The following is a 56003-nucleotide window of genomic DNA, read 5'->3' as shown; positions in this document are numbered from 1 at the left end:
TTCGGCGTGCACGAGGAAGGCCTGGTGGCCGGCTACGACAACGAGACTCACAACGTGATGCGCTCGCTGCTGCGCGAAAAGCCGGTGCCGCTGAAAACCACCGGCTTCGCGGTGGCGCCGACCCTGGAGCATTTGCACCGCATCTCATCGGTGACGCACGAACAAGCGCTGGCCAAGCTGCTCAAGCGCTTCGTGCACAACATCGACGTGCCGGATGGTTTCTTCTACCCGCGCATCACCGAAGATCAATTTGAGCGCGCTGCGTGGCTCGATACGCTGGAGCTGACCGTGGCGGAGAAGTTTGCGCTGTCGCTGGTGCCGATTTCGGCCAAGGTGCCGTCGTTGCAGAACGCGTGGGAAAGCTGGGCCAAGTCGCTGGCGCACAAGAAAATCACCCACCTCAAGCCGAGCGACAACCCGCTGCACTACATGAATCTGCAAGAGGTGGAGGACGCTTGCCGCCTGTACTCTGCCTATGCGTGGCTGGCCTACCGCCAGCCCGAGTACTTCCCGGACACCGAACTGGCGCAGCGCCTGTCGCGCGAAGCGTCGGAGCGCGTCGACGCCATCCTGCAAGACCAGAACTCCGCCGCGCGCAAACGCCAGCCGCGCAAATTCCGCCGCTGAAAACAAAAACGCCAACCGGTGAAGGTTGGCGTTTTCGATGAATCTTGGTAGGCCGTGCGGGATTCGAACCTGCGACCAACGGATTAAAAGTCCGCTGCTCTACCAGCTGAGCTAACGACCCAAGGGCCAAGATTGTAACGGCCCGCACGGGAAAGTTCAAGTGCCAAGCGCTAGCGCGCGCCACGAATGGCTCAACCTCGGCTATCATATCGCCCTTCGCTGCATTAGGAATGGGCATGAAAGTAGTTGTGGGCGCGACGCATGGCGCGGGTAAGCCGGCCCCGTCGCAATTTGGTTTGATTAATCTGTTGAAAGCAGGCGCAGCGCAGCTGATCGTCTTGCACCATCTGGCCTTTTACGGCCCGATGTCGGATTACGCGCGCGTTTTGTTCCCGTCGTTGATCGACTGGTTGAGCGGTAGCGCGCGCATTGCCGTGCAGGTCTTCCTCGTGATCGGCGGCTTCCTCGCGGCCAAGTCGCTGGCGCCGTCCGGCCACGCCGGCTACGCGCAGCCGCTGCATGCTATCTGGCGCCGCTACGCCAAGCTGGCGCCAGCATTCCTCGCCGCGACCTTGATCGCTGCCGTCGCCTCGGCATGGGCCGCCAAGTGGATGAGCCACGACTCCATTTCCGCGCCTGCCACGCTGGCGCAACTGAGTGCTCACGCGCTGCTGCTGCATGGGGTGCTCGGCTATCCATCGGTGTCGGCCGGCGCCTGGTACGTGGCCATCGATTTCCAGCTGTACGCGCTGATGGTGCTGGCGCTGTGGGTGGCCGGTATCGTCGAGGGCAAGCGTCCGCTGGCGTGGCTGATGCCGTTGTCGGTGGCGTTTGGCATCACTTTGTCGCTGCTGTACTTCAATCTCGACTCGGACTGGGATAACTGGGCGCCGTACTTCTTCGGCAGCTACGGCCTTGGCTTGATGGCGTGGTGGGCTAGCGATCCGCGCCGCAAGCCCGGCATCGCGGTACTGTTGATGATGATGGCGCTATTGCCGGCAGTGGCCGGGCTGGCGCTGGAATTCCGCAGCCGCATCGCGCTGGCAGCCGTGGTGGCTTGCGTGCTATTCCTGTTTGGCCGCACCAGGATCAGCGCCGACGGCCGCGCATGGCGCGCGATCAATGGCATGGGCAAGATTTCCTACTCGGTATTCTTGATTCACTTCCCGGTATGCTTGCTGGTGAACGCGGTCTTCACGCGCTTCGTCGAGCCTGATCCCTTGCTGCAAGCGTTTGGCATGCTGGTTGCGTGGGGCTTCAGCCTTGCTGCCGGCGCGGCCTTCCACCGCTGGGTGGAAGAACCGCTGGGCCGCTTCATGGACTTCGTCGCCGGGCAACTGGTGGTGCGCGATGTGCATATTCCACGCCCATTGCCGACGCGTAGTGGCGGCGTTTCGCTGCGCTAATCAGCGCGTCTTTTTCTTTTGAACTTGGCGCTGCTGTTGTTTGCGCTGGGTCTCGTTCTTGTTCTGCTTGGCGGTGTAGATGGCGACGGCTTCGATCTTGGCTTGTGCGAAGCTGCGCAGTTCTTCCTTGTCGTCGTGGGTGACGAAGTAATCGTTGGCTTGCGCATCGACCACCAGCTTGATCGCAGCTTCGTCGGAGAGGTCGTACATTTCGGTCAGCAGCGTGGCAATCTCGTCGAGGAATTCTTCGTAAGTCATGGTGGGGCTTTCTTGAGGGGGAGTGCGGAAGGCAGCGATTTTACCATGCTCATCAACGCTCTTTCCCTCAAGCTCCCCAATGGGCCCGCCTCGAATAGGTCAGCCGTGATGTGAGAGGGCCACCAAAGTCAACACGATCATGCTGATTGACCATGCAATGCCAAAGATCAATGCGAACCTATCCTGAAATTTATCGTTTAGAAGTATCCTGCGCAGTTTCTCTCTCATGGCAGTGCTCCCTGTTTGATTTGCTATTTGAGTTTAGCACCCGACGAATATAGCGTGGAGCGCGGGATAAGCGCAGGACACGATCGCAGTCATGAGTATCGAGATCCAAATTAGCATTACGCGTATTTTCTGTTCGCCCAGTGTGTGTGAGGTGCTAAATGCAATGAAAATCGAACTGAAGAAGGCGCCGAATATGCAAATGCCAAGCGTCCATGAAATGGTCTCTCGGAGATAAGGGCATCTTTCATAAACGGAAAATGCTTCATATCCCGTGGATGCCAACATGCCTAATGCCACCCAGAACAGCTGCCCCTGATCTACGGATTTCCTGAGCATACGGACAAAAGCGCTCCAGTCACCGGTTGAGATAGCAACTGCAACGATGACTGCAAAGGGCAACAGTGTCGGTACCAGCACGTTTATGGCGAGCCAGCCGGGATTGCTGTGGATTTGCGAGAAATAGGAGGTGAGCATCTCGCCAAGCTAGCACGGCCAATTTCTGGCGATCTGGCATAGATCAAGGCGCGGCTAATAAAAAAGCCAACCCGAAGGCTGGCTTGATGTGATTGTGCTGGCTAATTACATCACGCGGCAACGGCTGGCAGAACGATGCCCGGCGCGGCTGCGGCCAGCGCGTTGTCACCTTCGCTGCCAGCCAGCGCGTAGCCGCGCTCCAGCGGGCGGCGCGACCGGCTTCGGCAATGCATCTGCTGACAGCTGAAATCTCCGGTAAAGCGCCCATGGTCGATGCACACCCAGAGATGCTGAGACAATAGGGATGGCAAACCGTTTTTGGGGGAAGAGTTTAAGCATCCAGACTTTCTCGCCAAGAAAGCGAAAGCGAACAGTGTCGGCATCCGACAGGTCTAGATCGCAAAAAACACCTGTCGAATACATGAAATACATTTGCGCATAGTCCACTACATGCAAATGCCGGTCGAGCAAATAGATGTTCAGCGCCTCTTCAAAAGGCACATCAACGGTGAGAAAAAGCAGGATGTATTCGTTCCAGGCCAAGGCAGCTTGAAACACGGCTCCTTGCAGGATCTTGCCTGTGGGCTTGCCCGCGACAATGACCTCACACAGCGGCTCCGCCTCCGAGGTAGACTCTCTGACGAGGCGGATGGAGTAGTCTGGTGCGTATTGTAATTTCATTGGAGTTTTACCAGCTATAACTTGCCCCAAACGCGGCAAGTGCTCCCCCTGCAAATGCGCCGACCGTCACGCAAACTGGCGCGGCAGGCCCGCACGCCAATCCGGCGATAGCGCCTAGGTTGGCCATTGTACGTGTCATGAGCCAATTCGGCTTTCCTGCCGATGTGACTATGCTCGCATAAACGCTATTTTGCTTGGTGTTCGATAGGCGTGAGAAAATGGCGTTCTCGCCATGCAATTCAATAGTCTTCGCGGCGACCATCTGATTCAAGGAACGGCCCTTGAGCTTTAGCGATTCCGCGAATGATCGCCCCACTGGCGTACTTCGTGCCCCCATGATGCCCATGATCAGATTGCATGTCTCCTGCGCCTCGCGGGCCGACGCAGCCCAAGTCATCCTGCCGGCAATCGCGCTGGCTCGCAGCCTGTCCGACATACGCTTGATTTCCTTGATGTAAAGCAAACGCGCGCGCGTATCAATGGTCAGATGCGCGCCGACATTGGTGATCTGGCTTTCTAGCGACTTGACCATGTGCTCGAAAAGTAATTCCTCATCACTGATTTTAACTGGCTCCATAAAGTGCTCCGCCTAATATGCGTAGGGCCTAGCGTATTCGGTCTGGAGAGCAGGGGTTTTGTGATGCAGCAAGGCAGAGCCGCATGGAACCACGGAGTTCGAATCCGTGACTCCCGTCGAAGAAATGCGGCGGGATGACGTATGAGTGGCGTGCTGCATGAGGTATCGGGAAGGGATTAGCCTTGGTTAGAAGTGGACCTTTACGTCTGGTCCATTTCCGGTCCCGCTCGCAGCTACAGCGGTGGACTGTCTGCGGTCAGGTAATAATGACGCCAAGATTTTTCTGTTGATTTTAGACTTTCCAATGTGAAAAATAATCATATCAACGTCAATTGTTTACATCGATTAGTTTTAATGTTACCCTTATCTGTATCTTGTCTAAATATGGAGATTCCGATGAAAGTGCTAGGTTTTTGGAACAATAAGGGGGGTACTGGGAAGACAAGCTTGGCTTTTCAAGGCATCTGCGCTTTTGCAACTCAAAATGCAGACAAGCGCATCCTTGTGCTTGATGTATGTCCACAGGCGAATCTGAGTGAGTTACTGCTCGGTGGTCAAGAAAACAGCGGTGGTCTGAACTTGCTGACATTACACGGTGAGGCCGGGCGGCGTTCTATAGGTGGTTATTTCCAGTCCCGCCTGCCAAAGCCGTTTGACACAACAGGTCTTGCCCCCAACGGTTTCATTTCGGTTCCGCATAGCTATAACCCGGCGGTTCCTCCTAACCTTCGGCTATTAGCTGGCGACCCTCTATTAGAGTTGCAAGCAAACGCCGTATCAACTTTAGCGAATACCCAGATTCCTGGCACGGATAGCTGGGCGAAAGTGGTCAGCTGGCTCCGAGATTTCTTGGCGGCATGTGACGAGCATTACGACTACTGCTTTATTGACACCAATCCAAGCTTCTCGATGTATACGCAGATTGCTCTAGCGGCATGTGAGCGACTTGTGTTGCCTGTTACTGCGGATGACTCTTCCCGTCGTGGGATACAAAACGCGATGAGTTTGATCTACGGGCTAAAATTACCTTCTGAAGTATATGCTCAGCATAATTTCCATTCGCGAATGCTAGCCGCAGGGATTCCCTTGCCCAAGGTACATATTGTCGCCAAGAATCGCTTGACCCAATACATCAATACGGCGAAGAGTTACACCGCTGTGCTGTCCGGCATTGCTCATGATTTGGATGCGATGGTAAAGGACAATCCTGAGTACTTCACCTTTGATTCCGTAGCAAGCGGGATCGAGGAAATTAAGGATTTCCAGACCGCCGGTGTGGTTGCATTTGCGCGTGGCACTCCGTTTGTATCGATGCAATCGGGCTCGTTGAGCGTGGCCGGTCAGCGCGTTAAGGTCGACAAGCCGCAGCTCGATCAGAATCGCGATATCGTTCATGCGCTAGCCGCCAGATTTTGGTGATAGGCTGAGGCTGAGCGCTGTGGTGACGGAAAACGAGAGGTATGTGTGTTTGGGAGGGGGCTAGCGCCCCTTAACGAAGCAAGTGACCAGAGAGCGACCAGAAACAAAAAAGCCCACGAACCGAAATTCGTGGGCTTCCTTGATAATTCTTGGTAGGCCGTGCGGGATTCGAACCTGCGACCAACGGATTAAAAGTCCGCTGCTCTACCAGCTGAGCTAACGACCCTTAGGTATGAAACCTAGGTACTTTCGGAATGGTAGGCCGTGCGGGATTCGAACCTGCGACCAACGGATTAAAAGTCCGCTGCTCTACCAGCTGAGCTAACGACCCCCGAAAGAAGCGAGATTATAGGGGAGGTCAGCTCAACTGTCAAATACCCTGCGGTAATTATTTGCCGGCCAGGCGTTCCTTGGCGGTCGCCGCTGCCGGCGAGTCCGGGTACTGCTTGATCAGGTCCTGCAGTGTCTTCTTGGCAGCCTTGTCTTTCAGCTCAGTCTGGCAGCTGGCGATGTTCAGCATGGCGTCCGGCGCTTTCGGGCTGTCGGCGTAGTTCTTCAGCACCACCAGCTGGGCGGCGATGGCGGCTTTGCAGTCGCGCTGCGCGTAGTAGGCGTTGCCGAGCCAGTACTGGGCGTTCGAGGCGTAGCTCGAGCCCGGGTAGCGCGCCACGAAGTCGCTCAGCGCGGTGCCGGCCGCTTTGTAGTCGCCGGCTTTGAACAGTTGCATGGCCGCGTCGTAGCCGCGCTGTTCGCCCGGATCCACTTGCGAGGTCTTGCCGTCGATGGTCACTTCGCGCGGTTCCAGCTTGCGGATGCGGGCGTCGAGGTCGACGTAGAAGTCTTTCTGGCGCTTCTGGGTGTTGGCGATGTCGTTGGCCAGCACTTCGATCTGGCCGCGCAGCTTGGCGATCTCTTGCAGCAGGTTTTCGTTCTGGGTCACCAGGTCGAGCGTGCTGGACTTGTCCGACTTGGTGTCGATGCGGGCGTTCAGCTCGGTGCGCATGGCTTCCACCTTGGCGCGCAGGTCGAGCAGGGCTTTGCGCGCCTCGTCGTCGTCGAACAGGCCGGCATGGGCTTGCAGCGGCAGCCAGACGGTCGCTGCCAGCAGGGCGGCGCTCAGGCCGGATTTGGAGAATTTCATCATGTCGGGCGCTTTCTACACAAATCAAAAAAAGAAACGGGGCGGGACGCGGATAACACCGCGCGCCGCCCCGTATTATGCCTGTGACCCGGCAAAAAGGTAGTGCTTTTGATTACTTGTAGACGATGTCAGCACGACGGTTTTGCGCCCATGCTTCTTCGTTCGAGCCGGTGGCTTTTGGTTTTTCTTTGCCCAGCGAGACGGCTTCGATTTGCGATTCAGGCACGCCCAGGGTGGTCATGGCCTTGCGCACGGCTTCAGCACGTTTCTGGCCCAGTGCCAGGTTGTACTCAGCGCCGCCGCGTTCGTCGGTGTTGCCTTGAACCAGGATCGAACGTGCCTTGTTTTTCACCAGGTAGGCCGAGTGGTTTTCCACTACCGATTTGCCATCGGCGCGCACCACGTAGCTGTCGAAGTCGAAGTAGACGCTACGCTGGGCCAGTACGCCTTTTGGATCGTCCAGCGGATCCAGCGATTTGGTTTCGACTGGCGCGACGGTGCGGGTGTCGGCTTGTGGGGTTACGGCTTTTTCAACTGGACGCTCTACGACTGGTGCCGGTTCCGACACTTTAACTGGGGTCGAGCAAGCCGACAGGATGGCGGCGGTGGTAACGATGAAAGCTAAGCTGCTGAGTTTACGCATAATGATTCTCCTAGTAGTGACACGAAATTACTGCATGAATGGGCCCCAGGTGGGCTCCTTGATGTTGCCCGCCTGAGTCGTCAGGCGTTGTTTTACACGTCCATCCACCGATACCACGGCCAGCGATTTGCGGCCGCCGGCGCGGGTGGCGTACATGATGTATTTGCCGTTAGGGGCGAAACTTGGCGATTCGTCGTCGGTGGTGTCGGACAGGCGCTGCTCCTGGCCGCTCGCCAGATCCAGCACGAACAGCTGGAAGTTGCCGTCGCGGCGAGAGATGTAGGCCAGCGTTTTGCCATCGGCCGAAATGCGCGGGCTGATGTTGTAGCTGCCGCCGAAGGTAACGCGCTTGGCGTCGCTGCCGTCCGGGTTCATGCGGTAGATTTGCGGGCCGCCGCTGCGGTCGCTGGTGAAGTAGATGCTGTTGCCATCGGCCGACCATTGCGGTTCGGTGTCGATGCCGGCGCTGCTGGTGGCGCGTTGCAGGTTGCTGCCGTCAGCATTGACGGTGTAGATCTGGGTATTGCCGCTCTTCGACAATGCCACCGCCAGCTTGTTGCCGCTCGGCGCCCACGATGGGGCCGAGTTGCTGCCTTTTTCGTTGGCGACCACGGTGCGCGCGCGGGTGATCAGGTTCTGCACGTAGACCACCGGCTTCTTCTGTTCAAACGAGACGTACGCAACCTTGGTGCCGTCCGGCGACCACGATGGCGAGATGATAGGCTCGTTCGAGCGCAGCGCCAGCTGCTCGTTTTCGCCGTCGGCGTCGGCTACCATCAGCTGGTAGTTGCGGCCTTCCTGCTTGACGTAGGAGATGCGGGTCGAGAACGCACCGCGAATGCCGGTCAGTTTGAAGAACACGTCATCAGCGATCAGGTGGGCCGACAGGCGGGTGAACTGGGCGGTCACGGCCTTGTCCAGGTTGGAAATCTTGGCTTGCTTGACGGTGTCGAGCAGCTTGTAGCGCACGTCGTAGCGGCCATCGGCCAAGGCGTCGACGGTGCCGACTACCAGCGCGTCGGCGCCCTTGGCTTTCCAGCCGCTGTAGTCGATGTTGTTGACGTCGCTGATCACGCCGGCGTCGATGATCTTGAAGGCGCCGCTGCGCTCAAGGTCGGCCTTGATGATCTCGGAAATCTTCTGCGGCGACACGCCTTCGTTGGCGAAGCCGGCAATGGCGACCGGGATTTGGTTGCTGCCAACGCCGGAAATTTCGATCCGCATCTGCGCCTGTGCGCTGCCCATCGTGGCGGCGATCACCAGGCCGGTGTAGAGCATGTTCAATTTTTTCATATCAGTGCATTTCCTTCAGTTTGAAGACCAGTTCAAGTTCGCGCTCTACCGTACCATCTTTTTTCTTAGGTAGCGGTGACGATTTGGTAATCGCGTTTTCAATCGCGCTATCGTAGGCGGTTGAACCGCTGCTTTTGGTTTTGCGCATGCCGATCACTTCGCCGGTTGGCAGCTGCGTAATCACGTAGGTCGCGCTCAGGCTGTCGTCGTCAGAGCCGTAGACCAGATTGCTCTTGATCTTGGCTTTGATCGCCGCTGCGTAACCGCCGTCGGTACGGCCGCCGGTCGATTGTGCGGCGGTGCCGGTGCTGCCTTTGGCGGCGGCGCCGGTAATGCGGCTCATCTCGGCTGCGAAGGCTTTGTCCTTGGCGGCTTTCTCGGCCTTTTCCTTGGCCAGTTTTTCGGCCGCGGCTTTTTTCTTGTCCTTCTCGGCTAGCGCTTTTTCTTTGGCTTCCTGTTCGGCTTTCTCTTCCTTGGCTTTCTGCTCGGCCTTTTTCTTGGCTTCCAGCTTGGCCAGTTTGTCGTCCTCGATTTTCTTCAGGCGCGCTTGCTCCAGTTTCTCGGCCTTCTCTTCCTCAAGCTTTTTCTTCTTCAGGCGTTGCAGGGCGATTTCAGGATCTTCACGCGGTACGGGCGGCGCTTCCACCACCGGTGCCGGCGGCGGCTTGACGGCTTCCGGTTCCGGCTCGGGTTCCGGGGCCGGTTCAGGCGTAGGGGCGGCCGGTGCGGCTTCCTGCACTTTCATGTCCCAGATTTCGGCCTGCACTTCGACCGGATCATTGTTTTGCCAGCTGACGCCTATCCACAGGAACATCAACAACACGGCGTGCATCGCCACAGCCAGCGTGATCGAGCGCCAGTTGTCGTGTTGTCGCGGAACCTTGTACGGGCCGCCAGCGGTTGCGGGTGTCATCGTTTGCATTTACTTGGTGGACAGTCCTACGCGGGTGATGCCCATTTTCTTCGCTTCCGAGATCAGTTGAATCACGTCGTCGTACTTGCTTTCCTTGTCGCCGGCGATCAGCACCGGATAGTCGGGATGCGCTTCGTGGATGGTGCGCAGCTTGCGCACCAGTGCGTCGCGGTTCGGCGCGGTTTCCGGCGCGTCTTCGTCCTTGCCTTTGACGCCGATCGACAGCGCGCCGTTCGGTTTCAGCACGATTTGCACGTAGTCGCTTGGTGGCTTGGTCGATTTTTCCGCGCGCGGCAGGTCGACCACGCTCGGGTCGTTGGCCGACGGCATCACCATGAAAATAATCAGCAGCACCAGCATCACGTCGATGTAAGGCACGACGTTGATCTCGGACTTGAGCTTGCGGCCACGGCCGCCGCGCATACCGCTGGAGAAAGAAGAGCCCATAATCTATCGCCCTCGATTAACGCGACTGGCGTTGCAGGATGTTGGAGAACTCTTCTACAAAGCTCTCAAAACGGATCGCCAGGCGATCCACGTCGTACGAGAACCGGTTGTAGGCGACGAAGGCCGGGATTGCGGCGAACAGGCCGATGGCGGTAGCGATCAGCGCTTCGGCAATGCCCGGCGCCACAGCGGCCAAGGTAGCTTGCTGCACGTTGGCCAGGCCGCGGAAGGCGTTCATGATGCCCCACACGGTGCCGAGCAGGCCGATGTACGGCGATACCGAACCGACCGAGGCCAGGAAGGCCAGGTGCGATTCCAGCGCATCCATCTCGCGCTGGAAGGCGGCGCGCATGGCGCGGCGGGCGCTGTCCAGCACGGCGCCGGCGTCGAGGTTGTCGCGGTTGGCGGCGAAGGCGGCTTTCGATTTGATGAACTCGCCCATGCCGGCTTCGAAGATGCGGGCCAGCGGGCCGCTGTTGGCGCGGTCCTTGCCGGCGTTCTGGTACAGCGCGTGCAGATTGCCGCCGGCCCAGAAGGTCTTTTCAAACTCCACCGTCAGGCGGCGCGCCGATTTGATGGCGAACAGTTTGCTGAAGATGTAGGTCCAGCTGGTCAGCGAGATGACGAACAGCAGCGCCATGATCAGTTGCACGATCAGGTGCGCATTGGTGATGAGGGACAGGAAAGACAGGTCTTGAGTGACGTTCATTGTTTATCAGTCGGTTTGGGTGGTGTGACGCATTTTGTCGGCGACGATCGCAGGAACGGCGCGCGGACGCAGGGCAGAATCGACGCAGCCTACTTTGACTTTCGCCGTGTTCAGCAAAGTATCGCCGCGCCACGCTTCCTGATGGAACACGAGGGAGGCGCGGCCGATTTTTTCGATACTAACCGTTAATTTTAGTTCATCATCGAGCTTTGCGGGCGCATGATATTCCGCGCTCACGCTTTTGACGACGAACAGGGCGTCGTGCTCGGCCAGCAATTGGTGCTGGTTGACGTTCAAGGCGCGCAGCCACTCGGTGCGCGCGCGCTCGAAGAACTTCAGATAGTTTGCGTAATAGACGATACCGCCGGCGTCGGTGTCCTCGTAATAGACCCGGACGTTCCAGATGAAATCTGCAGGCATGTTGTTTTGGCTACTAATGTGATTGAGCAACATTCTACGCGATATTGTTATTTTGGTTGAATTTTATCAACTGGCGCGCAAAAGTGCCCCTGGCAAGAGTAAAGCGGTTTCCCAGTCGCTTGCCAAGGATTGTAACAATGGCTTACGAATTGGGGTAAGGCGTTACCCCAACGGCCAGAGGCAGAGGCGTCTCCTTGGCGCTGGCATTTACCCCGCACTTCGGTCCGTCGCGGGGTCTGACCCCGTACGGGGTCAGACCCCTCTGGTGTGGCCCTGCGGGGTTACAGTTCGCGCTTAACGTTCAGCGCGCCGTAGCCCTGGCAGGTCGGCATCATATCAATACGGTTGATGTTGACATGCGGAGGGAGGGTGGCAATCCAGTACGCGGTGTTGGCGATGTCTTCGGCCGTCAGCGGCGTGGTGCCCTCGTAGACCTTGGCCGCCGCCGCATCATCCTTCAGGCGCACATTCGAGAACTCAGTGCCGCCGCACAAGCCCGGCGCCAGGTTGGTGCAGCGCACGCCGGTGCCTGCCAAGTCCGCGCGCAGGTTCTGCGTGAACTGGTTGACGAAGGCCTTGGTCGCGCCATAAACATTGCCGCCCGGATAAGGCGTCGAACCGGCAATCGAACCAATATTAATCACGGTGCCGCTATTGCGCTCAACCATGCCCGGCAAAATCGCCCGGGTCATGGCGACCAAGCCGCTGACGTTGGTGGCAATCATGGTGTCCCAGTCTTCCAGCGACGAGGTGTGAGCCGGCGTCACGCCCAGCGCCAAACCGGCGTTATTAATCAGCACATCAATCGCGCGCCACTCCGGCGGCAGACCATCCAGCGCCGCCTTGATCGACGCCTTATCGGTCACGTCCAGCGCGATGGCGCGAACCGCATCGCCCAGCTCGGCGGCCAGCGCTTGCAGGCGGTCTTCGCGGCGGCCGCTAATCAAGACCTTGTGGCCGTTCTTGGCAAAGATGCGCGCCATCGCGGCGCCGAAACCGGCCGTCGCGCCGGTGATGAAAACGATCATGATCGATCCTCGTAAGTGGGTGGGCAGTGCCCAAAATTGTATCCGTAATTTCCCTCATGGGCTAAATTGACAATAATGCAATTCATTTTCTTGCTCAAATCTGGCGCATCAAATACAATTTAGCCTCCATTACGTCTCACGTAACTGGCGAAAAGCTGGAAAGATTTCTAAAAATGCACCACAATAGTGCGTTTTTGATCGGTCGGCGAAAGGTGGGCATCCACCGGGAAACGTGAGATTTCAACAGCCGTTCGCCTGGGCAGCCCTCGATGGAAAGCACGAAGAGGCTGCCGGTTCGCTATGGCTTCTCTCTTTCGATCCAACTGCCAGAAACAAGTTACTCATTCGATTGGAGTTTTTTCATGTTCGCAAAAGATCACACCCTCGCCAGCGTTGACCCAGAACTGTTCGGCGCAATTCAAAACGAAAACACCCGCCAGCACGATCACATCGAACTGATCGCGTCGGAGAACTACACCTCGCCAGCCGTAATGGAAGCGCAAGGCTCGCAACTGACCAATAAGTACGCCGAAGGCTACCCAGGCAAGCGCTACTACGGCGGCTGCGAATACGTCGACGTCGTTGAGCAACTGGCCATCGACCGCGTGAAAAAACTGTTCGGCGCAGAAGCCGCCAACGTCCAGCCTAACTCGGGCTCGCAAGCCAACCAGGGCGTGTTCTTCGCCGTGCTGAAACCGGGCGACACCATCATGGGTATGTCGCTGGCAGAAGGCGGCCACCTGACCCACGGCATGCCGCTGAATATGTCGGGCAAGTGGTTCAACGTGGTGTCCTACGGCCTGACCGCTGAAGAAGATATCGACTACGCCGCCATGGAAGCGCTGGCGAAAGAACACAAGCCTAAGCTGATCATCGCCGGCGCGTCGGCCTTCTCGAAAAAAATCGACTTCGAGCGTTTCGCTGCGGTCGCCAAATCGGTAGGCGCGTACTTCATGGTCGACATGGCCCACTACGCCGGCCTGATCGCCGCTGGCCTGTATCCTAACCCAGTGCCGCACGCTGACTTCGTCACCTCGACCACCCACAAATCGCTGCGCGGCCCACGCGGCGGCATCATCCTGATGAAGGCCGAGCACGAGAAAGCCATCAACTCGGCAATCTTCCCTGGCATCCAGGGCGGCCCGCTGATGCACGTGATCGCTGGTAAGGCCGTGGCCTTCCAGGAAGCGCTGCAACCTGCGTTCAAAGAGTACCAGCAGCAAGTGGTGAAGAACGCCGACGTGCTGGCCAAGACCCTGATCAAGCGCGGCCTGCGCATTGTGTCGGGCGGCACCGAGTCGCACGTGATGCTGGTGGATCTGCGTCCTAAGAACCTGACCGGCAAGGAAGCGGAAGCGATCCTGGGTTCGGCTCACATCACCACCAACAAGAACGGCATCCCTAACGATCCGCAGAAGCCATTCGTGACTTCGGGCATTCGTCTGGGTTCGCCTGCGATGACCACCCGCGGCTTCAAGGAAGCGGAAGCGGAACAAGTCGGCAACCTGATCGCTGACGTGCTGGACAACCCGCACGACGCAGCCACCATCGACCGCGTGAAAGCGGCCGTGAAGGTGCTGGCTGACAAGTTCCCTGTCTACGCCAAGTAATACCACCGCCGTCGTCCCGGCCTTCGCCGGGACGACGCTAACTAAAGCGCCAATATGAAATGTCCGTTCTGCCAGCATGAAGACACCCAAGTCCTCGATACGCGTGTATCGGAGGAAGGGGACTCCATTCGCCGGCGCCGGCGCTGCGGGAAATGTGATAAACGATTTACCACGTATGAACGCATCGAATTGGTGATGCCGTATGTGGTCAAGAAGAATGGCAGCCGTACCGAGTACGCCTCGGCCAAGCTGCGCGGCAGCCTTGAGCTGGCGCTGCGCAAGCGCCCGGTGGCTGCTCCGGCAGTCGATGCTGCCATTGCTTCAATTGAAGAAAAGCTGCTGACCAGCGGTCAGCGCGAAGTTGAAACCGGCTACATCGGCGAGCTGGTGATGCAGGAGCTGAAACGCCTCGACAACGTGGCCTACATTCGCTTTGCATCAGTCTACAAGAACTTTGAAGACCTGGCCGAGTTCCAGAACGCCATTGCCGAAGTCGGCCAAGAGCGCAAAGCCCCCCGTAAAAGCTAGCATATTGCTGGCGCACGTTTGATACACCTCATACTCTCTGCTGTAAGCGCTGCTAACTTTTGACACACTCTCCCCGACTTGCGGAGGTGTGCCATGCGCACACGCGGCTATACCTTGCTGGAAATCCTGATTGCGGTGGTGGTGCTCGCGCTGGGCATCATCGGCGGCGTGGCCTTGCAGATGGCGGCGCTGCGAGCGCGGCATCAGGCGGTGCTGCTGTCGCAGGCGACGCAGATGGCGGTCGCCCTGGCCGAACGTCTGCGCGCCAATCCGGCGCAAGCCGATCTTTATCTCACCCTCAATTACGACGCTTACGCCGAGCCGCTGCCCGCTGCGCCGGCGGCCTTGTGCTATGGCGATGCTTGCGGTTCGGCAGCGATGGCGCTGTCCGATATGTACGAGGCCAAGCAGATGGTGCGCCAAAGTTTGCCCGCAGGGCGCGTGGTGATTTGCCGTGATGCCGGTGTGTGGAGCGGCGGCAAGCTGCGCTGGGCTTGTTATGGCGGGCCGTCTGCACCGGTGGTGGTGAAGGTCGGATGGCGCGGAAAAAATCCCGACGGCACACCGCTCAAGGATGTCGACGGCGACTACGCACCCGGCGTGGCCTTGGCCGTGGGAGCTGCGCCATGAGGCCCGCGCGCTGCCATGGCTGGGGCATGGTCGAGTTTCTGATCGCGATTGCGCTCGGCTTGTTGGTGAGTTTGCTGGCCGGTGGCTTGCTGGTGGCGTCTGGCAGCAACTACCGCAATCACAGCGATAACGCGTTGGTCGGCGATGGCGGCCGCTACGCCTTGCAATTGATGGCGCGGACGATACGGCAGGGCGCCTACATCAATTGGGACAGCGATCTTGCGCCGTCCGAATTGGAGCCCGGCGCGCTGGCCGCGATTGACGGCCGTGACGCCGCCAGCATCAGCCGGGGCAGCGATGGCATCAGCGCGCCGTTGCCTGCGGTGGCAAATGGCAGCGACGTGCTGGCCGTCAGCTTTTCCGGCTCCGGTGATGGCGCAACTGGCGACGGCTCCAGCGTCAACTGCGCTGGCTTTGGCGTGGCTGGCGGGACGCGCGGCTCGAGCATTTTCTACGTCGCGCTGGATGCCAGCGGCGAGGCTGAATTGCGCTGCAAATATCGCAGCGCATCCGGCTGGGGCGCGGATGCCATCGCGCGCGGCGTCGATTCGTTTCAGGTGCTGTACGGCGTCGATACCGATGCGCCAATGGACGGCGTCCCCAACACCTACCTCAATGCCACTGCGGTGCAGGCGATGGCAGGCTGGAAGCGTGTTTGCAGCATCAAGCTGGCCTTGCTGCTGCACGGCGAACACAACACCCGCGCCGACACGCTGAACGCGCGCTACGACTTATTCGGCCCGGCGTATTCCGACGCGCATGGCGGGGATATTGGCGTGCGCGTGGTGGAGGGCAGCTTGCCGCCATCGCAGCGTCTGCGTGCAAGGCGGGTGTTCAGCATGACGGTGGCGTTGCGGAATCGGGATGGGTGAATCATGGGACGGCAACGTGGAATCGCCTTGTTGGTTAGCCTGGTGCTGCTGATCATGGTGATGTTGCTGGGCGTGTCGGCAGCGCAGTTGAGTCTGCAAGGCGAGAAGGCAGCGCGTGGCGAACACGATCGGGATGTAGCGTTTCTGGCGGCGGAGGATGCCTTGAAAGATGCAGAGCGTGATATCGAGGATACCAGCGATCCGTTTGCCGAGGATTGCGGCGCAGGCCGATACCAGCGGGCGGCCGTTGGCAAGACACCGGTTTGGCAGAGAGTCGATGTGGCCGGTGGTGCGTGCGTGGTGGATTACGGCGCGCGTACGGCGGCGGCCATGCCGACTGGGCAAGGCTTCCTGCCATTCAAGAGGCCGCGCTACGTCATTGAGCGCATGGAGTGCCATCAACCTGGCGACGACGCCTCGGCGGGCGCGCTACCGCATTACTGCTACCGCGTGACCGCTATCGGTTTCGGCGCCAGGCCGGAAACGGAAGTGGTTTTGCAAAGCGTGTTCAGCAAGCCGGAGGAGACGCCATGAACAAGATCCACGCGACACGCTCATGGCTGCTCGCCGCCGCCATCTGCGCACTAGTCCACGCCGCCCCGCCTACGCTGGAAATCGACAGCCTGCCCGTCGCTGCAACTTGCGGCGCAGGCACAGGCGGCGAAGGCGGGAGCGGAGCAGGCGGGAGCGGTGCCCCTGGGGCGGGATCGGCGCAAGGGGCGGCTTTGCTACGGCCTGCGCAGCCCACGCCCGCTGCTGGTGGGCCAATCGGCGACCTGTATCAATCTACGATGGAACTTGCCGACTGGGGCGGGCATTTTGCGCGGTATGCGTTGGCAGGCGGCACGGCCGGCGCTGGGGCGGCGGCTTCATTGGCATGGGATGCTGGCGCGATTTTGACTGGTGCCGCCGACCGGCCGCCAATGCCTGCGCCACAGCAGCGCCAAATCTACACGTCCATCGTGCAGCAAGATGGTGCGTTGATGATGGCGCCGTTCAACTGGCCGTCGCTGTCGGCCGCGCAGCAAGCGCTGCTTGACCTTGAAGACCAGGCCGGCGAGCAGCGCCTCGCTTACCTGCGTGGCGACCGTACGCTGGAAGGCACGCGGTTTCGCCGTCGCAGCAGCATACTGGGGGACGCCGTTCACAGCACGCCAGTGTATGTCGGCCCACCAGATCGCCGCAGCGCCGTCTTCCTCGGCACTAACGATGGCATGCTACACGCCTTCGATGCTGCCAACGGCGCAGAACTCTTTGCCTACGTGCCGGACGCCTTGATCGCGCAACTGCATCACCTTACCGATCCAAACTACCAGCACCGCGCCTACGTTGACGGCCCAGCCAGCGCGGGCGAGGCCAGCATCGGCGGCGGAAGGAAGACCATCTTGCTATCGGCCATGGGCGGCGGCGCGCAAGGCGTGTTGGCGCTGGATATCACCGATCCCGCCCATTTCGCAGACGGCCTTGGCGCACTCTGGGAATTCACCAGCCGCGATGATCCCATGATGGGCAATGTCACCACCATCCCGCAAATCGCCAAGGTACGGCTGCGGCAAGACGTGTACCGCTACTTCGCCATCGTCCCCAGCGGCATCAACAACGGCGGCGACGGCAAGGGCGCCTTATTCCTGCTAGCCCTCGACAAGGCGCGTGACGAAGGCTGGAAGCGCGACAGCAACTACTACCGCATCACCACGCCCATCGCCGAGGCCTCGCTGCCAAACGCCCTTAGCGCGCCGGTGCTGCTGAACGACAGCGCCGGCGCACTGCGCTACGCCTATGCCGGAGATTTACAAGGCAACCTATGGCGATTCGATTTCAGCGGCAGCACGCCATGGGCGAAAGCGATCAGCAAGCCGCTGTTCATCGCACGGGATGCGAGCGGGCGCCGACAGCCAATCACGCAGCAACCGCTGCTAGCCTACGCCAATGTGCGCGGCTACATGGTGTTGTTCGGCACTGGCCGCATGATTGAGCAGGGCGACCGAAGCAGTGCGGCATCGCAGTCTTATTACGCCATCATCGATAGCCTGCAAACGCCGCCCGACATCATCACCGGCCGCAAGCAACTCACGCAGCGCTTTCTCGATGGCAGCGATATGCGCATGGAGCCCGGCAGCAAAGGTTGGTACATCGACTTCACGCAGCCCGGTGAGCGAAGCATCAACACCGGCGTGCTGGCTGACGGCGCCGTGCTGTTCAACACCGTGCTGCCGGGGGCGAGCATGTGCAGTCCCACGCGCAGCCGCGCCTATGCACTCAACGTTATCAGCGGCTTGCCGGACGACGGCAATGTGATCATCAACACGCCGCAGCAAGAAACCATCACCGGATTGATGCTGCCGGGTTATGTGCCGAGCCCCTCGCTGCTGCGGCAATCCATCACGCGTGGCCCACGCGATGCGATTGGCCGTATTCGACAGGAGAAGTCATACACCGTGGTGCAGGTGACAGAAGCAGGGCACGTCAGCGCCATCGGCAGCATGCGCGCCACCCGCCGCACCGGCCGCCTAAGCTGGCGCGAGATCGCCAACTGGCGGGAACTGCACGAGGCCGCAAAATGACACGCGCCGGTTTCAGCTTGATTGAACTACTGGTGGCGCTGGTCATCGTCGCCGTGCTGACAGCCGCTGCGCTGCCTGCTTACCAACAGCAGGTGATTCGCACACGCCGCAGCGAAGCGCAATCTGCTTTGCTGAAACTGATGATGCAGCAAGAGCGCTTTCACTCGCAGCACAATACCTACATTGCCTTCTCTGCCGGCGTGGCCGATGCCGAGGCGCGCCAGTTCCATTGGTGGAGCGGAGCCAGCGCGCCAGCCAGCGCTTACGAAATCGAGGGCAAGGCTTGCGACGGCGAGTTAATTACGCAATGCGTGCAACTCATCGCCCGCCCTGGCACCGCGCAGGTAGACAGTCGCTTTCACGACGACGATTGCCGGACTCTCACGCTGACCAGCACCGGCCAGCGCGCCGCCAGCGGCTCCGCACCGGGATGCTGGCCATGAATCGCCGTGCCGGCCTGACGCTGATCGAGTTGCTGATGGTGCTGGTGCTGGCCGTCGTGCTGCTCGGCGTGGCCGCACCGGCGTTCCAGCAATCGCTGCAACGCCTACGCCTGCAAGCTGCCGTGCACGATCTACAGGCCGCCATCGATCTGACCCGCTCGCAAGCGATGGCGCGCGGCCGCAAAGTACTAATGGCACCGCTCGATCCGCGCGGTGCCGACTGGCAAAGCGGCTGGGCCATCTTCGAAGACCGCAACGGCAATCGCCGCCCGGACGCTGGCGAGCCGCTGATCTACCGCCATGACGCGTTACGCAGCGATATCGCCATCACCTCCCGCTTCACCTCCGGCGCCACGCCCACCTACATCGCCTACAACGCCGCCGGCCGCACCTGCCGCGCCGACAACAGCCTGATCGCCCGCTGGGGCACGCTGTCGCTGACGCAAGGCCAGCAGGCTCGCAACATCATCATCAACATGCTCGGCCGCGTGCGAACCTGCGACCCGGCGCAAGACCCCGCCTGCGGCAGCGTCGACTAATCCCTCTAATCAAGAGCGCTTATAATGGCGCGATATCTAACTGGGCAGGGGCAACGTGAATATCCGCAACGATCTTGAAGGCATGGCGCTGGCGCTGGAGTGGGCCGCGAAGGGGCTGTACACTACCGCGCCGAATCCGCACATCGGCTGCGTGATCGTGCGCGATGGCGTGGTGATCGGCGCTGGCGTGACCCAGCAAGCCGGCAGCGATCACGCCGAGATCCAGGCCCTGAAAGACGCCCAGGCGCGCGGCCACGACGTGCGCGGCGCCACCGCCTACGTCACGCTGGAACCGTGCAATCACCACGGCCGCACGCCGCCATGCTCGGACGCGCTGGTGCGCGCCGGCCTCGGCCGCGTGGTGGCGGCGATGGAAGATCCGAATCCGCTGGTGGCCGGGCAGGGCATGGCCAAGCTGGCCGCCAACGGTATCGCCACCCACGTGGGCCTGCTGGCCGAGCAAGCTTATGAATTGAACATCGGCTTTTTCTCGCGCATGACGCGCGGCCTGCCGTGGGTACGCATGAAAACCGCCGCCAGCCTCGATGGCATGACGGCGCTGCACAACGGCGTCAGCCAATGGATCACCGGCCCGGAAGCGCGTGCCGACGGCCATCACTGGCGCGCCCGCGCCTGCGCCATCTTGACCGGCATCGGCACCGTCAAGGCCGATGATCCGCAGTTGAACGTGCGCGCGGTTGAAACGCCGCGCCAGCCGCGCCGCATCGTGGTCGACAGCAAGCTTGAAATTGACCTGTCCGCCAAGATATTGCTGGGCGGCGGGACGTGGATCGCCGCCGCGGTCGCCGATCCCAAAAAACAAGCGGCGCTGGAAGCGGCCGGTCACGAAGTGATCTTGCTGCCCAACGCCAGCGGCAAGGTCGATCTGCCGCAACTGATGCGCGAACTGGGCCGCCGCCAGATCAACGAGTTGCACGTGGAAGCAGGCGGCAAGCTGAATGGTTCGCTGATCCGCGAAGGTTGCGTCGACGAGTTGCTGGTCTATCTGGCGCCAACACTGATCGGCGACGCGCAAGGCATGTTCGCGCTGCCGGCGCTGACCGACCTGTCGCACAAGCAGAATTTGAAATTTCACGAGGTTAAGCAGATCGGCGAAGATTTGCGTATCCTTGCTCGATTCACTCATTAGGAAGAACTATGTTTACTGGTATCGTCGCCGCTGTCGGCAAAATTGAATCGGTGAAGCCGCTTGAAGGCGGCTCGTTTGCAGGCGTCCGCCTGGACATCAACGCCGGCGGCCTGCCGCTGGCCGATGTCGCGCTGGGCGACTCGATCGCCATCAACGGCGCGTGCATGACGGTGGTGGAAAAAGACGCGACCAATTTCCGCGTCGACGTCTCGCGCGAGAGCTTGAACAAGACCGTCGGCCTCGACACCCTCACCGAAGTCAACCTCGAAAAAGCGCTGACCTTGAATGAGCGCCTCGGCGGCCATCTGGTTTCCGGCCACGTGGACGGCCTGGGCGTGGTGCGCAAGTTCGAGCCGGTGGGGGAGTCGTGGGAGCTGGTGGTGGAGTCGCCGCACGAGCTGGCCAAGTTCCTGGCTTACAAAGGCTCGATCGTGGTCAACGGCGTGTCGCTGACCGTGAACCGCATCACCGATATCGGCACCGGCACTGACCTCGTGTGCCAGTTTTCGATCAACCTGATCCCGCACACCATTGCCGTTACCACGCTCAAGCACTTGAAGGTGGGCAGCAAGGTCAACCTCGAAATCGACCTGATCGCCCGCTACGTCGAGCGCATGGTGTCGGTGGGCGCGGCCAGCAAGTAATCAGCCGGACAGGCTTTTCAAATAGGCGATCAAGGCCGCGCGTTCGGCCGGATTGCTCACGCGCACATCCATATTCTGGCCTGGCAGGAATTTCTCGGGATTGGTGAGCCAGCGGTCGAGCGAGTTTTCGTCCCATTGCAGATTGGCGCCGCGCAGCGCGTGCGAATAATCGTAGCCCTTGACGCTGCCGGCGCGGCGGCCGAATACGCCGCGATGGTGCGGGCCGGTTTCGTCGGTATCCAGGGCGTGGCATTCTGCGCAACGTTTCTGCCACAGGCGTTGTCCCTGTGCGACTTGCTGGCCGCTCTGCGCTTGCGCCGGCGCGGTGAGCAGCACTAGTGCCAGCACGACCGGTAATGCGGTGGTGAACATGTTGAATCTCCGTGATCTGACTTGCGTTTATTTCTTGTACGCAATTGCGAACCAACTGGATTCAACGTCTTAGTTGATGGCTGCCGGTAGCTTCGCAGTGGTCAGGATTTCGCTGGCGTAGTGGGCTACAAGTTCCAACAATATACCACCATCGGGTTGTGTCTTTTTCTGGTGTCGATTTGATAATCGGCCGTATCGATCATCAACTTGAGGACATCATGAAAAAATTGTTGAGCACCGCGTTGCTGCTGTGGGCGGCGACGGCACAGGCGCATGAGGGCGGCATCACTACCGAAAAGAGCAAGGCGGTCAAGGCGGATTTCGATATCTTCCACACCAAGATTACGACCGAAGGCAATATCGCCACCTTCCACATTGCGGTGTCCGGCAAGGCCGGTGCGACCAAGCCGACCAAGACCGGCAAGCTGGCCGGCAGCTCGGTGTTTTCCTACGTCTGGCCGACCACCATTGATCCTGCCGTGGTCGGTTTCGAGCCGAAGGCCGGCATTCTGGCCTTTGCCGTCACCGCGCACCCGGACTTTGACGATACGCCGCTGTACGACGAAAACGGCGACGGCGATCCCAAGAATGACGGCAACCTGTGGCACTCGCACTGGGTGGTGCTGGCGCCGGACGAGCAGTGCGGCAAGGGCGCGCTGAAGGTGGTCGATATTCCGGCCGGCGCCAAGCCGCGCCTGCCGAAGACCTGGCCGGGCTTCCCGATTTTGCTGGACAGTCCCGGCTGGAGCCCCATCTTCAAGGGCGCTACGCTGGAAGTGAAGGTGCCGTTTGACGATATCGGCGTGGTGACGGCCTCCGGCTTTGACGGCGTGACCTCGGCGCTGCGTGTCAACGCCAGCGTGCACGCGCCGCTGCTGTGCATCGTGGACGTGTTCAAAGTCGCGTCCGGCAAGCTCTCTCTGCCGGGCAAGGTCAATCAGTAAGAGGTCGCTTCAAAAAGCGCGCAGCTTCGTTGCAGCTCCTTGCTGCGCGCGTTTTGAACCAACCTCTCCGCGCAATGTTGGCAGGAATACCATGCGACTTGTCGAAAAAAGCGGGGTTTTGCGGTAGGGAAGGCGTAAATCCTTTAAAATAGCGGGTTAATGAAATACTCTCGCTCAGCCTTGAAGGATTAAAAATGTCAATTTCCAGCACCGAAGAAATCGTCGCCGAATTGCGCGCTGGCCGCATGGTGATCCTGGTCGATGAAGAAGACCGGGAAAACGAAGGTGATCTGGTGCTCGCGGCGGACTTCGTCACGCCGGAAGCCATCAACTTTATGGTCAAGTACGCGCGCGGCCTGGTCTGCCTGACCTTGACCGAAGAGCGCTGCAACCAGCTCGAACTGTCGATGATGTCGTCCAAGAACGGCACCGCCTACGGCACCAACTTCACCGTGTCGATTGAAGCGGCGGAAGGCGTGACCACCGGCATCTCGGCCGCTGACCGTGCCAAGACCATCGAAGTCGCTGTCGCCAAGGATGCCAAGCCAGCGGACATCGTGCAGCCGGGCCACATCTTCCCGCTGAAAGCGCAAAAGGGCGGCGTGCTGATGCGCGCAGGCCATACCGAAGCCGGTTGCGACCTGACCGCCATGGCCGGCCTGACGCCAGCCTCGGTGATCTGCGAGATCATGAAGGACGACGGCACCATGGCGCGTCTGCCGGATCTGCTGGAATTCGCCAAAGAACACAATCTGAAAATCGGCACCATTGCCGACCTGATCCACTACCGCAGCCGCAACGAATCGCTGGTCGAAAAAGTGGGCGAGCGCACGCTGAAGACCGCCCATGGCGACTTCCGCATGCTGGCTTACCGCGACAAGCCTAGCGGCTCGGCGCACCTGGCGCTGGTGCACGGCGAAATCCAGAAGGGCAAGGAAACCCTGGTGCGCGTGCACCAGCCGGTGTCCATCCTCGACATCCTGGAATCGGAAGCGACTACCCACTCGTGGAATCTGTCGTCCTCGATGGCGGCCATCAAGGCGGCTGACAGCGGCGTGATCGTGCTGCTCAATTGCGAAGAAACCGCCGAGCAGTTCTTCAACCAGTTCGAAGCCCTGTGCAAGCCGGAAGACACCAAGCCGAAAGGCCGCGCGGCCAGCATGGATCTGCGCAGCTACGGTATCGGCGCGCAAATCCTGCGCGAAGTCGGTGTCTGCAAAATGCAGCTGCTCGCCAGCCCGCGCAAGATGCCGTCGATGACCGGCTTCAATCTGGAAGTGACCGGCTACGTCGCCAAACCTAACTAATTCAACCAACATACAAGAGGCCATCATGACCGTAGGAAGCTACGAAACCAACCTGAACGGCGAAGACCTGCGCATCGGCGTGGTACAAGCCCGTTTTAACGAAGATATCTGCCACGGCCTGCTGTCGGCTTGCCTGGCTGAGCTCAAGCACCTGGGCGTAGCGGATGAAGATATCCTGCACGTGACCGTGCCGGGCGCGCTGGAAGTACCGCTGGTGCTGCAAAAGATGGCTGAGTCGCAGCAGTTCGACGCGCTGATCGCGCTGGGCGCCATCATCCGCGGCGAGACCTACCACTTCGAGCTGGTGTCGAACGAATCGGGCGCCGGCATCACCCGTATCGGCCTCGATTATGGTATTCCTATCGCCAACGCGATCCTGACCACCGAGAACGACGAACAAGCCGAAGTGCGCATGGCCGTCAAAGGCGCCGACGCCGCCCGCGTGGCAGTGGAAATGGCCAACCTGACCATCGCTCTGGAAGAGCTGAGCCAGGATCACGGCGACGACGAATAAGAATCAAACACACGAAGGTAAAAAATGACTGAGAAGACTTTGCACGCTAACCCCAGCAAGAACCGCACGCCGCGTCACCGCGCGCGCGAGTTCGCGCTGCAAGGGTTGTACCAGTGGCTGCTGAATAACGAATCCGCCTCCACGGTGGTCAACCACATCCGCGGCGCGCACGGCTTCGACAAGGCCGATGCCGAGCACTTCACCGTGCTGCTGAACGGCGCCATCGGTTCGTCGGTGGAATTGCGCGAGATCTTCGCGCCGCTGGTGGATCGTGGCATTTCCGAGCTGTCGCCGATCGAGCACGCTGTGCTGCTGATCGGTACGTACGAACTGAAGAACAATCTGGAAATTCCATACCGCGTTGTCATCAACGAGGCTGTGGAACTGACCAAGTCGTTCGGCGGTATTGACGGTCACAAGTACGTCAACGGCGTGCTGGACAAGCTGGCCGCCCAGCTGCGCCCTGACGAAGTTGCTGCCGACAAGAAGCGCTAAGCGTTTCTGCGGTATCGTTAAAAGCCACCCACGGTAGCGTGCGGTGGCTTTTTTTATGGGCGGCTTGACGGCTGGAGTAGGGCTGGTGAGAATTGCTTTTTAGGTAATTCTGGAGCGGTATCATCGAACTGCACACTCCAAGCTGGCGCCGGCGCGGCTGGCTGGCGCTGATCGCCGGAGCCCACCTGCTGGCCTTCATGGGCTGGAAAGCGCCTGAGCGGCCGCTGGCGGCCTCCATGACGCCGCATACCCCCATCACCTACATTCTGACGCCGTTTAAGCCGCTAAAGCGGCCTGAGCCGCCTCAGCCGCCCCGGCCGCAGCCGCGCACGGCCGAGCCGAAACTGCGCGCGCCTGCCGCGCAGCCGCCGGAGGCCGTAGCCGCGTCGCCCCGGCCGCCGGTTGAGCCGCAAGCGATAACGGCGCCGTCCCCGGCTGCGGTGGCCGAGGCCCAGCCGATCACATTGCCGCCCGATCCGTTCGCCGTGCCGGCCAAGCCGCAGGACGACCTCAAGCAGCGTGCGCTCAAGGGCGCGCTGGCCGCCGATCAAAAAGCCCGCAAGGAAGATGCGTGGACACAGCGCGACCGCAAATACGTCAACGATGAAACCGCGCTGGCGACCGCCATCGGCAAGGCTTATATAGACCGCAGCAGCGGTGCGATAGGGGAGTTTACTGCGACGGATGGCAGCCGCGTGACCAAGTGGCGTATGTCAGACGGCACGGTGGTGTGCTATTACAAGGCATCGAACAACTTCAGCGGCGGCCGCGATCCGTTCAGCGACACCGGCCGCGTCAGCGTACGGCAATGCCCTAAGTAGGGACGTAAAAAAAGCCACCCGACCAACGGTGGCTTCTCGCTAGAGCAGGATGCGCTTACAGGCCAGCGATCTGCGTGCCACTAACCGACTTCTCAGCAGCAGCGACCGGGGCTGCTGCTGGCTTGCTGGTCGATGCAGTCATCACCGGAGTGATGGTTGGCACTTTCTTGCCAGCCGAAACTTGCTTGAGGCGGTTGTACTCGGCCAGAACGCGCGAACCGTAACCATCATCGGTTTCAAACGCGGCGGCGCCGACGTAGCTCTTCAGGCCAGCTTCCACCGAACCGCCACGGGTCACGTAATCCTTCAGGATCAGCGAACCAACGCGGATGTTGGCAACTGGATTCAAGGCAGCTTGCAGGCCGCCCATGTCCTGGAACTTCTCATGGTGCACCTTGGACATCACTTGCATCAGGCCTTGCGCGCCCATAGGGCTTTCCGCGAACGGATTCAGGCCGGATTCAATCGACATCACTGCCAGGATCAGCAGCGGATCGAGCTTGATCTCGCGTGCCGTCAGGTAAGCGGTCGAGACCAGCATGTTGGCGGCGTCGCCCGCTACGCGGTAACGCTTGGACAGCCAGTTGGTGACCCATTTCTGCTGTTTTTCAGTGCCCAGCAGGGCTTTTTCCTCAGCGGTCAGCGGGGCACTGGCATTGGCTGCCGATGCGGTTGCTGGCGCTTCCATCAGCGCATCCAGCGGAGGCGCGGTGACGACGAGGGCTTCAACTTCCTGCGTGCGGTTCAAACTGTCGCTGAGGGCCTTGGCCAGGTCAGGACGGACAAACAGTACTGCCATTACTACTAAAGCGGTCACACCCACAATGGTCAGGGTGTGCTGGGCGGTGGTCAACACGCCCTTTGCCGAAATGCGCGACGTGGAGAACCACGCGGCTGGCTGGCGAGCCATGGTACGGGCAAACGTAGTTGCACCGGTGATGCGATTAATCATAGAGTTCCCCTGAAATGTCCGTAAAAGCGATCCCCCGCCAGCGTCAAACGCAGCTAAACAGGTGCTAATGCCGTGCATCAGAAATATCTCGTTCGTCGTCGCTGTAGGAAGCACACGAGAACGCCATCATTGCTTGCTTGTTGCTGATCTCTTCAATGGAAGTCAACCAGAATGCAATACAACTACAACCGGGGGATAAGGCAGACGCCTTTTGAAAACACTCCTTAAAATGTCATGTGGAGCCCCGACTCCGTGAATGTATGAGCAACCAAAACAGCCAGCTCTCATCAAGTAGGGTGGATTGTAGAAGGCGTTTTATATCAAGTCAATACTAACGCGAAGCGTCTTTATAACTTTTAAATCTAGAATTTTGCCTTGCTAGCGATGGAAAACCAATAAAATCAATCACTTGACCTGTATTTTTAAACAGTGCGCTTTAATGTAAGAAAATATTAAAAAACCGATGAAATATTCCGATCTACGAGATTTTATTTCCCAACTGCAAGGAATGGGAGAACTTAAGCCCATTTTAAGCCCTGTTTCGCCGCATTTAGAGATGACGGAGGTGTGCGACCGTACCTTGCGCGCCGGCGGGCCGGCCTTGCTGTTCCAAAAACCGACCGGTCACAGCATGCCGGTGCTGGCCAATTTGTTCGGCACGCCGCGCCGCGTGGCGCTGGGCATGGGCGCGAGCGATGTGAGCGAGCTGCGCAAGATCGGCCACGTGCTGTCGCGCTTGAAAGAACCGGAGCCGCCAAAGGACTTCAAGGACTTGATGGGCCTCGGCTCGCTGGTCAAAGCCGTGTGGGACATGGCGCCGAAAGAATTGCGCGGCGCGCCGTGCCAGGAAATCGTGTGGGAAGGCGCCGATGTCGATTTGTCGAAATTGCCGATCCAGCATTGCTGGCCGGGCGACGTGGCGCCTTTAATTACCTGGGGCCTTGTGATTACCAAGGGCCCTAATAAGAAGCGGCAAAATCTCGGCATCTACCGCCAGCAGGTGCTGGGCCCGAACAAGGTCATCATGCGCTGGCTCGCGCATCGCGGCGGCGCGCTCGACTTCCGCGAGCACGCCATCCAAAGCAAAGGGAAGCCTTATCCTGTCTGTGTCGCTTTGGGCGCGGATCCCGCTACTATATTAGGTGCAGTGACGCCGGTGCCGGATTCCTTGTCGGAATATCAGTTCGCCGGCCTGCTGCGCGGCAGCCGCACCGAGCTGGTCAAGGCCATCGGCAGCGAACTGCGCGTGCCGGCTTCGGCGGAGATTGTGCTGGAAGGCCATATCTACCCGGATGAAAACCATCCGTCCGGCTACGAGCATGCGCTGGAAGGGCCGTATGGCGACCACACTGGTTACTATAATGAGCAGGACTGGTTCCCGGTGTTCACCATCGACCGCATCACCATGCGCCGCGACCCGATTTACCACTCGACCTACACCGGCAAACCGCCGGATGAGCCGGCCGTGCTGGGCCTGGCGCTGAACGAGGTGTTCGTGCCGCTGCTGCAAAAGCAGTTCAGCGAGATCACCGATTTCCACTTGCCGGCCGAAGGGTGCAGCTATCGCATGGCGGTGGTGCAGATTAAGAAGCAGTACGCCGGCCACGCCAAGCGCGTGATGTTCGGCGTGTGGAGCTTCCTGCGCCAGTTCATGTACACCAAGTTCATCGTGGTGGTGGACGAGGACGTGAACATCCGCGACTGGAATGAGGTGATCTGGGCCATTACCACCCGCGTCGATCCGACCCGCGACACCACGCTGGTCGATAACACGCCGATCGATTACCTGGACTTCGCCTCGCCGGTGAGCGGCCTGGGCAGCAAGATGGGCATCGACGCCACCAACAAGTGGCCGGGCGAAACCACGCGCGAATGGGGCACGGTGATTACCATGTCGCCCGAGGTGAAAACACGGGTGGATCAGATTTGGCAGGAGTTGGGGCTGTAAGGTATAATGATGTCTGGCGGGCCCCTGCGCATTGTGGCATGGTCAACCTGGTCAGGTCGGGAACGAAGCAGCCACAGCCGTTCACCATAAGTGCCGCAGATCAGGCTCGCCTCCTTATTCATGAAAAAGCCGCCCTCGGGCGGCTTTTTTTATTCCGAATCCAGTTCGGCCTCAAATGGCCGCTCGGAGGCGACCATCAGCGGATTCTCCTTCAACAGCGCCGACTCAGGCTTGAGCTTGATCTGATTCTTGGTATCGGTGCTGTAGACCGTGCTGCCGACCTTTAGCTGGGCCGGGTGGTTGAACTTGAATACCACCACCTTGACGCTGGGCGCGAACATGCTCAGTGCGCCAGCCATTTTCTTGATGGCTTGATTCATCTGGCCGACGCTGCTCATCACCGGGGCATAGTTCCATTGCAGGCCGTCCGGCAGCGGCGTGATGGCGTCGTAGCCGACCTGCGACTTTTCTTCTTTCGGCAGGCTGGTCATTACTTTGGTGTCGTCGGTCATCCATTTGGGATTCGGCACCAGCGTCATGCGGAAGTCGGGCGAGAGCGCCGGCAGCGGCTGGCGCTCGCTGCCATGCACCACGGTCAGCACCACATCGGACGGCTTGTAATTCTTGTTCTTCGGTTTGACGGTCAGGTAAAGATTGACCTTGTCGCGCTCGGCAGCTGGCAGGGCGTAGAACTTGTCGAGACGCAGGTCTTCCACCAGTTTTTTGTAGGGCACCCATTCGCGTTCATCTGCGTGGGCGGCGAGGGACAGCAACAGCAGGGGAGTCAGGGCAAGTTTTTTCATTTTTGGCATGTTAAAAGAAAAACAAATTGTAGGGCGAAATCGCAGACTTACCTAATCTAGTCTCGACTTGTTACAATTGCCGCTTTGGCACCCGCGATACGGTAAAATCCCAGCATGTCCTATCAAGTCCTCGCCCGTAAATACCGCCCTCGCAACTTCGAAACGCTCGTCGGTCAGGAGCACGTGGTTCGCGCATTGACGCATGCTTTGCATAGCGGCCGGCTGCACCACGCCTATCTGTTCACCGGAACGCGCGGGGTCGGCAAGACCACCTTGTCGCGGATTCTCGCCAAGTCGCTCAATTGCGTCGGGCCGGATGGCGCGGGCGGCATCACCGCCACGCCGTGCGGCGTGTGCGAGGCGTGCACCGCGATTGATGCGGGCCGCTTTGTTGATTACATCGAGATGGATGCGGCGTCGAATCGCGGCGTTGATGAGATGGCGCAGTTGCTGGAGCAGGCGGTGTACGCGCCGACCAATGCACGCTTCAAGGTCTATATGATCGACGAGGTGCACATGCTGACCAACCACGCCTTCAACTCGATGCTGAAGACGCTGGAGGAACCGCCGGAGCACGTCAAGTTTATTCTGGCGACCACGGATCCGCAGAAGATTCCTGTGACCGTGCTGTCACGCTGCTTGCAGTTCAATTTGAAGCAGATGCCGCCGGGCCACATCATCGGCCACCTTGAAAATATTCTGGGTCAGGAAGGCATCACCTTTGAGCAGCCGGCTTTGCGCTTGCTGGCAACCGGCGCGCACGGTTCGATGCGCGATGCCTTGTCACTGACCGACCAGGCGATTGCTTACGCTGCCGGTGCGGTGACCTTGGATGCGGTGCAGGGCATGCTTGGTGCGCTGGATCAGTCGTACTTGATTCGCTTGCTCGATGCGCTGGCGGCGCAGGACGGTGCTGATCTGTTGGCCGTGGCTGACGAGATGGCCACGCGCAGCCTGTCGTACAACGGCGCTTTGCAGGATTTGGGCACCTTGTTGCACCGGATTGCCTTGGCGCAGACGGTGCCTTCGGCCTTGCCGGAAGATTTGCCTGAGTACGCGGATATCGTGCGCCTCGCGGCCGCGTTTGACGCGGAAGAGGTGCAGCTGTATTACCAGATCGCTGTGCATGGCCGCAATGAACTGGGCTTGGCGCCGGATGAATATGCCGGTTTCTCGATGACCTTGTTACGGATGTTGGCCTTTCGCCCCGGCGTAGGCGGGGCGGAAGGACAAGCACCAGCAGCACCGGCAGTATCGCGCCAGGCGGCGATGGCGTCGGCCCGTGCCGCCGCCGGCGCACCACCGGCCCGCGCGGCCGCCAATGTGCAAGCGAATCACGCCAGCGTGGTGCCGCCATCCGTCATCGCCGGCGCTGCCGCGATGGCGCGCGAAGCCGCCGCACCTGCGCCGATGTCGCCAGCAGCGGCTGCGATGGCCGCCGCCAGTGCAGCGGCCAGCCAGCCGCAAGCTGCGCAGCCAACGAATGCCGCGCCAGCAGCGCCAACGCAGGCCGCCGCGCCAGCTCCGGCCGTCGCACCAGCGCCCGCAGCACCAGCAGCGCCGGTCAGCGCCGCACGTGCCGCGATTAATGCCGCGCTGGAAGCGGCTCGTGCCGCGTCCCGTCCGGGCGGTGCGCGTCCGGCTGCACCTAGTGCCGCACCAGCCGCCGCGCCATCGACCGATGCCGCGTCGTCGGCATCGCCAAGTGTGGCCGCCGCACCCGCACCAGTAGCCGCGCCACAAGCGCCAGTTGCCGTTACGCCACCCGCCGCGCCTCAAGCCGCTGCGCCGAGCCCGCAGATGGCTGCCGCGCCTTCACGTCCAGCGCCGTGGGAAGACATGCCGCCAGCCGCTGACGGTGGTGCTGCTGTGCTGGAAGCGCCGGTTCGCGCCGCGCCGCCAGCAGCCGCTCCGCAGTACGTGGCGCCAGCCCCGCAAGCAAAAGCCAAGCCGCCAGTCGCCGAAGACGACGACCTGCCACCATGGGTCACCGAATTCTCCGACGACTCCGCCATGCCGGCACAAGGCTCAGGCCACCCGTACGCGCCGGAAGCCGCCGCCGCGCCAAGCGCGCCGGCCGCGAATCCGAACGACCCGCACGCCATCGCCATGCCGGCGCGCGCCGCGCCTGCGCCAGCGAAAGCACCGTATGCCTACGTCATCACGCCAGTGCCAGAACTGAACTGGGACGGCAACTGGCCAGCAGTGGCCGCCGCGCTGCCACTGCGCGGCACGGCGCAGCAACTGGCGATGCAAGCCGAAATGGTGAAGTGCTACTTCGAAGGCAACGCCGCCGTGTTCACGCTGCGCGTGCCGATCGAAACCTGGCGCACCCCCGGCAACATCGAAAAACTGACCACCGCACTGACCGAACGCTTCGGCCGCCCAGTGCGCGTTGATAGCGAACTCGGCGCCGTCTGGTACACCGCCAGCGCTGAAGCCCAAGCCTACCGCGAGGCCTGCCAGCGCGCCGCCGAGGAAACCGTCGCCAACGATCCTTTTGTGAACAGCATGATCCGCGAACTGGATGCCTGGGTCGTGCCCGGCTCCATCGTGCCGCCGCAAGCCGCTGCGGCAGCGGCTGCCTGATCGCCCTTTAAACTACAACTTACCGCAACACGGAGAACTCCACCATGATGAAGAACCAACTGGCCGGCCTGATGAAACAAGCGCAGGCAATGCAAGACAATATGAAGAAGGCGCAGGAATCGCTGGCCCTGATCGAAGTCGAAGGCCAATCGGGCGCCGGCCTGGTCAAGATTGTCATGACCTGCAAGAACGATGTGAAGCGCGTGTCGATCGACCCATCGCTGCTGGCTGACGACAAGGATATGCTGGAAGACCTGGTCGCCGCCGCCTTCAACGACGCCGTGCGCAAGGCCGAAGCCACCGCCGCCGAGAAAATGGGCGGCCTGACCGCCGGCATGAATTTGCCGGCCGGCTTCAAGATGCCTTTCTAAGGAACTATGTCCAAGTCGCTGGAATTCCTGACCGAAGCCCTGCGCCGCTTGCCCGGCGTCGGCCCCAAGTCGGCGCAGCGCATGGCGTTCCACCTGCTACAGCATGACCGCGAAGGCGCGGACATGCTGTCGCGCGCGCTGCATCAGGCGGTCAACGCCGTGCACCACTGCGCGCTGTGCAATACCTTCACCGAAGAAGACGTCTGCGACACCTGCAACGACGAGTCGCGCGACCGCCGCCTGCTGTGCGTGGTCGAGACGCCTGCCGATCAGTTGATGATCGAGCAGACCCTGACCTACAAAGGCCTGTACTTCGTGCTGATGGGCCGGCTGTCGCCGCTGGACGGCATCGGCCCCAAAGACATCCATCTCGAAAAACTGGTGGCGCGCGCTGCCGATGGCTTGGTCACCGAGGTGGTGCTGGCGACCAATTTCACCAACGAGGGCGAGGCCACGGCCCACTACATCTCAGAAATGCTGAAGGCGCGCGGCCTGCGCGTGAGCCGTCTGGCGCGTGGCGTGCCGGTTGGTGGCGAACTCGAATACGTCGACGCGGGCACCATCGCCCGCGCCATGCTGGATCGAAGGGCGACTTAATGAGCAAGAACACTTCCGGCCCACTGAAGGGCATCAAGGTACTGGAACTGGGCACGCTGATCGCGGGCCCTTTTTGTGCGCGCATGCTGGCCGAGTTTGGCGCGGAAGTGATCAAGATCGAGTCGCCCGACGGCGGCGATCCGATCCGCAAGTGGCGCGTGCTGAAGGATGGCACCTCGCTGTGGTGGTCGGTACAGTCGCGCAATAAGAAGTCGCTGACGCTGAACATGAAGCACGCGCAGGGCCGCGAAATCGCGCGCAAGCTGGCGCTGGAGGCGGACATCATCATCGAGAACTACCGTCCCGGCGTGCTGGAAAAGTGGGATCTCGGCTACCAACAACTGAAGGCGGTCGATCCGTCGACCATCATGGTACGGCTGTCCGGCTTCGGCCAGACCGGGCCGATGAAGGATTTGCCGGGCTTCGGCGCCATCGGCGAATCGATGGGCGGCTTGCGTTACGTCTCCGGCCACGCGGATCGTCCGCCGGTGCGCGTGGGCGTGTCGATCGGCGATTCGGTGGCCGCGCTGCACGGCGTGATCGGCGCCATGATGGCACTGCGTCACCGCGACGCTACTGGCGGCAAGCTGAAAGGCGAGGGCCAGATGGTGGACGTGGCGCTGTACGAGTCCGTGTTCAACCTGATGGAATCGCTGGTGCCGGAGTTTGATCACGCGGGCGTGGTGCGCGAGCGTACCGGCGGTTCGTTGCCGGGCATCGTGCCGTCCAACACCTACACCACCAAGGACGGCGAGAATATCGTCATTGCCGGCAATGGCGACGCCATCTTCAAGCGCCTGGTGCTGGCCATGGGCCGCATCGATTTGGCCGGCAACCCGGAGCTGGAGCGCAATGACGGCCGCGTCAAGCACACGCAAATGATCGACGATGCGATTCAAGCGTGGTGCGACACGCAGACCATCGCCAGCGCGCTGGAGGTGCTGAAAGCGGCCGACGTCCCGGCCGGCAAAATCTACTCGGTGCGCGACATGATGAGCGACCCGCAATTCCTCGCCCGCGAAATGTTCGAGCAGCACCAGTTCGCCGACGGCACGCCGGTCAAGCTGCCGGCCATCTCGCCGAAACTGTCCGCCACGCCGGGCCACACCAAATGGCTAGGCCCAACCCTCGGCCAGCACAACGACGAAGTCTTGCTATCCCTCGGCTACAGCCCCGACGCCATCGCCGCGATGAAGCAGGACGGCGTGCTGTAAGGCTTGTCCGGCCAGCATGCGGTGGATGGAGTCGGGCGGAGAGGGATGGCCCAGGTAGTAGCCTTGGACCATGTCGCAGCCGTATTGTTCCAGCAGCACCAATTGGGCATCGGTTTCTACGCCTTCGGCCACCACCGCCATTTTCAGTCCGTGCGCCATGGCGATGATGGCGCGGGTGATGGCGGCGTTCTCGGAATCGAGCGGGAGGCCGCTGATGAAGCTCTTGTCGATTTTGAGCGCGCGCACGTCGAAGCGTTTTAAGTAGTTCATCGACGAGTAGCCGGTGCCGAAATCGTCAATCGACAAGTACACGCCGATGCCGCGCAATTGCTCCAGCGTGACCATGGTGGCGCGGGCGTCGTCCATCAGCGTGCCTTCGGTCAGTTCCAGTTCCAGCAGTTCGGCCGGCAGGCCGGTGTCGTGCAGCGCCGACAGCACGCTCTGCGTCAAATTCTCATCCTTGAACTGCTTGGCCGACAGGTTGACCGCCACCCGCACCGACGGCTTGCCCGGCATTTGCCACGTCATCGCTTGCTGGCAGGCGGCGCGCAGCACCCACTCGCCGATCGGCACGATCAGGCCGGTCTCTTCGGCCAGCGGAATGAACTCGGTCGGCGAGATCACGCCGCGCTCGGGATGGCGCCAGCGTACCAAGGCTTCAAAGCCGACGATGCGCGAGCTGCGCACGTCGATCTGCGGCTGGTACAGCAGGTACAGCTCGTCGTTCTGTAAGGCTTTACGCAGGCCTACTTCCAGCTTGACGTGGCTCATGATCTGCATGGTCAGCGACGAGCTGTACAGCTTGGCGTTGTTCTTGCCGCAGTTTTTGGCGTGGTACATGGCGGTGTCGGCGTATTTGAGCAGTGAGTTGCAGTCCTCGCCGTCCTCGGGATACAGCGAGATGCCGATGCTGGCGGTGACAAAGATTTCGTGCGCGTCGAGCAGGAAGGGCCGGCGCATGGCTTCTTTCACGCGGTGTGCGACGTTAAGGGCGTTTTCCACGCGCTCCAGGTCGGGAATCAGGATGGTGAATTCGTCGCCGCCCAAGCGCGCGAGGTTGGTGCCGGCTTCGGTGCGCGACACCAGATCGCCGGGGCGCGTAGTTTCGCGCAGGCGTTCGGAGACGGCCATCAGCAAATGATCGCCGACGTCGTGGCCCAGTGTGTCGTTGATGCGCTTGAAGGCGTCCAAGTCCATGAACAGCACCGCGAATTTCTTGTTGGCCTTGCGCGAGCGCACCAGCTCGGCCTCCAGCGTTTCGAGGAAGGCCTGGCGGTTGGGGATGCCGGTCAGCGAATCGCAGTAGGCCAGGCGGCGGATTTGTTCTTCGCTGCGCTTGCGCTCGCTGATGTCGCGTACCAGTCCCAGCACTTCGTCCGGCCCGGTGGCGACCAGCCGCGCTTCGAAATGGCGTACCGGCAGCGGGGCCGCGCCGGGCAGGGGCAGTTCGTAGTCGAGCGAGCGGATGTGCTGGGTGTCGAGCACGCTGTGCACTTGCTCCATCATGTGGTCGGCAATTTCGGGCGGCAGCACCTGGCTCAGGTGGCGGCCCACGCACAGGTCGGAGGCAAACACGCTGCTGGCTTCGTGGCCTTGTTCGTAGTCGAGGTAGTAGCCGTCCTTGTTCATGCGGAAGAAGGTGTCGGGAATGGCGGCCAGCACGGCGCGGTGCTGGGCGTCGGCGATGCGCAGGCGGCTGATGGCGTCGCTGGCGCGCAGCACGTACAGCACCCGGTGGCCGAGGATGGGCCAGTTGATCGGCTTGGAGACGAAGTCGGTGGCGCCGGCCTCGTAGGCGCGGGTGACGGATTCGAGTTCATCGCCGCCGGTGACCATGATGATGGGCACGGCGGCCTGCGTTTCCAGCTTGCGGATTTCGCGGCAGACGCTGAAGCCGTCCATGCCGGGCATGTCGACATCGAGCAGCACCAGGTCGGGCGTGACGCCCTGGAAGCAGGCGAGGGCTTTGACGCCGTCCTCGGCTTCGATGGCGTCGAGGCCGACTTGGGCCAGCATTTCCAGCATCAGCAGCCGCATGGTGGGATCGTCGTCGGCCACCAGTACGAGGCCGCGCTTGGGGGAAGTTGCCATGATCAGGTTTCCTTTTCGAGGAGGGCTCCCAACGCCTGCCGCGCGGCCTGAAAAGAGCGTTCCATATCAGCCAGCAATGGCGCGGCGCCGGCGGTGGTGTGATTGCGTCCGAGGTGTTCGAGTTCTTTGCTGCGCTGGGCCAGCGTGGCGGCGCCGACGTTGGCGGCGCTGGATTTGAGACTGTGCGCGGTCTTGCGCAATTGTTCGGCATCGTCGGCGCTGATGGCTAGGCGCAGCGCGTGCAGTTGCGCGGGCGTGTCGTGCAGGAAGGCTTGCAGGACGCGTTCCAGCAGGGCGTCGCCATTGGCCGGGCTCAGCGCGCGGATGTTGTCGAGTGCCTGGCGGTTGATGGTGTCGCCATCGTCCTGCGGCGCGGTATCGGCATCGGGCGGTGCGGCTGGGCGGGGCAGGCTGATCCAGCGCGACAGGGTTTGCCCCAGCGCCTGCTGGGTGAAGGGCTTGCTCAGGTAGTCGTCCATGCCGGCGGCGAGGCAGGATTCGCGGTCGCCTTGCAGCGCATTGGCGGTGATGGCGATGATGGGCATGCTGCGCGCGCGGCCGCGTTGCTGCTCGTGGCGGCGGATTTCGGTGGTGGCGGCGAAGCCGTCCATGACCGGCATCTGGCAGTCCATCAGGATGACGTCGAAGTCGTCGGCTTGCACCGAGTGCAGCGCTTCCTCGCCGTTGCAGGCGCGGCTGACGTCGAGGCCGAGGCCTTCCAGCATGGCGCTGGCCACTTCCACGTTGACCGGATTGTCTTCAGCAAGCAGCACCTTGCGCCGGCGGCGGCCGCGCGGCGCGTGCGGGACGGCGGCAGGCGCGCGCAGCACGGCGGCGTCGGCGCCACGATCGGTCGACGGCTCGGCCGCACGCGCCTCGCGTCCGCGCGGCGGCAAGGTGATGGCTTCGTACAGGTCGCACTCGCGTGGCGGCTTGATGAGCTGGAAGGCGACGCCGGCTTCGCGCTGCTGCACGCTGTCGGCGGCGTTGCGCTCGGTGGACAGCAGCAGCAACCGGGTGGCCGCCAGTGCCGGTTCGCTGCGCACGGCGGCGGCCAGCGCGAGGCCGCTGGTGCGCGGCTGCTGCATGTCGAGCAGCACCACGTGGTAAGCATGGCCGCGCGCCGCCGCCTGCCGCAGCTGGGACAGGGCGTCGGTCGCGCCGGCGCTAGCGCTGGCAATGCGCCAGGCCGCCAGTTGCCGTTCCAGTGCGGCCCGGCTGGCGGGATTTTCATCGACAATCAAAACGCGGATTCCCTGGGTGGCGGTGGATGGATCGTCGCTGTCAACACGACGTTTATCAAAATTTACGGCAAACCAAAACACCGATCCTTGAGTTAGCGCATGGTCGACGCCAATCGCGCCTCCCATCAGCTCCACCAGTTGTTTTGAGATCGCCAGACCAAGCCCGGTGCCGCCGTGCTTGCGGGTGGTCGAACCATCGGCCTGCGAGAAGGAATCGAAGATGCGCGCGCGCGCCTCGGCCGAGACGCCGATGCCGGTGTCATGCACCTCGAAGCGCAGCTGCACCGCTTGCGCATCTTCCTGCGCCACCGCCACCCGCACCGTGATCGTACCGGCATCGGTGAACTTGATGGCGTTGCCAAGCAAATTGAACAGCACCTGCCGCAGCCGATTCGGATCGCCGCAAATGCTGATCGGAATATTCGGCGCAAGCTCCAGCGCTAGCTGCAAGCCTTTTCCCTGCGCCTGCGGTGCGAACACATTGTCGACATCGTCCAGCAGGTCGCGGAAATTGAAGTGGATGTATTCCACCGTCAGCTTGCCCGCTTCGATCTTGGAGAAATCGAGGATGTCGTTGATGATCACCAGCAGATGCTCGCCGGAGCGCTTGACCATGCTGGTGTAGTGGCGCTGCTGCTCGCTCAGGCGCGTGGCCAGCAGCAGCTCGGTCATGCCAAGCACGCCGTTCATGGGCGTGCGGATCTCGTGGCTCATGGTGGCGAGGAAAGCGCTCTTGGCCTGGCTGGCGGCTTCGGCGGCGTTCTTGGCTTTTTCCAGCTGCTCGGTGCGCACGCTGACCTGGCGTTCAAGCTGATCGCGGTACTGGGCCAGCGCGGCGTCGCGGCCTTCGACCTGCGCCAGCATGTCGTTGAAGCTGTCGATCAGCGCGCCCAGTTCGTCATTGCGCTGATGGATGATGCGGGCCGTGACTTGTCCGCGGCTGACCTGCTGCGCCGCCGCGATCAACTGGCCGACCGGCTCGGCGATGCCGCCCTTGAAGCGCGCCGCCGCCAGCAGCGCCGTGATGAACGCCAGCACGGCCGCCACCGCAGCGGCGCCGAGGTTTTTCAACAGATCGAGCCACATGGGGAGTTGCGATGCTTCCAGCATCACCACGCCGGCATTGTCGTCGCCGTGGTGCAGCACGCGGTAGACGCGTAGGGCTGGCGACCACGGCGGGCCGCTGCGTTCGCTGCGCAGATCGGCGCGGGCCGCAACGTCCTGCGCCGCCAGCGCCTCCGGCCCGGCTTGCTCCGATGGCAGGCGCGGCGACAGGTAGCGCGCCAGAAGCTTGCCTTCGCTGTCGTACAGCGCGGCTTGCAAAATGTCTTTGTTGAGTGCAAGCGTGGCCAGCGTTTGCGCGGCCTGCTGGCGATCGGCGTACAGCAACGCCGTCTTGCTGCCATGGCCGATGATGCCGGCCAGCGCCGACAACTGCTGGCGCGCATCGTCAGTGTGGCTGAGCACGGACGTGGCGGCAAACGCCACGAACACCAGCAGCAAGGCGCTGCCGGTCGACAGCACAGACATGATCGTCAGTTTCATCGCGTGGCCCCATCCGTAAATGCCAATAAGAAAAATATATGCATCAGGCAAGCTCGGCCTTGATCTACATCTAATGCAGGCACGTTTGAGCTGCCTCAAACAACGCGGAATTGAGCGTTGCAAGCTGGGAGCATGGACCTCCAAAAAATCTTGTTTGTCGCGGAAGCGGTCACGCTGGCGCATGTCGGCCGCCCGCTGGCGCTGGCACGCACGCTGGATCGGCAGCGCTACGATGTGCATTTCGCCTGCGCGCCCGGCTACGAGCACTTTTTCAAAGGCAGTGACGTGACCAGCTGGCCGCTGAACAGCATTTCCAGCGCGCGTTTCCTGGCAGCGCTGGCCGCCGGCAAGCCGGTGTACGACGCCCGCACGCTGGCGCAGTACGTGGATGACGATATGCGCCTGCTGATGGCGCTAAGGCCGGATGTGGTGATTGGGGATTTCCGCTTGTCCCTATCGGTCAGCGCGCGGCTGGCGCAAGTGCCGTATGTCGGCTTGATCAACGCTTACTGGAGTCCCTACGTCGACCAGCACTACCAGGTGCCGGCGATTGCGCTGGCGCGGGTGCTGCCGATTCCGCTGGCTGATCGCTTGTTCAGGCTGGTGCAGCCGTTGGCGTTTGCGCTGCACAGCCGGCCGCTCAACTGGGTGCGGCGAGCGTATCACTTGCCGTCGCTGGGCTACGACTTGCGGCGCATCTACACCGATGCCGATCACGTGCTGTACGCCGATATCCCGGAAATGTTTCCGGCGCGCGCTTTGCCGATCACGCATTCCTACCTGGGGCCGGTGACGTGGTCGCCGCCCACTGAGTTGCCGCCGTGGTGGGATGCGCTGCCGGCTGGACGCGAGATTGTCTACGTGACGCTGGGCAGTTCAGGGCAGGGCGCTTTGCTGCCGAAGGTATTGCAGGCGCTGGCGCCATTGCCGCTGACGGTGATTGCCGCGACGGCCGGCAACGTCGATCCCGGCCTGCTGCCGGAAAATGTCCACGTCGCCAGCTACCTGCCGGGCGAGCAGGCGGCGCGGCGTTCGCGGCTGGTGATCTGCAACGGCGGCAGTCCGACCAGCCAGCAAGCGCTGGCGGCCGGCGTGCCGGTGCTGGGCATCGCCGGCAATCTTGATCAATACCTGAACATGGCCGGAGTCGTGAAGACCGGCGCCGGCGCATTGCTGCGTTCGGATCGGCTGGTGGCGGAGCAACTGCGCGCGACAGCGCTACGCCTGCTGGCCGAACCGGAGCCGCGCACGGCGGCCGGCCGGGTGGCGCAGCAGTTTGCGCATTACGACCCCGGCGCGCGCCTGGCCGGTGTGCTGGCGCAGTTGCTGAGCTAGCTTACAGCTGCGCGCGCAACTCCAGGGCAATCACGCGCGGTTTGGTGACGTAGACGTAAGGCGAGCCGACCGCCGAACCCAGCGTGCTGACCGACACGTACTGCTTGTTGGTCAGATTGTTGACCACCAAGCCGATGCCCCAGCGGCTGGACGGCGCCGACCAGGCCAGACGCAGGTCTACGCGTTCGCGCGCCTGACCGATGCCGAGCGCGCCGCCTTGCAGGCAGGTGCCGGTTTGACGGGTATCGGCGTTGCAGCGCTTCTCGCCTTGGTAGCCGACCATCAGGCCGACGTCGGCATTGCCGTCCCATGCCGGCCAGCGCGCGCTGACGCCGGCCGAGGCGCTCAGGTAAGGCGCGCCGGCTGCCTGGCCATCGAGGTTGACGCCGGTTGGCGCGACGTAGTTGGCATAGGTCTGGTCGAGGTATTCGAGCGAACCGTTGAAGCGCCAGATGCGGTTCAGCTTCCACTGCGCCTCGAGGTCAACGCCAGTGCCGTCCTGGTCGCTGTTGACGATCTGGTAGCTCGGGATGCCGCTGGTGGCGCTGGCCGGAACCAAGGTCAGGCTTTGCAGGTTGGTGTACTTGTAGCGGAACACCGACGCGCCGTAGGTCAGGTTGATCGGCTTGAAGGTGCCCTTCATGCCGGCTTCCAGATTGGTCACCAGTTCCTTGTCGTACTGGCCGTTGACGCCGACCGCATCGAAGCCGCCGGACTGGTAGCCCTTGCTCCACGACAGGTAGCCCATGTGGTCAGCCGACAAGTGGTGATCCAGCACCACGCGCGGGCTGAAGTTGTTCCAGCTCTTGTCGGCATTGAAGGCAGCCTTGGACGAGCCCGGATTGGTGAACTGGATGTTGCTGGTCGTGACCGCCTTGAGCGTGGCCGCCTGCGTTGCCGTTAGCAGCTTGGCCGCCACCAGCGAGTTGAAGAAGTTGCCCGCGTTGAGCGCGGCCAGCGTGGCATCCAGGCCCGGCGCGGTGCGCGACGGGTTGTACCAGCTGAACGATTTCTGGTCGTGGGTGTAGCGGCCGCCCAGCGTCAGGTTGGTCTTGTCGCTAACGTGCCAGATGGCGTCGCCATACACGGCGTAGGCGCGGTACTCGCCCTTGTCGTGCATGAACTCCGACCACGACTGGCCCAGCAGGTTGACGCCTTGCAGCGCGGTGTTGCCGGTGGCCTTGCCGAGGCCTTGCGCCAGCGCGGTCAGCGTCGAGTACGGCGCCAGGCCAGCCGAGCGCTTGATGATGGTGTCGAGCGAGGTAGTGGTGGCCGTCACGCTCTGCTCGGAAGCGGCGCGCTCGCGGTAGGCGCTGACGCCGGTGATCCAGTTGAGCTTGCCGGTTTCGCCGCTCAGCTTGAATTCCTGCTGCCACGTCGAGTTGGCTTCAACGATGCCGGTCGACAGTGCCGCGGCTGGATTCGCGCCGGCGTCGTTGTCCTGCCAGTTCTGCGCGTTGTAGTGGCGGTAGGCGGTGGTGCTGGTCAGCGTGGCGAACGACAGCGGCTGTTCCACGCGCAGCGTGACGCCGTCGAAAGTGCGGCCCTGCATATTCGGCTCGGCGTCGTTGTTGAGCTGGGTCTTGAGAGGATCAGTCCAGGTCGACGGGCCGCCGTAGTTGATCTTGTTGCCGGTCAGCGAGAACACCGGCGGGCCGGAGGCGCGCATCACTTCGTGCTCCCAGCTCAGCGTGGCGGACGCTGCTTCGCCTTGCCAGCGCACGGCGGCGCGGAAGCCGCGGTCGCCTTCGTCGCCCATGCGCTTGCCGTTGTAGGCGTTGCGAGCCCAGCCGTCATCCTGCTGGCTGACGGCCGAGATACGGAACGACAAGCTGTCGGTCAGCGGGGTGTTGTACAGCAGCTCGACGTCGCGCGTGCCGCGGCTGCCGACGCGCACTTGGCCGCTGGCCTGCACGCGGTTGATCGGTTCATTGGTGACGATGGAAATCGCGCCGGCAGCGGCGTTGCGGCCGAACAGCGTGCCCTGCGGGCCTTTCAGCACTTCGATGCGTTTGACGTCGTTGAAGTTGAGCAGCGAGCCGCCGTTCTTGCCGGTGTAGACGCCGTCGCTGTAAATGCCGACCGGCGAGTCGGTGCCGATGCCGAAGTCCTGGGTGCCGACGCCGCGCAGGTAGACCGACGGGCGGGTCGATTGCGAAGTGTCGATGGCCAGACCGGGCACGAAAGCATCGACGTCGGCCAGGCTGGCCATGCCCATGTCCTTGAGCGCAGCGCCGGACATGGTCTGCACGGCGATCGGCACGTTCTGGATTTGCTGGCTGCGGCTCTGGGCCGTCACTACCACCACTTGTTCGCTCTCTTGCGCGTAACTGACGGACGCGGCCATGCTTGCCAGCGCCACACTGACCGCGCTGGCGCACAGGCGCAGCGGCAGCCGTTGTTGAATCAAACTCACAGTCTTCTCCCGTTGAATGACACTTCAAAACGCCGGCCGTATCGCCTGCTGAAATTGATTCTAAGGTTTGCACTATGATTAAAATAGGAGCATTATCGCCATAATTATGACCAATACCGCCACCATTGCCCCCCATTTTGAGGTTCAAGTCCTGTGTTTTCCAGAGGCCATGACGGGAACCGTGTTCGCCGCAGTGGACGTGCTGCGGGTGGCCGACGCCGTGCTGAGGTTGCGAAATCCCCACGCTATCAGCCCCTTGAGCTGGAAGGTGGTGACGCCGCCCGGTAGCGCGGCGCCGTTCGATACCGCATTGCCCGGCGTGTTCGCTTCCACGCCGGCGCGGCCGTCGCCGGCGCCAAAAAATACCGTGATGATGCTGCCGGCGTTGTACGCCGCCAACGCTCTGGAGCTGCCGGTGATTGCCGCGCGCTACCCGGCGCTGCTGGCGATGCTGAAGGCGCACGTCGAGCAGGGCGGCATTGTAGCGGCGTGTTCCACCGGGTTGATTTACCCGGCGCTGGCGGGCATGCTGGACGGCTTGAGCCTCGATACGCACTGGGCGTTCAAGGCATTTTTCCAGCGGCGTTTTCCGGCCAGTGATTTTTCCAGCCCGGACAGCATGAGCTTCTATCCGCAGCTGTATTCCTGCGTGGCGCCGTCGCAGCAGACCGAGTTCATGATCGCGATTCTCGCGCGGCTATTGGATGAGCAGGTGGCGCACGGCTGCACGCGGCTGTTGCAGTTGCAGGTGGAACGCCAGCAATTGGGCAATCAACTAATGGAGCAGGATTGGTTGTCGATGACGTCCGACAGCCCGGTGTACCGCGCCAAGCAGTGGCTGGAGGCGAACATTGAACAACCGTATGATTTGGCCGCGCTGGCCGCCGTGGCCTCGTCGAGCGAACGCACTTTGCTGCGCCACTTCCGTGCCGTGCTGGGCATGACGCCGCTGGAGTATCTGCAAGACTTGCGCGTGCAGCGCGCCAAGGTGATGCTGGAAATTAGTTTGAATAGTTTGCAGACTATCGCCAACGCCTGCGGCTACACCAACGCCAGCACCTTCAGCAAATTGTTCCGCCGCGCCATCGGCATGAGCCCGGGCGAATACCGCCGCAACCACACCTTCCGCACCAAGCGCGCCCACTGGCGCATCACGCCGCACTGAGGAATAAAAAAAAGCGGATCGGGAGACAGGAGGCCGATCCGCTGCAAAAGACCGCTGCTGCGGTCACGACTGTGCTTTACGGCGCGTGCCCAGCGCGAGTCCCGCAAAGCCCAGACCGATCAGTGCCAGGGTGGCAGGCTCCGGGATGGTGGCGAAGCTCTGCGAGGAGTCCACTTTCAGGAACGGCACCGTGGTGGGCGTTGCACCGTCCCACATCATGGTTGGCGTGAAGAACGACGGCACGTTGGTGGTGCCGGTGAATTTGTCGACGAAGATGGAGCCGGTGACGGCGTCCAGGTACAGCGGGTCGACATAGTCGATCATGAAGCGCGAGTCGAAGGAGCCGGTGCCGACTGCGCCCGAGGCGCTGAAGCTGGCCTCGTTGAACACGAGGTGGCCGGACATGATCATGATGCCGTCGCCATCGCTGCCAGCGCCGGTGCCGCAACCGGCCGAGGTCGCGCCTTCGCCATAGCAGCGCACGGTGGCGCCGCCGTTACCGGGCACGGCCTTGCTGCCGTCGGTGATGCGGTCGAGGAAGATGGCAACGTTTTGCACGCCCGCGCGCAGCGGATCGACATCCATGGCGGCCGATTGCGTGGCCGGCAGGCCGAAGTTGACGGTGGTGGCGGTCTGCGCGGTGACCAGCTCCTGGAAGCGCACCACTTTGCTGATCTCAAACGTGGAGTTCAGCCCGGCCGGCGTCACGATGCCGGGGATATTGCTGTTCGACATAGTACCGACCACCATTTGCGAGCGCAGTTCGGTCAGGTAGGGCGCGGTGGCGCCGGGGCCGACGATGCGGCCGGGAATGAACCCGGTGGCGAGACCGGTGTCGGTGACGTTGGTCCACAGGTCGGCATAGGTGGTGTAGGCGCCAGTGCCGGTCGGATCAAGGCCGAGGGTAGGGCCGGCGCTGGCGGTCAGCGGCGCGGCCAAGGCGGCTGCCAGCATGGCGACTGCCAGCGCGGGTTGGATGGTTTTCATGAACGCTCCTCGAAAAAGGCCACGGGAATCGAAGCCGTAGCGTTCAAAGAGCAAAACCCTTGCCAGTACAGGCGCGCTTTTAAAATCAAGGACTTGCGCTGAGGGCAGCGGGCGGGTGTAAAAAATTCCGTCAGGGCGCAGCCCGGATGCGGCGCGCCGGGATGCCGCCCCAGATTTCACCGGCAGCAATCCGCGTGTCCTTGATCACCACCGCGCCGGTGGAGACGATGGCGTTGTCGCCGATCTGCACCCCGGCCATCACCACGGCCTTGGCGCCGATGGTGACGGTGTTGCCGATGTGGACGGCCTTCAGTTCCAGCCGCGCGCCTTCGATCACGTGGGCGAAAATCACCGCATCGTGGCCGATGATGGTGTTGCTGCCGATGCGCGTGAGCGGCGGGTCGAGCAGGGCACCGGCGCTGTAGGTATTGGCGCCGAGCTTGGCGCCCAGTGCGAGGTAAATCAGGCGCTGGATCGGCACCGGGATGAAGTGGGTGCGGATCAGCGAATTGAACAGCAGCAGGTAGAACAGGATGTTGACGTTGGCGACCAGTTCGTGGCGCGAGTGCTCTGGCACTTCGCCTTCGCGCAGCGGCAATGCGAGCAAGAAGCAGCGGTAGACCAGGAACGCGTACAGGTAGATCAGCAGCAGCGCCAGCAGGAACAGGGTAACGCCGCGAAAATCGCCGAGCGGCAGGCTGCCAAACACCAGCGCAGTGGTGCCGATCGCCAGCACCAGTATCAGCGCCAGCAGGCCGAGAAAGACCGCGATCTGTCCGGGCCGGATGGCGCGCATTATCTGCCTCCGCCGGCGATCAGCAATTCGCGCAGCGGCCGCCGCAGCGAGCGCGACTGCGCTGCTTCACCCGAACCGATGCGGCCCATGAATACCGCGGCGTCCCAGTCCGCTTGGCCGACCAGCGCCGCGCCTTCGCGCGACAGTTCGGCGGCGCGTTCTTGCATGCCCGGCGTGCTGGAGAATACGCGACCTTCGCGCACGTAGCGCGAGAAAATCAGCGGAGTTAGTTCCGGCTGTAATTGCAGGCCCTGTGCCGTGGCCGTCAGCCAGAAGCGCTGCATGGCGCGGCCGGCGGCGATGTAATCGTCGATGCGCTGCGGCCGGCGTTCGGCCACCAGCACGAAATGCGCGGCGCAAGCGAGGCCGGGAACCAAGTCCATCTGCAAGCGCGGCGCCAGCGTGCCGGCCAGCCAGGTGTTGAAGAAATGCACGCGCTGCCAATCCTGCATTACCCAGCGCATCAGCTTGGTGGTCATGGCGTCGGCGCCGAGGGCCTGGTCGGGGATGCGGTCTTCGCTGTAGCGGGCGTTCCACTCGATGATGGACTTGTGCACGTTGTGCGCTTCCGGCATGGTCAGGCGCAGCTTGGCGTTGCGGAACATCAGGCGCGCGGCGGCCATGCGTTGGCTGCCTTCCAGCCAGAGCACGCGGTAGCCTGCCGGCAGCGTGGCGCTGAGCGCGGCCTTCTCGGTCGCCGTGAGCGGACGGCGGCTCAGCGCGCGCCGCTGCACGCTGCGCGCCAGGATGGCGTCGGCCAGCGGATCGGGCTCAATGGTGGGCGAGGGGAGGAATTCAATGCTGAGGGTGGGACGCGTGTCCGGCGTATCCGGGTGGCGCATGCTGCGCATCTCGAGCTGGAAGGTACTGGCGGCGATGGCCATGGTTTCCAGCAGCGCACCAAGCGAGATTTGGCTCGGATGGCCGTCGAGGTCGTAGACGCAATGGTCGCGCGTGTCGTGGCCGTGCACCACCAGCCGGCGTTCATCGAGCACTTCAAAGCGCCATGGCTGCGTGTTGTCGCCGCTAGGCGCCCAGCGCGCCAGTTCGAGGATTTGTTCCAGCGTGCTGTCCAGGTGCTGCTCCATTTTGTTCATGTGTTACCTCCGGGCCGGCGTCGCTGCGCCAGCATCATGGCCAGCCGCTGCAACGGGTTGCGGTGTCCGCCGGGACGCCATGTGCGCACCAGCTTGTTGCGGAAAGCGTCGAATTGATAGCCCCATGGGGCGGGCCGCGCGTCGCCGCGTTTCAATAAAATTTTCAGCGCCTCGGTTGCCGCCGCGCCGGCGCACAACTCGCAGCCCATGATGGTAGATGGCCCGCGCTGTTCTTTCAAGTTGATGCTGGAGGGATCGACCAGGTAGCCGCCGTGCAGTCCAGCGGGCGCTAGCCCGACGAGAAAACGCAAGGCCTTTTCCATTTCCGGCTTGTCGCCCCAGCCGAAGTAATCCTCAAACGTCATATGCCCCGGCAGGAAATTCAGCACTGCCGTGCCCATGCCCAGCGGCGCCGCCGTCACGGCCGGAATGCCGAGCCGGGCGCAGGAAGCAAAGGTGGCCTGGCGCGCGCCGAAGGCAAAGAAATCCAGCCCGTCGACGTACAAGTCTACACCTTCAAAGAACGCGCCAAGATTGTCGTGGCTGACGCCCGATGGAAAGCGCACCAGCTTGAGTTCGGGATTGATGTCGAGCGCCATAGCGGCCAGCACGTCCACCTTGGGCAGCCCCAGCGTAGACACGGTCGCACCGACTTGCCGGTTGAAATTGGCAATGTCGAATGTGTCGAAATCGGCTATGTGAAACGCGCCGATGCCCAGCCGCGCCAGCGTCAGCAAATGCACGCCGCCGACGCCGCCCATGCCGGCAATCGCCACGCGCTTGCTGCGCAAGGCGGCCTGCTCGGCCGGCGTGACCCAGCCGATATTGCGCGCGTATGCCTGTTGGTAAATATAAGCCATCTTGATTGGATGGCCGGGAACGCTGAAAGTTCCTCGCGGGCGAAAAAAAACCGGCTCACTGGGAGCCGGTCTTGGTTAGCAATGGATTAGCAACAACCGCCGCGCTTGCCTGCGCCGCCGTAGCGCGCCTCTTGCCGTTCGCGGAAGAATTCCTCGTACGTCATGTAAGGCTCGCCGGGATGCGTGCTTTCCCGGTGGGTGACGTATGCATCGTAATCAGGCAGGCCCATCATCAGGCGCACGCTCTGCCCGAGATAACGGCCGGCCTTGGCGATTTCGCCCAGCATCACTGCACCTTGGCGGTGTTGAGGACCATCGGGCTTTCGTTCGCGGTCGGCTTGCTGGCGGCGCGCGCTGCCTGCACGGTGCGGAAGCCGAAGATCAGCACGCTCAACACCACGATCACGAAGAAGCCGGCCAGCGAAGCGTCGAGATAATCGTTGAAGATCACCTGCTGCATCTGGGCGATGGACTTGGCCGGGGCCAGGACCTTGCCTTCATCCAGCGCTGCCTGATACTTGGCGGCGTGGGCCAGGAAACCGACCTTTGGATTGGCATCGAAGATTTTCTGCCAGCCAGCGGTCAGCGTGCACAGCAGCAGCCATACGGTCGGCACGATGGTGACCCAGGCGTACTGGCCGCGCTTCATCTTGAACAGCACGCAGGTGCCGAGGATCAGGGCAATCGCGGCCAGCATCTGGTTGGCGATGCCGAACAGCGGCCACAGGGTGTTGATGCCGCCCAGCGGATCGACCACGCCCTGGTACAGGAAGTAGCCCCAGGCCGCCACGCACAGGCCGGTAGCGACCAGGTTGGCGAAGGTGTTTTCGGTTTTCTTCATGGCCGGCACAAACGCGCCCAGCAGATCTTGCAGCATGAAGCGGCCGGCACGGGTGCCTGCGTCCACCGCGGTCAGGATGAACAGCGCTTCGAACAGGATCGCGAAGTGGTACCAGAAGGCCATCATCTCGCGGCCGCCCAGCACGCCGGACAGGATGTGCGCCATGCCCACCGCCAGCGTCGGTGCGCCGCCGGCGCGGGAAATGATGCTGTGCTCGCCAACGTCCTTGGCGGTTTGCACCAGCATTTCAGGCGTGATGTAGAAGCCCATCTGCGACACGGCTTGAGCAGCGGACTCAGCGGTAGTGCCCAGCAGTGCCGCCGGCGAGTTCATGGCGAAGTACACGCCCGGGTCGATGGTCGAGGCGGCCACCAGCGCCATGATGGCAACAAACGATTCCATCAGCATCGCGCCGTAGCCGATGAAGCGGGCGTGGGTTTCGTTCTCGATCATTTTCGGCGTGGTGCCCGACGAGATCAGCGCGTGGAAGCCGGACACGGCGCCGCAAGCGATGGTGATGAACAGGAACGGGAACAGCGAGCCTGCCCACACCGGGCCGGTGCCGTCGATAAACTTGGTCATTGCCGGCATTTGCAGGTGCGGCGCAACGATCAGGATGCCCAGCGCCAAACCAACGATGGTGCCGATTTTCAGGAAGGTCGACAGGTAATCGCGCGGCGCCAGCAGCAGCCACACCGGCAGTACCGAGGCAACGAAGCCGTAGCCGATCAGCATCCAGGTCAGCTCAGTGCCGGTGAAGGTGAACATTGGCGCCAGCGCCGGGTTCTCTTGCACCCACTGGCCGCCGAAGATGGCCGCCATCAGCAGCACAAAGCCGATGATCGACACTTCACCAATCTTGCCAACGCGGATGAAGCGCGAGTACACGCCCATGAACAGCGCGATCGGAATGGTGGCCATCACGGTGAAGCTACCCCATGGCGAGCCGGTCAGCGCCTTGACCACGATCAGCGCCAGCACCGCCAGGATGATGACCATGATCATGAAGGTGCCGAGCAGCGCGATGTTGCCCGGAATCGGGCCCAGCTCCGACTTGATCAGGTCGCCCAGCGAGCGGCCGTCGCGGCGCATCGAAATGAACAGCACGATGAAGTCTTGCACCGCGCCGGCAAACACCACGCCGGCCAGGATCCACAGCATGCCGGGCAGGTAGCCCATCTGCGCGGCCAGTACCGGGCCGACCAGCGGGCCGGCGCCGGCAATCGCGGCGAAGTGGTGGCCGAACAGCACGTACTTATTGGTCGGTACGTGGTCGAGACCGTCGTTGAGCTTGTTGGCCGGGGTCATGCGGCGGGCGTCCAGGCCCAGCACTTTGTCGGCGATGTACAGGCTGTAGAAGCGGTAGGCGATCAGGTAGACGCAGACCGCGGCAATCACGATCCAGATGGCGCTGATCGATTCGCCGCGGTGCAGCGCCACCACGCCCAGCGCCGAGGCGCCAAACAAGGCCAGTGCGGCCCACCCGAGCTTGCTTGCCAGGGTATTTGGTACGGTGTTCATTGTGTCCTCCAAGGTGTCTTTTTACTTATGACGAGTATTCATGATTGTGATATCCCCCGCAAGCGCAGCACTACGCAACGTGCATGCGTATAACTACGTAGGATTCCGGGCGTGCCGAGGCGTAGAATTCGGGGCTACAAGAATACGAGCGGAGCGGGCGCGATGAAGTTGCGGCAAAAAGTGATTTTTCTGGCGATCACGCCGCTGATACTGGCGCTGTGCGCGATTGCGCTGGCGGTGCGCCACCAGTCCGTGCTGCTGGCCCAGCAGCAGCGCGCCACCATCCAGCAAGCTTACCTGAGCAGCAAGGAGGCTGAGCTCAAGCACTACGTGGCGCTGGCCTCGCACTCGATTTCCCACCTGTACGATTCCGGCCGCGATGATGCCGCCACCCGCAACGAGGCGATGCGCATCCTGTCCTCGCTCAGCTACGGCGACGACGGCTATTTCTTCCTGTACGACATGCAGGGCAACACGCTGATGCACCCGCGCCAGCCGGAGCTGGTCGGCCAAAACCTGTTCGGCCTGCGCGATGAATACGGCCAGTTGACCATCCAGAACCTGATCCAGCGGGCCAAGGCCGGCGGCGGGCTGGAGCGCTATATGTGGGTCAAGCCATCCACGCACAAGCCGGTGGCCAAGCTCGGCTACGTGATTGCCATGCCGAAGTGGGGCTGGATGATGGGCACCGGCATTTATCTGGACGATGTCGACCAGGCGCTGGCCAAGGTCGACGTCCAGCAGTCCGGCAACATCCACAACACCATGCTGTGGATCGCCGGCATTGCGATTGCGGCCGCCGTGGCGGTGGCCAGCTCGGGGCTGGCGCTGAATATCAGCGAATTGCGCGTGGCCGACGCCAAGCTCAAGGTGCTGGCCCAGCGTGTGGTTGAATCGCAGGAAGAAGAGAGGGCGCGGCTGTCGCGCGATTTGCACGACGGCATCAGCCAATGGCTGGTATCGATCAAGCTGCAAATCGAAGCCGGCATCATTCGCCTGTCGTCCGGCAAGCCCGAGCAGCAGCAGGCGGCGCAGGCCGTGTTCGAGCACGCGGCCGACCAGCTCAGCAATGTCATGGCCGAGGTGCGCCGCATCTCGCACAACCTGCGCCCGGCCATCCTCGACGACCTCGGCTTGGCCGCCGCCTTGCAGCATCTCACCAAAGAGTACACCCTCAGCAGCGGAACCCCGGTACACTTTGAAGCGTCCGGCTGCACCGAGGGCTTGCCGGACGTGGCCAACACCGTGCTGTTCCGGCTGGCGCAGGAGGCGCTGACGAATATCGAGCGCCACGCCGGCGCCAGCCGCATCGACATCACGCTGGCCGGCGACGAGCAGCACGTGACGCTGCGCATCCGCGACGACGGCCACGGTTTTGACGCTGAGGGCATCGCCCTGCATCCGCAGCGCGGCATCGGCTTGCGCAATATGATGGAACGGATGGACGCCATCGGCGGCCGCTTTGAAATCGTGTCCTCGACCGATGGCACGCTGGTAACGGCTTCAGCCCCTAACAATAGTTGAATCAAAATGACGAATGCGACGATCAAAATCCTGCTGGTAGACGACCACCCACTGGTGCGCGATGGCCTGCGCGCGCGGCTGGAAGCCATGCCGCAATTTGAAGTGGTGGCCGAGGCGGGCGGCGCGTCCGAGGCGCTGGAGCAGGCCGGCCGCCACGAGGTCGACCTGGTGCTGATGGACATCAATATGCGCGGCACCAACGGCATCGAGGCCACCGCGCTGTTCAAGCAGGCGTTTCCGCGCATTGCCGTGCTGATCCTGTCGATGCACGACAAGCTGGAATACGTGTCGCAGGCGATCCAGGCCGGCGCCCGCGGCTACGTGCTCAAGGATGCGCCCGGCAAGGACATCGTGGTGGCGATCGAAACCGTGATGTCGGGCGGCATCTACTACAGCGCCGCGCTGGCCCGCCAGCTGGCCCAGCCGCAAAACCAGGACAACCAGCTGACCTCGCGCGAGCACGAGGTGCTGCGCCACATCGCCAACGGCGAGTCCAACAAGCAAATCGCCCGCGCGCTCGACCTCAGTGTGCGCACCGTGGAAACCCACCGCCTCAACATCAAGCGCAAGCTCGGGATTGAAGGGCAGGCCGAGCTGATCCGCTTCGCCGTCCAGAACGCGCAATGATATCGGTACCATGTGGCAAAACACCGACGCCCGCTTCTAATACTGTTGAGCAATTTCTAACAGTGCGTGTTTCTACGGCAATATCTGCTATATTCCTGCTCCGACCGCAGATTATTGCAATTGTGTAAAAGAAAACGTTAACGCGCGCTGTCAATTGGTCTTATACTGGTTATATTGCTAATTGCTCTACTATCTTTATGGTATTTGATTGCCTTAAGTCAAGTGTTGGTCTAAGATGGCGCGCATAACCTCGATGAGATATTGATGTCTGCGCCTGAAATCAGCCTGTTTCCACTGGTGAAATTGCAAGCAGTATCCAACGCTCATAACGAGTGGGTGGCACTGACTTTTGAGCTATCGCACTATGAAGGCGATGCTTTCCAGGCAGCTTTAACGCTGCTGAAAACGCCCGACGTGTTTGCCGCGTTGGCGCCGCTGGATTGCATCCTTCCCGTCCCGAATCCGCAACTGCTGGAGCAGTCTCACCTCGAGACGCTGCAAGCGAACCGCATCATCCTGCGCGTCCCGGCTGCTGCCTGCGCCGATGTTGCGATCCAGAAAAAACTGTCCGGCTATGCCGACGCCGGCTACCGCATCAAGCTCGACGGCGTGGCTGAGGGCTCGGCCGCCACCATGAGCGGCGCCCGCTCGCTGATGGTCGACGCCTCGACGACGCTGCCGCCGGTGCTGGCGCTGGTGGCCCAGCCGGGCCCGCATCTGGCCACCGGCATGGGCAGCGAAGCCCGCATTGCCGAATGCGCCAAGGCCGGCTTCAGCTGGTTCGCCGGCGATTTCGCGCTGCATCCTGAACACGACGCCAGCCAAGGCGACGGCACCTCGCGCAAGCGCCTGCTGGCGCTGCTGGGCTTGCTGGCGCGCGACGCCGATTCGCGCGAGCTGGAAGTGCTGCTCAAGCAAGACCCGGCGCTGGCCTACCACCTGCTCAAGCTGGTGAACTCGGCGGCATTTGCGCTGAGCTCGCCGATTCACAGCTTCGGCCAGGCGATCAACGTGCTGGGCCGCCGCCAATTGCAGCGCTGGCTGCAACTGCTGCTGTACGCGCGCCAGCAAGACGACGGCCTGGCCAACCCGCTGTTGCCGCTGGCGGCGGTGCGCGCGTCCATGATGGAAGGCCTGGCCAAGTCGCTGGGCTGGGACCGCGATCAGCAGGACATGGCTTTTGTAGCCGGCGTGTTCTCGCTGCTGGACGTGCTGCTGGCGATGCCGATGACCGAAATCGTCGCGGCGCTCAGCCTCGACCTCGATGTGGTGATGGCGCTGCTGGATCGCGCCGGCCCGCTGGGCGACTTGCTCAAGCTGGTGGAGCACCACGATAGCGCCAGCCTCGAACAGGCCGGTATCTCCCACGAGACCTATTGGGAAGCGCAGTTGCAGGCTTACCACTGGGCGATCCAGGTGAGCAGGAATATCTAACCGATGCTCGCGCAACCCGTCTCCGATTTCCTGACCAATAGCGCGGCCCTATGCGACGCCGTGCTGCGCCTGCGCGGCGCCGCACTGAGCGAGGAATTGGGACGCATCGTCCGCGCCGTGCTGAATAGTCCGCTGGGCGAGTACGTGCCGCTGGATTCGTTCTCGGTGCTGCTGGCGCCGCCGCTGGAGCCGGTAATGGCGGCCAATGATGACGCGGTGCCGACCCTGATCCAGGAAATCCGTTTCGACGACAATTTGTTTGGCCGCTTCGTGGTCTCTGGCCGCGCGCACTACAGCGATCAGGATCGCCAGCACTTGGCCAGCCTCGCCAGCCTCGCTGGCAGCGTGCTGCAAGTGCACTCGGTGGCGCAGCGTACCACCCATGCCTACGTGCAGGTGGAGGCCAAGCTACAGCATCAGGCGCAGATCCTCGACCAGATCCATGAGTCGGTGCTGACTATGGACATGAATGGCTTCATCATCAGCTGGAACAAGGGCGCGGAGCGCCTGTTCGGCTACACCGCCGTGGAAGCGGTGGGCCGCAACATCCTGTTCCTCTACGATGACGAAGACGTCGGCTTCCACGACGACTTCCTTGAACAAGGCGGCCGCCTGATGGAAGTGCGGCGCAAGAAGAAAAACGGCGAAGTGTTCTGGGCCAGCCTGTCGCTGTCGCCGCTGTGTGACATAAACGACCGCTCGATCGGCTTGATCGCCTACCTGACCGACATCACTGAACGCAAGATGGCGGAGGAGCGCATCCACCACCTCGCGTACTACGACGCGCTGACCAACCTGCCGAACCGCACGCTGTTGACCAAGCTGGTCGACCAGGCGCTGATGGTCGCGCAGCGCAACAAGGCGCATGGCTGCGTGCTGTTCATCGACCTGAATCGCTTCAAGCTGATCAACGACACGCTGGGCCGCAAGATCGGCGACGAGCTGCTGGTGGAAGTGGCGCGCCGCTTCCGTACCGTGCTGCGCGATCAGGATCTGGTGGCGCGTCTGGGCGGCGATGAATTCGCGGTTGGGCTGTTCGACATCGGCCAGCACTTCGAGGCCAGCATGGTGGCGCAGAAACTGCTGGCATCCTTGAATGCGCCGATCTACATTGACGGCCACGACTTGCGCGTGGGCGGCAGCATCGGCATCAGCGTGTATCCGCAAGATGGCCACGATGCGGAGACCTTGCTGCGACTGGCCGACATCGCCATGTACCGCGCCAAGCAAGAGGGCGGGGCGGATGGCGATCACATCGCCTTCTACAGCCAGGATATGAATCAGGGCATGCAGGAACGCATGCGCATCGAGACCGGCTTGCGCAACGCGCTCGGTAACGGCGAGCTGCTGCTGCACTACCAGCCGAAGTACTCGATCCCGGATGGGAAAATCATCGGCGCCGAGGCGCTGGTGCGCTGGCGCCATCCTGAACGCGGACTGGTGCCGCCGTCGGAATTCATTCCGTTGGCCGAGGCGACCGGCCTGGTTGTTCAGGTGGGAGAGTGGGTGCTGGAGACCGCGTGCGCGCAGGCGCAGGCGTGGAAGGATGCAGGTTTGCCGCCGATCCGTTTGGCGGTGAATGTGTCCGCGCGCGAGTTCACAGCGGCGTTGCCGGGGCGCGTTAGCGATACCTTGAAGCGTTACGGCCTTGAGCCTTCGTGGCTGGAACTGGAAATCACCGAGAGCACGCTGATGAACAACATCGACCGCGTGATCGGCATCATGGATCGGATTACGGCCATGGGGGTGACCCTGTCGCTCGATGATTTCGGCACCGGGTATTCGTCGCTGTCCTACTTGAAGCGCTTCCCGATTGATACGCTGAAGATCGACCGTTCGTTCACGGTCGGCATTCCGAGCGATACCAACGATTGCGCGATTGCCAACACCATCATCAGCATCGCGCAGCAGTTGAAGCACAAGGTGATTGCGGAAGGCGTGGAGACGGTCGAGCAACTGGCGTTCCTGAAGAATTCCGGCTGCAACGAGGTGCAGGGATATCTGTTCTCCAAGCCGCTGGAAGCGGATGCGTTTGAGCGTGCGTTGCGGGAAAATTGGGCGCCGGGCAGGTCGAGCCGGGCGGCGTAGAGGCGATTGGGTGGTTTTAGCCCGAGAAATCTGTATAATGTTGCACACTTAGGAAGCGTGGCCGAGTGGTTGAAGGCAGCAGTCTTGAAAACTGCCGACGGTGAGAGCCGTTCGTGAGTTCGAATCTCACCGCTTCCGCCACCTCATATTAATAAGCCCTTGTATATCAAGGGCTTTATTTTTTGTATCCCTAGATTAAGCGGCGCTCTTGCTCTCCATCCTGAAGTCAATTTAGGCGTGGTTGCGGAAATGGTTTCCGCA

At 61.8% G+C, this 56003-nt stretch carries 52 protein-coding genes, 4 tRNA genes, 1 other RNA gene and 1 riboswitch (1 of these 58 only partly in view); of the genes, 31 read left to right on the top strand and 26 right to left on the bottom strand.

Features of this window, described 5'->3' with window-relative positions; translation table 11 throughout:
- A protein-coding gene (locus GTP45_RS15895; RefSeq protein ID WP_161014811.1) for a helicase-related protein crosses the window boundary here: on the top strand, positions 1-627 show its end. It extends 1356 nt beyond the left edge of the window; the window shows 627 of its 1983 coding nt (coding positions 1357-1983); the start codon falls outside the window, past its left edge; its stop codon occupies positions 625-627.
- Positions 628-672: 45 nt separating this feature from the next.
- Here the strand turns inward: GTP45_RS15895 and GTP45_RS15890 are convergent.
- Positions 673-748 (bottom strand) — tRNA-Lys (locus tag GTP45_RS15890).
- Between the two features lie 115 nt (positions 749-863).
- Between GTP45_RS15890 and GTP45_RS15885 the strand changes: the two genes are divergently transcribed.
- A complete protein-coding gene (locus GTP45_RS15885) occupies positions 864-2033 on the top strand; it encodes an acyltransferase family protein (protein WP_161014810.1) in 1170 nt (389 codons plus the stop codon).
- Here GTP45_RS15885 and GTP45_RS15880 read toward each other — a convergent pair whose 3' ends face one another.
- The 3 genes from GTP45_RS15880 to GTP45_RS15870 form a co-directional block, all read right to left on the bottom strand.
- Complete coding sequence (locus tag GTP45_RS15880) at positions 2034-2291, bottom strand: hypothetical protein (protein WP_161014809.1); 258 nt, start codon at positions 2289-2291, stop codon at positions 2034-2036.
- An 867-nt stretch (positions 2292-3158) separates the two neighbouring features.
- A complete protein-coding gene (locus tag GTP45_RS15875; RefSeq protein ID WP_161014808.1) occupies positions 3159-3674 on the bottom strand; it encodes a hypothetical protein in 516 nt (171 codons plus the stop codon).
- A gap of 7 nt (positions 3675-3681) precedes the next feature.
- Positions 3682-4251, bottom strand: coding sequence for a hypothetical protein (locus tag GTP45_RS15870; RefSeq protein ID WP_161014807.1), 570 nt, complete (start codon positions 4249-4251; stop codon positions 3682-3684).
- A gap of 396 nt (positions 4252-4647) precedes the next feature.
- Here GTP45_RS15870 and GTP45_RS15865 point away from each other — a divergent pair, with 396 nt between their 5' ends.
- Positions 4648-5670, top strand: a complete 1023-nt coding sequence (locus GTP45_RS15865; RefSeq protein WP_161014806.1) for a ParA family protein — start codon at positions 4648-4650, stop codon at positions 5668-5670.
- A gap of 150 nt (positions 5671-5820) precedes the next feature.
- On the opposite strand, the gene GTP45_RS15860 is transcribed toward GTP45_RS15865, so the two are convergent.
- The 10 genes from GTP45_RS15860 to GTP45_RS15815 form a co-directional block, all read right to left on the bottom strand.
- Positions 5821-5896, bottom strand: a tRNA-Lys gene (locus GTP45_RS15860).
- A gap of 29 nt (positions 5897-5925) precedes the next feature.
- Positions 5926-6001: transfer RNA gene (locus GTP45_RS15855), tRNA-Lys, on the bottom strand.
- 57 nt (positions 6002-6058) lie between these two features.
- Positions 6059-6814, bottom strand: a complete 756-nt coding sequence (ybgF, locus tag GTP45_RS15850) for a tol-pal system protein YbgF (RefSeq protein ID WP_161014805.1) — start codon at positions 6812-6814, stop codon at positions 6059-6061.
- 109 nt (positions 6815-6923) lie between these two features.
- A complete protein-coding gene (gene pal, locus GTP45_RS15845; protein ID WP_161014804.1) occupies positions 6924-7454 on the bottom strand; it encodes a peptidoglycan-associated lipoprotein Pal in 531 nt (176 codons plus the stop codon).
- A gap of 27 nt (positions 7455-7481) precedes the next feature.
- Positions 7482-8747 (bottom strand): Tol-Pal system beta propeller repeat protein TolB, encoded by a 1266-nt coding sequence (gene tolB, locus GTP45_RS15840; RefSeq protein WP_161014803.1) that lies wholly within the window; start codon positions 8745-8747, stop codon positions 7482-7484.
- A gap of 1 nt (position 8748) precedes the next feature.
- Positions 8749-9660 (bottom strand): cell envelope integrity protein TolA, encoded by a 912-nt coding sequence (gene tolA / locus GTP45_RS15835; RefSeq protein WP_161014802.1) that lies wholly within the window; start codon positions 9658-9660, stop codon positions 8749-8751.
- Positions 9661-9669: 9 nt separating this feature from the next.
- Positions 9670-10107: an ExbD/TolR family protein gene (locus tag GTP45_RS15830; protein WP_161014801.1), complete on the bottom strand. Its 438-nt coding sequence runs from the start codon at positions 10105-10107 to the stop codon at positions 9670-9672.
- 16 nt (positions 10108-10123) lie between these two features.
- Positions 10124-10816 (bottom strand): protein TolQ, encoded by a 693-nt coding sequence (tolQ, locus tag GTP45_RS15825; protein WP_161009601.1) that lies wholly within the window; start codon positions 10814-10816, stop codon positions 10124-10126.
- A 6-nt stretch (positions 10817-10822) separates the two neighbouring features.
- On the bottom strand, positions 10823-11236 hold the full coding sequence (gene ybgC / locus GTP45_RS15820) for a tol-pal system-associated acyl-CoA thioesterase (protein ID WP_161014800.1): 414 nt from the start codon (positions 11234-11236) through the stop codon (positions 10823-10825).
- 281 nt (positions 11237-11517) lie between these two features.
- Complete coding sequence (locus GTP45_RS15815; RefSeq protein ID WP_161014799.1) at positions 11518-12264, bottom strand: SDR family NAD(P)-dependent oxidoreductase; 747 nt, start codon at positions 12262-12264, stop codon at positions 11518-11520.
- A gap of 130 nt (positions 12265-12394) precedes the next feature.
- Positions 12395-12532, top strand: a riboswitch (ZMP/ZTP riboswitch).
- Between the two features lie 94 nt (positions 12533-12626).
- On the opposite strand from GTP45_RS15815, the gene glyA reads away from it, so the two are divergent.
- The 10 genes from glyA (at position 12627) to GTP45_RS15765 (ending at position 21244) form a co-directional block, all read left to right on the top strand.
- On the top strand, positions 12627-13874 hold the full coding sequence (glyA, locus tag GTP45_RS15810) for a serine hydroxymethyltransferase (RefSeq protein ID WP_161014798.1): 1248 nt from the start codon (positions 12627-12629) through the stop codon (positions 13872-13874).
- 54 nt (positions 13875-13928) lie between these two features.
- Complete coding sequence (nrdR, locus tag GTP45_RS15805) at positions 13929-14402, top strand: transcriptional regulator NrdR (protein ID WP_161014797.1); 474 nt, start codon at positions 13929-13931, stop codon at positions 14400-14402.
- 93 nt (positions 14403-14495) lie between these two features.
- Positions 14496-15032 (top strand): type IV pilus modification protein PilV, encoded by a 537-nt coding sequence (pilV, locus tag GTP45_RS15800; RefSeq protein WP_161014796.1) that lies wholly within the window; start codon positions 14496-14498, stop codon positions 15030-15032.
- Positions 15029-15904 carry a PilW family protein gene (locus GTP45_RS15795; RefSeq protein ID WP_161014795.1) on the top strand — a complete coding sequence of 292 codons (876 nt, stop codon included), beginning with the start codon at positions 15029-15031 and terminating at the stop codon, positions 15902-15904. Before pilV ends, GTP45_RS15795 begins: the two co-directional genes overlap by 4 nt.
- A 3-nt stretch (positions 15905-15907) precedes the next feature.
- The gene (locus tag GTP45_RS15790) at positions 15908-16438 is read left to right on the top strand and encodes a pilus assembly PilX family protein (RefSeq protein ID WP_161014794.1); all 531 of its coding nucleotides are present in this window, start codon (positions 15908-15910) and stop codon (positions 16436-16438) included.
- Complete coding sequence (locus tag GTP45_RS15785; protein ID WP_161014793.1) at positions 16435-18468, top strand: pilus assembly protein; 2034 nt, start codon at positions 16435-16437, stop codon at positions 18466-18468. The genes GTP45_RS15790 and GTP45_RS15785 overlap by 4 nt, the downstream gene beginning before the upstream one ends.
- The gene (locus GTP45_RS15780; protein ID WP_161014792.1) at positions 18465-18911 is read left to right on the top strand and encodes a type IV pilin protein; all 447 of its coding nucleotides are present in this window, start codon (positions 18465-18467) and stop codon (positions 18909-18911) included. Before GTP45_RS15785 ends, GTP45_RS15780 begins: the two co-directional genes overlap by 4 nt.
- Positions 18908-19450: a GspH/FimT family pseudopilin gene (locus GTP45_RS15775; protein WP_166454634.1), complete on the top strand. Its 543-nt coding sequence runs from the start codon at positions 18908-18910 to the stop codon at positions 19448-19450. The genes GTP45_RS15780 and GTP45_RS15775 overlap by 4 nt, the downstream gene beginning before the upstream one ends.
- An 82-nt stretch (positions 19451-19532) precedes the next feature.
- Positions 19533-20600 carry a bifunctional diaminohydroxyphosphoribosylaminopyrimidine deaminase/5-amino-6-(5-phosphoribosylamino)uracil reductase RibD gene (ribD, locus tag GTP45_RS15770; protein ID WP_166454658.1) on the top strand — a complete coding sequence of 356 codons (1068 nt, stop codon included), beginning with the start codon at positions 19533-19535 and terminating at the stop codon, positions 20598-20600.
- An 8-nt stretch (positions 20601-20608) separates the two neighbouring features.
- Positions 20609-21244 carry a riboflavin synthase gene (locus GTP45_RS15765; RefSeq protein WP_161014789.1) on the top strand — a complete coding sequence of 212 codons (636 nt, stop codon included), beginning with the start codon at positions 20609-20611 and terminating at the stop codon, positions 21242-21244.
- Here GTP45_RS15765 and GTP45_RS15760 read toward each other — a convergent pair whose 3' ends face one another.
- Positions 21245-21616 (bottom strand): c-type cytochrome, encoded by a 372-nt coding sequence (locus GTP45_RS15760; protein ID WP_161014788.1) that lies wholly within the window; start codon positions 21614-21616, stop codon positions 21245-21247.
- A gap of 218 nt (positions 21617-21834) precedes the next feature.
- Here GTP45_RS15760 and GTP45_RS15755 point away from each other — a divergent pair, with 218 nt between their 5' ends.
- The 5 genes from GTP45_RS15755 (at position 21835) to GTP45_RS15735 (ending at position 25697) form a co-directional block, all read left to right on the top strand.
- Entirely contained in the window at positions 21835-22560 is a 726-nt protein-coding gene (locus GTP45_RS15755) for a hypothetical protein (protein WP_161014787.1), read from the top strand.
- A gap of 194 nt (positions 22561-22754) precedes the next feature.
- Positions 22755-23867, top strand: a complete 1113-nt coding sequence (ribBA, locus tag GTP45_RS15750) for a bifunctional 3,4-dihydroxy-2-butanone-4-phosphate synthase/GTP cyclohydrolase II (RefSeq protein ID WP_161014786.1) — start codon at positions 22755-22757, stop codon at positions 23865-23867.
- 25 nt (positions 23868-23892) lie between these two features.
- Positions 23893-24381, top strand: coding sequence for a 6,7-dimethyl-8-ribityllumazine synthase (gene ribH, locus GTP45_RS15745; protein WP_161009584.1), 489 nt, complete (start codon positions 23893-23895; stop codon positions 24379-24381).
- A 24-nt stretch (positions 24382-24405) separates the two neighbouring features.
- Complete coding sequence (gene nusB, locus GTP45_RS15740; RefSeq protein ID WP_161014785.1) at positions 24406-24876, top strand: transcription antitermination factor NusB; 471 nt, start codon at positions 24406-24408, stop codon at positions 24874-24876.
- A 236-nt stretch (positions 24877-25112) separates the two neighbouring features.
- Positions 25113-25697: a hypothetical protein gene (locus GTP45_RS15735; protein WP_229258480.1), complete on the top strand. Its 585-nt coding sequence runs from the start codon at positions 25113-25115 to the stop codon at positions 25695-25697.
- A gap of 55 nt (positions 25698-25752) precedes the next feature.
- On the opposite strand, the gene GTP45_RS15730 is transcribed toward GTP45_RS15735, so the two are convergent.
- Complete coding sequence (locus GTP45_RS15730) at positions 25753-26649, bottom strand: transglycosylase SLT domain-containing protein (RefSeq protein WP_161014784.1); 897 nt, start codon at positions 26647-26649, stop codon at positions 25753-25755.
- Between the two features lie 463 nt (positions 26650-27112).
- On the opposite strand from GTP45_RS15730, the gene ubiD reads away from it, so the two are divergent.
- Entirely contained in the window at positions 27113-28597 is a 1485-nt protein-coding gene (ubiD, locus tag GTP45_RS15725) for a 4-hydroxy-3-polyprenylbenzoate decarboxylase (RefSeq protein WP_161014783.1), read from the top strand.
- A 15-nt stretch (positions 28598-28612) separates the two neighbouring features.
- Positions 28613-28711: signal recognition particle sRNA small type (ffs, locus tag GTP45_RS15720), an RNA gene on the top strand.
- Between the two features lie 35 nt (positions 28712-28746).
- Here the strand turns inward: ffs and GTP45_RS15715 are convergent.
- Positions 28747-29400 carry a hypothetical protein gene (locus GTP45_RS15715; protein ID WP_161014782.1) on the bottom strand — a complete coding sequence of 218 codons (654 nt, stop codon included), beginning with the start codon at positions 29398-29400 and terminating at the stop codon, positions 28747-28749.
- Positions 29401-29514: 114 nt separating this feature from the next.
- Between GTP45_RS15715 and dnaX the strand changes: the two genes are divergently transcribed.
- The 4 genes from dnaX to GTP45_RS15695 are packed head-to-tail and all read left to right on the top strand — an operon-like array spanning position 29515 to position 34171.
- Entirely contained in the window at positions 29515-31989 is a 2475-nt protein-coding gene (gene dnaX / locus GTP45_RS15710) for a DNA polymerase III subunit gamma/tau (protein ID WP_161014781.1), read from the top strand.
- Positions 31990-32033: 44 nt separating this feature from the next.
- Positions 32034-32360, top strand: coding sequence for a YbaB/EbfC family nucleoid-associated protein (locus GTP45_RS15705; protein WP_161014780.1), 327 nt, complete (start codon positions 32034-32036; stop codon positions 32358-32360).
- Positions 32361-32366: 6 nt separating this feature from the next.
- Positions 32367-32957, top strand: a complete 591-nt coding sequence (gene recR, locus GTP45_RS15700; protein WP_092268651.1) for a recombination mediator RecR — start codon at positions 32367-32369, stop codon at positions 32955-32957.
- Complete coding sequence (locus GTP45_RS15695; RefSeq protein ID WP_161014779.1) at positions 32957-34171, top strand: CaiB/BaiF CoA transferase family protein; 1215 nt, start codon at positions 32957-32959, stop codon at positions 34169-34171. The genes recR and GTP45_RS15695 overlap by 1 nt, the downstream gene beginning before the upstream one ends.
- Here GTP45_RS15695 and GTP45_RS15690 read toward each other — a convergent pair.
- Together GTP45_RS15690 and GTP45_RS15685 are read right to left on the bottom strand one after the other, a co-directional pair.
- Positions 34112-36262, bottom strand: coding sequence for a putative bifunctional diguanylate cyclase/phosphodiesterase (locus tag GTP45_RS15690; RefSeq protein WP_161014778.1), 2151 nt, complete (start codon positions 36260-36262; stop codon positions 34112-34114). The genes GTP45_RS15695 and GTP45_RS15690 overlap by 60 nt on opposite strands.
- Before the next feature lie 2 nt (positions 36263-36264).
- Complete coding sequence (locus tag GTP45_RS15685; protein WP_161014777.1) at positions 36265-39051, bottom strand: hybrid sensor histidine kinase/response regulator; 2787 nt, start codon at positions 39049-39051, stop codon at positions 36265-36267.
- 132 nt (positions 39052-39183) lie between these two features.
- Here GTP45_RS15685 and GTP45_RS15680 point away from each other — a divergent pair, with 132 nt between their 5' ends.
- Positions 39184-40386 carry a glycosyltransferase gene (locus GTP45_RS15680; RefSeq protein WP_161014776.1) on the top strand — a complete coding sequence of 401 codons (1203 nt, stop codon included), beginning with the start codon at positions 39184-39186 and terminating at the stop codon, positions 40384-40386.
- A 1-nt stretch (position 40387) separates the two neighbouring features.
- Here the strand turns inward: GTP45_RS15680 and GTP45_RS15675 are convergent, their stop codons facing one another.
- Positions 40388-42802, bottom strand: coding sequence for a TonB-dependent receptor (locus GTP45_RS15675; RefSeq protein WP_161014775.1), 2415 nt, complete (start codon positions 42800-42802; stop codon positions 40388-40390).
- Positions 42803-42971: 169 nt separating this feature from the next.
- Between GTP45_RS15675 and GTP45_RS15670 the strand changes: the two genes are divergently transcribed.
- Positions 42972-43967 carry a GlxA family transcriptional regulator gene (locus GTP45_RS15670; RefSeq protein WP_161014774.1) on the top strand — a complete coding sequence of 332 codons (996 nt, stop codon included), beginning with the start codon at positions 42972-42974 and terminating at the stop codon, positions 43965-43967.
- A 63-nt stretch (positions 43968-44030) separates the two neighbouring features.
- Here the strand turns inward: GTP45_RS15670 and GTP45_RS15665 are convergent, their stop codons facing one another.
- The 6 genes from GTP45_RS15665 to GTP45_RS15640 form a co-directional block, all read right to left on the bottom strand.
- On the bottom strand, positions 44031-44954 hold the full coding sequence (locus GTP45_RS15665; RefSeq protein ID WP_161014773.1) for a PEP-CTERM sorting domain-containing protein: 924 nt from the start codon (positions 44952-44954) through the stop codon (positions 44031-44033).
- A gap of 130 nt (positions 44955-45084) precedes the next feature.
- Entirely contained in the window at positions 45085-45750 is a 666-nt protein-coding gene (locus GTP45_RS15660) for an acyltransferase (protein ID WP_161014772.1), read from the bottom strand.
- Positions 45750-46847 (bottom strand): nitroreductase family protein, encoded by a 1098-nt coding sequence (locus tag GTP45_RS15655; RefSeq protein ID WP_161014771.1) that lies wholly within the window; start codon positions 46845-46847, stop codon positions 45750-45752. The genes GTP45_RS15660 and GTP45_RS15655 overlap by 1 nt, the downstream gene beginning before the upstream one ends.
- A complete protein-coding gene (locus GTP45_RS15650; protein WP_161014770.1) occupies positions 46844-47707 on the bottom strand; it encodes a ThiF family adenylyltransferase in 864 nt (287 codons plus the stop codon). Before GTP45_RS15650 ends, GTP45_RS15655 begins: the two co-directional genes overlap by 4 nt.
- 86 nt (positions 47708-47793) lie before the next feature.
- Positions 47794-47994, bottom strand: coding sequence for a YbdD/YjiX family protein (locus tag GTP45_RS15645; protein ID WP_161014769.1), 201 nt, complete (start codon positions 47992-47994; stop codon positions 47794-47796).
- Positions 47994-50069, bottom strand: coding sequence for a carbon starvation CstA family protein (locus GTP45_RS15640; RefSeq protein WP_161014768.1), 2076 nt, complete (start codon positions 50067-50069; stop codon positions 47994-47996). Before GTP45_RS15640 ends, GTP45_RS15645 begins: the two co-directional genes overlap by 1 nt.
- A 162-nt stretch (positions 50070-50231) precedes the next feature.
- On the opposite strand from GTP45_RS15640, the gene GTP45_RS15635 reads away from it, so the two are divergent.
- From GTP45_RS15635 to GTP45_RS15615, 5 genes are all read left to right on the top strand, one after another.
- The gene (locus GTP45_RS15635) at positions 50232-51593 is read left to right on the top strand and encodes a cache domain-containing protein (protein ID WP_161014767.1); all 1362 of its coding nucleotides are present in this window, start codon (positions 50232-50234) and stop codon (positions 51591-51593) included.
- Positions 51594-51599: 6 nt separating this feature from the next.
- Positions 51600-52220 carry a response regulator transcription factor gene (locus tag GTP45_RS15630; protein ID WP_161014766.1) on the top strand — a complete coding sequence of 207 codons (621 nt, stop codon included), beginning with the start codon at positions 51600-51602 and terminating at the stop codon, positions 52218-52220.
- 264 nt (positions 52221-52484) lie between these two features.
- Entirely contained in the window at positions 52485-53654 is a 1170-nt protein-coding gene (locus GTP45_RS15625; protein WP_161014765.1) for an EAL and HDOD domain-containing protein, read from the top strand.
- Between the two features lie 3 nt (positions 53655-53657).
- Positions 53658-55742 carry a putative bifunctional diguanylate cyclase/phosphodiesterase gene (locus GTP45_RS15620; protein ID WP_161014764.1) on the top strand — a complete coding sequence of 695 codons (2085 nt, stop codon included), beginning with the start codon at positions 53658-53660 and terminating at the stop codon, positions 55740-55742.
- A 51-nt stretch (positions 55743-55793) separates the two neighbouring features.
- Positions 55794-55883, top strand: a tRNA-Ser gene (locus GTP45_RS15615).
- Positions 55884-56003: the final 120 nt, after the last annotated feature.

The sequence above is a fragment of the Duganella rivi genome (genome assembly GCF_009857435.1).
In the GTDB taxonomy this organism is placed as follows: Bacteria; Pseudomonadota; Gammaproteobacteria; order Burkholderiales; family Burkholderiaceae_D; genus Rugamonas; species Rugamonas rivi.
The sequence above is the reverse complement of the archived record's forward strand: the minus strand, read 5'-3'. Positions and strand labels throughout refer to the sequence as shown.

What these genes read in the sequence shown, in the direction of transcription:
- ribH (WP_161009584.1), top strand. Translation starts at nt 23,893, where the DNA reads ATGACCGTAGGAAGCTACGAAACCAACCTGAACGGCGAAGACCTGCGC.
- GTP45_RS15670 (WP_161014774.1), top strand. Translation starts at nt 42,972, where the DNA reads ATGACGGGAACCGTGTTCGCCGCAGTGGACGTGCTGCGGGTGGCCGAC.
- GTP45_RS15660 (WP_161014772.1), bottom strand. Translation starts at nt 45,750, where the DNA reads ATGCGCGCCATCCGGCCCGGACAGATCGCGGTCTTTCTCGGCCTGCTG.
- ybgF (WP_161014805.1), bottom strand. Translation starts at nt 6,814, where the DNA reads ATGATGAAATTCTCCAAATCCGGCCTGAGCGCCGCCCTGCTGGCAGCG.
- GTP45_RS15865 (WP_161014806.1), top strand. Translation starts at nt 4,648, where the DNA reads ATGAAAGTGCTAGGTTTTTGGAACAATAAGGGGGGTACTGGGAAGACA.
- GTP45_RS15760 (WP_161014788.1), bottom strand. Translation starts at nt 21,616, where the DNA reads ATGTTCACCACCGCATTACCGGTCGTGCTGGCACTAGTGCTGCTCACC.
- ubiD (WP_161014783.1), top strand. Translation starts at nt 27,113, where the DNA reads ATGAAATATTCCGATCTACGAGATTTTATTTCCCAACTGCAAGGAATG.
- GTP45_RS15730 (WP_161014784.1), bottom strand. Translation starts at nt 26,649, where the DNA reads ATGATTAATCGCATCACCGGTGCAACTACGTTTGCCCGTACCATGGCT.
- tolB (WP_161014803.1), bottom strand. Translation starts at nt 8,747, where the DNA reads ATGAAAAAATTGAACATGCTCTACACCGGCCTGGTGATCGCCGCCACG.
- nrdR (WP_161014797.1), top strand. Translation starts at nt 13,929, where the DNA reads ATGAAATGTCCGTTCTGCCAGCATGAAGACACCCAAGTCCTCGATACG.
- GTP45_RS15620 (WP_161014764.1), top strand. Translation starts at nt 53,658, where the DNA reads ATGCTCGCGCAACCCGTCTCCGATTTCCTGACCAATAGCGCGGCCCTA.
- tolQ (WP_161009601.1), bottom strand. Translation starts at nt 10,816, where the DNA reads ATGAACGTCACTCAAGACCTGTCTTTCCTGTCCCTCATCACCAATGCG.
- GTP45_RS15735 (WP_229258480.1), top strand. Translation starts at nt 25,113, where the DNA reads ATGACGCCGCATACCCCCATCACCTACATTCTGACGCCGTTTAAGCCG.
- ribBA (WP_161014786.1), top strand. Translation starts at nt 22,755, where the DNA reads ATGTCAATTTCCAGCACCGAAGAAATCGTCGCCGAATTGCGCGCTGGC.
- GTP45_RS15625 (WP_161014765.1), top strand. Translation starts at nt 52,485, where the DNA reads ATGTCTGCGCCTGAAATCAGCCTGTTTCCACTGGTGAAATTGCAAGCA.
- GTP45_RS15655 (WP_161014771.1), bottom strand. Translation starts at nt 46,847, where the DNA reads ATGAACAAAATGGAGCAGCACCTGGACAGCACGCTGGAACAAATCCTC.
- dnaX (WP_161014781.1), top strand. Translation starts at nt 29,515, where the DNA reads ATGTCCTATCAAGTCCTCGCCCGTAAATACCGCCCTCGCAACTTCGAA.
- pal (WP_161014804.1), bottom strand. Translation starts at nt 7,454, where the DNA reads ATGCGTAAACTCAGCAGCTTAGCTTTCATCGTTACCACCGCCGCCATC.
- ribD (WP_166454658.1), top strand. Translation starts at nt 19,533, where the DNA reads ATGGCGCTGGCGCTGGAGTGGGCCGCGAAGGGGCTGTACACTACCGCG.
- GTP45_RS15690 (WP_161014778.1), bottom strand. Translation starts at nt 36,262, where the DNA reads ATGGCAACTTCCCCCAAGCGCGGCCTCGTACTGGTGGCCGACGACGAT.
- GTP45_RS15695 (WP_161014779.1), top strand. Translation starts at nt 32,957, where the DNA reads ATGAGCAAGAACACTTCCGGCCCACTGAAGGGCATCAAGGTACTGGAA.
- GTP45_RS15680 (WP_161014776.1), top strand. Translation starts at nt 39,184, where the DNA reads ATGGACCTCCAAAAAATCTTGTTTGTCGCGGAAGCGGTCACGCTGGCG.
- GTP45_RS15795 (WP_161014795.1), top strand. Translation starts at nt 15,029, where the DNA reads ATGAGGCCCGCGCGCTGCCATGGCTGGGGCATGGTCGAGTTTCTGATC.
- GTP45_RS15715 (WP_161014782.1), bottom strand. Translation starts at nt 29,400, where the DNA reads ATGAAAAAACTTGCCCTGACTCCCCTGCTGTTGCTGTCCCTCGCCGCC.
- recR (WP_092268651.1), top strand. Translation starts at nt 32,367, where the DNA reads ATGTCCAAGTCGCTGGAATTCCTGACCGAAGCCCTGCGCCGCTTGCCC.
- GTP45_RS15775 (WP_166454634.1), top strand. Translation starts at nt 18,908, where the DNA reads ATGAATCGCCGTGCCGGCCTGACGCTGATCGAGTTGCTGATGGTGCTG.
- GTP45_RS15780 (WP_161014792.1), top strand. Translation starts at nt 18,465, where the DNA reads ATGACACGCGCCGGTTTCAGCTTGATTGAACTACTGGTGGCGCTGGTC.
- GTP45_RS15815 (WP_161014799.1), bottom strand. Translation starts at nt 12,264, where the DNA reads ATGATCGTTTTCATCACCGGCGCGACGGCCGGTTTCGGCGCCGCGATG.
- tolA (WP_161014802.1), bottom strand. Translation starts at nt 9,660, where the DNA reads ATGACACCCGCAACCGCTGGCGGCCCGTACAAGGTTCCGCGACAACAC.
- GTP45_RS15875 (WP_161014808.1), bottom strand. Translation starts at nt 3,674, where the DNA reads ATGAAATTACAATACGCACCAGACTACTCCATCCGCCTCGTCAGAGAG.
- glyA (WP_161014798.1), top strand. Translation starts at nt 12,627, where the DNA reads ATGTTCGCAAAAGATCACACCCTCGCCAGCGTTGACCCAGAACTGTTC.
- GTP45_RS15645 (WP_161014769.1), bottom strand. Translation starts at nt 47,994, where the DNA reads ATGCTGGGCGAAATCGCCAAGGCCGGCCGTTATCTCGGGCAGAGCGTG.
- pilV (WP_161014796.1), top strand. Translation starts at nt 14,496, where the DNA reads ATGCGCACACGCGGCTATACCTTGCTGGAAATCCTGATTGCGGTGGTG.
- GTP45_RS15635 (WP_161014767.1), top strand. Translation starts at nt 50,232, where the DNA reads ATGAAGTTGCGGCAAAAAGTGATTTTTCTGGCGATCACGCCGCTGATA.
- GTP45_RS15630 (WP_161014766.1), top strand. Translation starts at nt 51,600, where the DNA reads ATGACGAATGCGACGATCAAAATCCTGCTGGTAGACGACCACCCACTG.
- GTP45_RS15885 (WP_161014810.1), top strand. Translation starts at nt 864, where the DNA reads ATGAAAGTAGTTGTGGGCGCGACGCATGGCGCGGGTAAGCCGGCCCCG.
- GTP45_RS15880 (WP_161014809.1), bottom strand. Translation starts at nt 2,291, where the DNA reads ATGACTTACGAAGAATTCCTCGACGAGATTGCCACGCTGCTGACCGAA.
- ybgC (WP_161014800.1), bottom strand. Translation starts at nt 11,236, where the DNA reads ATGCCTGCAGATTTCATCTGGAACGTCCGGGTCTATTACGAGGACACC.
- GTP45_RS15870 (WP_161014807.1), bottom strand. Translation starts at nt 4,251, where the DNA reads ATGGAGCCAGTTAAAATCAGTGATGAGGAATTACTTTTCGAGCACATG.
- GTP45_RS15665 (WP_161014773.1), bottom strand. Translation starts at nt 44,954, where the DNA reads ATGAAAACCATCCAACCCGCGCTGGCAGTCGCCATGCTGGCAGCCGCC.
- GTP45_RS15830 (WP_161014801.1), bottom strand. Translation starts at nt 10,107, where the DNA reads ATGGGCTCTTCTTTCTCCAGCGGTATGCGCGGCGGCCGTGGCCGCAAG.
- GTP45_RS15755 (WP_161014787.1), top strand. Translation starts at nt 21,835, where the DNA reads ATGAAAAAATTGTTGAGCACCGCGTTGCTGCTGTGGGCGGCGACGGCA.
- GTP45_RS15650 (WP_161014770.1), bottom strand. Translation starts at nt 47,707, where the DNA reads ATGGCTTATATTTACCAACAGGCATACGCGCGCAATATCGGCTGGGTC.
- GTP45_RS15685 (WP_161014777.1), bottom strand. Translation starts at nt 39,051, where the DNA reads ATGAAACTGACGATCATGTCTGTGCTGTCGACCGGCAGCGCCTTGCTG.
- nusB (WP_161014785.1), top strand. Translation starts at nt 24,406, where the DNA reads ATGACTGAGAAGACTTTGCACGCTAACCCCAGCAAGAACCGCACGCCG.
- GTP45_RS15640 (WP_161014768.1), bottom strand. Translation starts at nt 50,069, where the DNA reads ATGAACACCGTACCAAATACCCTGGCAAGCAAGCTCGGGTGGGCCGCA.
- GTP45_RS15790 (WP_161014794.1), top strand. Translation starts at nt 15,908, where the DNA reads ATGGGACGGCAACGTGGAATCGCCTTGTTGGTTAGCCTGGTGCTGCTG.
- GTP45_RS15765 (WP_161014789.1), top strand. Translation starts at nt 20,609, where the DNA reads ATGTTTACTGGTATCGTCGCCGCTGTCGGCAAAATTGAATCGGTGAAG.
- GTP45_RS15705 (WP_161014780.1), top strand. Translation starts at nt 32,034, where the DNA reads ATGATGAAGAACCAACTGGCCGGCCTGATGAAACAAGCGCAGGCAATG.
- GTP45_RS15785 (WP_161014793.1), top strand. Translation starts at nt 16,435, where the DNA reads ATGAACAAGATCCACGCGACACGCTCATGGCTGCTCGCCGCCGCCATC.